The organism is Streptomyces sp. SPB162, from assembly GCF_029504575.1.
Taxonomy (GTDB): Bacteria; Actinomycetota; Actinomycetes; order Streptomycetales; family Streptomycetaceae; genus Actinacidiphila.
In genome coordinates, this window is sequence record NZ_JAQFII010000001.1 from 5,168,192 (window position 1) to 5,224,373 (window position 56,182).

52 protein-coding genes, 2 tRNA genes, 2 pseudogenes and 1 riboswitch (2 of these 57 cut by a window edge) are annotated in these 56,182 nt (G+C 70.8%); of the genes and pseudogenes, 29 read left to right on the forward strand and 27 right to left on the reverse strand.

The features are described from left to right. On the reverse strand, positions 1-1,424 hold the 5' portion of the coding sequence (locus M2266_RS23715) for a zinc-dependent metalloprotease (protein ID WP_277439999.1). 22 nt of this gene lie to the left of the window's left edge; 1,424 of the gene's 1,446 nt are visible here — the first part of the coding sequence; its start codon is at positions 1,422-1,424; its stop codon lies off the left edge, out of view. A gap of 141 nt (positions 1,425-1,565) precedes the next feature. Here M2266_RS23715 and M2266_RS23720 point away from each other — a divergent pair, with 141 nt between their 5' ends. From M2266_RS23720 to M2266_RS23730, 3 genes are all read left to right on the forward strand, one after another. Further along, a complete protein-coding gene (locus tag M2266_RS23720; protein WP_277440000.1) occupies positions 1,566-2,669 on the forward strand; it encodes an SDR family oxidoreductase in 1,104 nt (367 codons plus the stop codon). An 84-nt stretch (positions 2,670-2,753) separates the two neighbouring features. Continuing rightward, positions 2,754-3,212 (forward strand): molybdenum cofactor biosynthesis protein MoaE, encoded by a 459-nt coding sequence (locus tag M2266_RS23725; protein WP_277440001.1) that lies wholly within the window; start codon positions 2,754-2,756, stop codon positions 3,210-3,212. Positions 3,213-3,756: 544 nt separating this feature from the next. After that, a complete protein-coding gene (locus tag M2266_RS23730; RefSeq protein WP_277440002.1) occupies positions 3,757-4,833 on the forward strand; it encodes a PDZ domain-containing protein in 1,077 nt (358 codons plus the stop codon). A gap of 187 nt (positions 4,834-5,020) precedes the next feature. On the opposite strand, the gene M2266_RS23735 is transcribed toward M2266_RS23730, so the two are convergent. Beyond that, positions 5,021-5,575 carry a PPA1309 family protein gene (locus tag M2266_RS23735; RefSeq protein WP_277440003.1) on the reverse strand — a complete coding sequence of 185 codons (555 nt, stop codon included), beginning with the start codon at positions 5,573-5,575 and terminating at the stop codon, positions 5,021-5,023. 131 nt (positions 5,576-5,706) lie between these two features. Between M2266_RS23735 and M2266_RS23740 the strand changes: the two genes are divergently transcribed. The 5 genes from M2266_RS23740 (at position 5,707) to M2266_RS23760 (ending at position 12,474) form a co-directional block, all read left to right on the forward strand. Next, positions 5,707-8,565, forward strand: a complete 2,859-nt coding sequence (locus M2266_RS23740; protein ID WP_277441328.1) for a UPF0182 family protein — start codon at positions 5,707-5,709, stop codon at positions 8,563-8,565. A gap of 41 nt (positions 8,566-8,606) precedes the next feature. Then, positions 8,607-8,680: transfer RNA gene (locus tag M2266_RS23745), tRNA-Met, on the forward strand. 167 nt (positions 8,681-8,847) lie between these two features. Next, positions 8,848-10,743, forward strand: a complete 1,896-nt coding sequence (locus M2266_RS23750; protein WP_277440004.1) for a tetratricopeptide repeat protein — start codon at positions 8,848-8,850, stop codon at positions 10,741-10,743. Positions 10,744-10,835: 92 nt separating this feature from the next. Continuing rightward, positions 10,836-10,909 (forward strand) — tRNA-Met (locus tag M2266_RS23755). A gap of 212 nt (positions 10,910-11,121) precedes the next feature. Then, positions 11,122-12,474 carry a hypothetical protein gene (locus tag M2266_RS23760; protein WP_277440005.1) on the forward strand — a complete coding sequence of 451 codons (1,353 nt, stop codon included), beginning with the start codon at positions 11,122-11,124 and terminating at the stop codon, positions 12,472-12,474. On the opposite strand, the gene M2266_RS23765 is transcribed toward M2266_RS23760, so the two are convergent. Continuing rightward, positions 12,440-12,850 (reverse strand): Fur family transcriptional regulator, encoded by a 411-nt coding sequence (locus tag M2266_RS23765; RefSeq protein ID WP_277440006.1) that lies wholly within the window; start codon positions 12,848-12,850, stop codon positions 12,440-12,442. The genes M2266_RS23760 and M2266_RS23765 overlap by 35 nt on opposite strands. A gap of 139 nt (positions 12,851-12,989) precedes the next feature. Here M2266_RS23765 and M2266_RS23770 point away from each other — a divergent pair. After that, positions 12,990-14,446 (forward strand): annotated as a pseudogene (locus M2266_RS23770) (catalase). A gap of 159 nt (positions 14,447-14,605) precedes the next feature. Here M2266_RS23770 and M2266_RS23775 read toward each other — a convergent pair. Both M2266_RS23775 and hisN read right to left on the reverse strand, forming a co-directional pair. Beyond that, a complete protein-coding gene (locus tag M2266_RS23775) occupies positions 14,606-15,016 on the reverse strand; it encodes a CBS domain-containing protein (RefSeq protein ID WP_277440007.1) in 411 nt (136 codons plus the stop codon). A gap of 101 nt (positions 15,017-15,117) precedes the next feature. Further along, positions 15,118-15,918: a histidinol-phosphatase gene (gene hisN, locus M2266_RS23780; RefSeq protein ID WP_277440008.1), complete on the reverse strand. Its 801-nt coding sequence runs from the start codon at positions 15,916-15,918 to the stop codon at positions 15,118-15,120. A gap of 133 nt (positions 15,919-16,051) precedes the next feature. Here hisN and M2266_RS23785 point away from each other — a divergent pair, with 133 nt between their 5' ends. Next, positions 16,052-16,711 (forward strand): TetR family transcriptional regulator, encoded by a 660-nt coding sequence (locus M2266_RS23785; protein WP_277440009.1) that lies wholly within the window; start codon positions 16,052-16,054, stop codon positions 16,709-16,711. Between the two features lie 32 nt (positions 16,712-16,743). Here M2266_RS23785 and M2266_RS23790 read toward each other — a convergent pair whose 3' ends face one another. From M2266_RS23790 to M2266_RS23805, 4 genes are all read right to left on the reverse strand, one after another. Then, positions 16,744-17,067, reverse strand: a complete 324-nt coding sequence (locus M2266_RS23790; protein WP_277440010.1) for a multidrug efflux SMR transporter — start codon at positions 17,065-17,067, stop codon at positions 16,744-16,746. A gap of 157 nt (positions 17,068-17,224) precedes the next feature. Further along, on the reverse strand, positions 17,225-18,226 hold the full coding sequence (gene rsgA, locus M2266_RS23795; protein WP_277440011.1) for a ribosome small subunit-dependent GTPase A: 1,002 nt from the start codon (positions 18,224-18,226) through the stop codon (positions 17,225-17,227). A gap of 7 nt (positions 18,227-18,233) precedes the next feature. Then, complete coding sequence (aroA, locus tag M2266_RS23800; RefSeq protein ID WP_277440012.1) at positions 18,234-19,574, reverse strand: 3-phosphoshikimate 1-carboxyvinyltransferase; 1,341 nt, start codon at positions 19,572-19,574, stop codon at positions 18,234-18,236. A 101-nt stretch (positions 19,575-19,675) separates the two neighbouring features. After that, positions 19,676-20,389 (reverse strand): M50 family metallopeptidase, encoded by a 714-nt coding sequence (locus M2266_RS23805; protein WP_277440013.1) that lies wholly within the window; start codon positions 20,387-20,389, stop codon positions 19,676-19,678. 54 nt (positions 20,390-20,443) lie between these two features. Here M2266_RS23805 and M2266_RS23810 point away from each other — a divergent pair, with 54 nt between their 5' ends. The 9 genes from M2266_RS23810 (at position 20,444) to def (ending at position 28,217) form a co-directional block, all read left to right on the forward strand. After that, positions 20,444-21,259: an SOS response-associated peptidase gene (locus M2266_RS23810; RefSeq protein ID WP_277440014.1), complete on the forward strand. Its 816-nt coding sequence runs from the start codon at positions 20,444-20,446 to the stop codon at positions 21,257-21,259. Positions 21,260-21,375: 116 nt separating this feature from the next. Then, positions 21,376-22,032 carry an alpha/beta family hydrolase gene (locus M2266_RS23815; protein ID WP_277440015.1) on the forward strand — a complete coding sequence of 219 codons (657 nt, stop codon included), beginning with the start codon at positions 21,376-21,378 and terminating at the stop codon, positions 22,030-22,032. Positions 22,033-22,096: 64 nt separating this feature from the next. Continuing rightward, positions 22,097-22,939, forward strand: coding sequence for a sigma-70 family RNA polymerase sigma factor (locus tag M2266_RS23820; RefSeq protein ID WP_277440016.1), 843 nt, complete (start codon positions 22,097-22,099; stop codon positions 22,937-22,939). Continuing rightward, a complete protein-coding gene (rsrA, locus tag M2266_RS23825) occupies positions 22,936-23,259 on the forward strand; it encodes a mycothiol system anti-sigma-R factor (protein WP_269271335.1) in 324 nt (107 codons plus the stop codon). Before M2266_RS23820 ends, rsrA begins: the two co-directional genes overlap by 4 nt. Positions 23,260-23,461: 202 nt before the next feature. Beyond that, a complete protein-coding gene (locus M2266_RS23830) occupies positions 23,462-24,856 on the forward strand; it encodes an HD-GYP domain-containing protein (protein ID WP_277441329.1) in 1,395 nt (464 codons plus the stop codon). Further along, positions 24,853-26,292 (forward strand): HD domain-containing phosphohydrolase, encoded by a 1,440-nt coding sequence (locus M2266_RS23835; protein WP_277440017.1) that lies wholly within the window; start codon positions 24,853-24,855, stop codon positions 26,290-26,292. Before M2266_RS23830 ends, M2266_RS23835 begins: the two co-directional genes overlap by 4 nt. A 70-nt stretch (positions 26,293-26,362) precedes the next feature. Then, on the forward strand, positions 26,363-26,485 hold the full coding sequence (locus M2266_RS23840; protein WP_277440018.1) for a biotin/lipoyl-binding protein: 123 nt from the start codon (positions 26,363-26,365) through the stop codon (positions 26,483-26,485). Between the two features lie 17 nt (positions 26,486-26,502). Then, entirely contained in the window at positions 26,503-27,498 is a 996-nt protein-coding gene (locus M2266_RS23845) for a hypothetical protein (protein WP_277440019.1), read from the forward strand. A 62-nt stretch (positions 27,499-27,560) separates the two neighbouring features. Then, entirely contained in the window at positions 27,561-28,217 is a 657-nt protein-coding gene (gene def / locus M2266_RS23850) for a peptide deformylase (protein ID WP_277440020.1), read from the forward strand. A 235-nt stretch (positions 28,218-28,452) separates the two neighbouring features. On the opposite strand, the gene M2266_RS23855 is transcribed toward def, so the two are convergent. The 4 genes from M2266_RS23855 to M2266_RS23870 all read right to left on the reverse strand — a co-directional run bounded on the left by M2266_RS23855 (position 28,453) and on the right by M2266_RS23870 (position 33,063). Next, positions 28,453-29,484 carry a ribonucleotide-diphosphate reductase subunit beta gene (locus tag M2266_RS23855; protein ID WP_277440021.1) on the reverse strand — a complete coding sequence of 344 codons (1,032 nt, stop codon included), beginning with the start codon at positions 29,482-29,484 and terminating at the stop codon, positions 28,453-28,455. Next, positions 29,484-31,841: a ribonucleoside-diphosphate reductase subunit alpha gene (locus M2266_RS23860; protein WP_277440022.1), complete on the reverse strand. Its 2,358-nt coding sequence runs from the start codon at positions 31,839-31,841 to the stop codon at positions 29,484-29,486. The genes M2266_RS23855 and M2266_RS23860 overlap by 1 nt, the downstream gene beginning before the upstream one ends. Positions 31,842-32,008: 167 nt before the next feature. Beyond that, positions 32,009-32,086, reverse strand: a riboswitch (cobalamin riboswitch). A 199-nt stretch (positions 32,087-32,285) separates the two neighbouring features. Continuing rightward, a complete protein-coding gene (locus M2266_RS23865; RefSeq protein WP_277440023.1) occupies positions 32,286-32,780 on the reverse strand; it encodes a GNAT family N-acetyltransferase in 495 nt (164 codons plus the stop codon). A 55-nt stretch (positions 32,781-32,835) separates the two neighbouring features. Beyond that, complete coding sequence (locus M2266_RS23870) at positions 32,836-33,063, reverse strand: hypothetical protein (protein WP_277440024.1); 228 nt, start codon at positions 33,061-33,063, stop codon at positions 32,836-32,838. A 101-nt stretch (positions 33,064-33,164) separates the two neighbouring features. Between M2266_RS23870 and M2266_RS23875 the strand changes: the two genes are divergently transcribed. Then, entirely contained in the window at positions 33,165-34,139 is a 975-nt protein-coding gene (locus tag M2266_RS23875; protein WP_277440025.1) for a helix-turn-helix domain-containing protein, read from the forward strand. Between the two features lie 24 nt (positions 34,140-34,163). Here M2266_RS23875 and M2266_RS23880 read toward each other — a convergent pair whose 3' ends face one another. From M2266_RS23880 to M2266_RS23890, 3 genes are all read right to left on the reverse strand, one after another. Next, positions 34,164-35,792 (reverse strand): sodium:solute symporter, encoded by a 1,629-nt coding sequence (locus tag M2266_RS23880; RefSeq protein ID WP_277440026.1) that lies wholly within the window; start codon positions 35,790-35,792, stop codon positions 34,164-34,166. After that, entirely contained in the window at positions 35,789-36,055 is a 267-nt protein-coding gene (locus M2266_RS23885; RefSeq protein WP_277440027.1) for a DUF3311 domain-containing protein, read from the reverse strand. Before M2266_RS23885 ends, M2266_RS23880 begins: the two co-directional genes overlap by 4 nt. Before the next feature lie 222 nt (positions 36,056-36,277). Then, the gene (locus M2266_RS23890; protein ID WP_138351076.1) at positions 36,278-37,060 is read right to left on the reverse strand and encodes a GntR family transcriptional regulator; all 783 of its coding nucleotides are present in this window, start codon (positions 37,058-37,060) and stop codon (positions 36,278-36,280) included. A gap of 319 nt (positions 37,061-37,379) precedes the next feature. Between M2266_RS23890 and M2266_RS23895 the strand changes: the two genes are divergently transcribed. The 6 genes from M2266_RS23895 to M2266_RS23920 all read left to right on the forward strand — a co-directional run bounded on the left by M2266_RS23895 (position 37,380) and on the right by M2266_RS23920 (position 45,140). Continuing rightward, positions 37,380-38,675 (forward strand): extracellular solute-binding protein, encoded by a 1,296-nt coding sequence (locus tag M2266_RS23895; RefSeq protein ID WP_277440028.1) that lies wholly within the window; start codon positions 37,380-37,382, stop codon positions 38,673-38,675. Positions 38,676-38,784: 109 nt separating this feature from the next. Continuing rightward, entirely contained in the window at positions 38,785-39,792 is a 1,008-nt protein-coding gene (locus M2266_RS23900; protein WP_277440029.1) for a sugar ABC transporter permease, read from the forward strand. Then, the gene (locus M2266_RS23905; RefSeq protein WP_277440030.1) at positions 39,789-40,643 is read left to right on the forward strand and encodes a carbohydrate ABC transporter permease; all 855 of its coding nucleotides are present in this window, start codon (positions 39,789-39,791) and stop codon (positions 40,641-40,643) included. Before M2266_RS23900 ends, M2266_RS23905 begins: the two co-directional genes overlap by 4 nt. Further along, positions 40,640-42,184, forward strand: coding sequence for a glycoside hydrolase family 3 protein (locus M2266_RS23910; protein WP_277440031.1), 1,545 nt, complete (start codon positions 40,640-40,642; stop codon positions 42,182-42,184). Before M2266_RS23905 ends, M2266_RS23910 begins: the two co-directional genes overlap by 4 nt. A gap of 41 nt (positions 42,185-42,225) precedes the next feature. Continuing rightward, the gene (locus M2266_RS23915; protein ID WP_277440032.1) at positions 42,226-43,296 is read left to right on the forward strand and encodes an SIS domain-containing protein; all 1,071 of its coding nucleotides are present in this window, start codon (positions 42,226-42,228) and stop codon (positions 43,294-43,296) included. A gap of 395 nt (positions 43,297-43,691) precedes the next feature. Beyond that, positions 43,692-45,140: a PAS domain-containing sensor histidine kinase gene (locus M2266_RS23920; RefSeq protein WP_277441330.1), complete on the forward strand. Its 1,449-nt coding sequence runs from the start codon at positions 43,692-43,694 to the stop codon at positions 45,138-45,140. Between the two features lie 208 nt (positions 45,141-45,348). Here M2266_RS23920 and M2266_RS23925 read toward each other — a convergent pair whose 3' ends face one another. Next, entirely contained in the window at positions 45,349-45,606 is a 258-nt protein-coding gene (locus tag M2266_RS23925; RefSeq protein ID WP_138350912.1) for a WhiB family transcriptional regulator, read from the reverse strand. 317 nt (positions 45,607-45,923) lie between these two features. Continuing rightward, positions 45,924-46,892, reverse strand: a complete 969-nt coding sequence (locus M2266_RS23930) for a diacylglycerol kinase family protein (protein ID WP_277440033.1) — start codon at positions 46,890-46,892, stop codon at positions 45,924-45,926. 48 nt (positions 46,893-46,940) lie between these two features. Between M2266_RS23930 and M2266_RS23935 the strand changes: the two genes are divergently transcribed. Further along, complete coding sequence (locus M2266_RS23935; RefSeq protein ID WP_277440034.1) at positions 46,941-47,360, forward strand: hypothetical protein; 420 nt, start codon at positions 46,941-46,943, stop codon at positions 47,358-47,360. Between the two features lie 72 nt (positions 47,361-47,432). Here M2266_RS23935 and M2266_RS23940 read toward each other — a convergent pair whose 3' ends face one another. The 4 genes from M2266_RS23940 to M2266_RS23955 form a co-directional block, all read right to left on the reverse strand. After that, complete coding sequence (locus M2266_RS23940) at positions 47,433-48,398, reverse strand: RNA polymerase sigma factor SigF (RefSeq protein WP_277440035.1); 966 nt, start codon at positions 48,396-48,398, stop codon at positions 47,433-47,435. 109 nt (positions 48,399-48,507) lie between these two features. Beyond that, positions 48,508-48,921, reverse strand: a complete 414-nt coding sequence (locus M2266_RS23945) for an anti-sigma regulatory factor (protein WP_138350908.1) — start codon at positions 48,919-48,921, stop codon at positions 48,508-48,510. Positions 48,922-49,103: 182 nt separating this feature from the next. Then, positions 49,104-49,661, reverse strand: a complete 558-nt coding sequence (locus M2266_RS23950; RefSeq protein ID WP_277440036.1) for a GNAT family N-acetyltransferase — start codon at positions 49,659-49,661, stop codon at positions 49,104-49,106. A 66-nt stretch (positions 49,662-49,727) separates the two neighbouring features. After that, positions 49,728-50,627 (reverse strand): pyridoxal-phosphate dependent enzyme, encoded by a 900-nt coding sequence (locus M2266_RS23955; protein WP_277440037.1) that lies wholly within the window; start codon positions 50,625-50,627, stop codon positions 49,728-49,730. Positions 50,628-50,756: 129 nt separating this feature from the next. Between M2266_RS23955 and M2266_RS23960 the strand changes: the two genes are divergently transcribed. Further along, positions 50,757-51,707: a MurR/RpiR family transcriptional regulator gene (locus tag M2266_RS23960; RefSeq protein WP_277440038.1), complete on the forward strand. Its 951-nt coding sequence runs from the start codon at positions 50,757-50,759 to the stop codon at positions 51,705-51,707. A 114-nt stretch (positions 51,708-51,821) separates the two neighbouring features. On the opposite strand, the gene sodN is transcribed toward M2266_RS23960, so the two are convergent. Continuing rightward, positions 51,822-52,217, reverse strand: a complete 396-nt coding sequence (gene sodN / locus M2266_RS23965; RefSeq protein ID WP_164298766.1) for a superoxide dismutase, Ni — start codon at positions 52,215-52,217, stop codon at positions 51,822-51,824. Positions 52,218-52,357: 140 nt separating this feature from the next. Here sodN and sodX point away from each other — a divergent pair, with 140 nt between their 5' ends. Beyond that, complete coding sequence (gene sodX, locus M2266_RS23970; protein ID WP_277440039.1) at positions 52,358-52,780, forward strand: nickel-type superoxide dismutase maturation protease; 423 nt, start codon at positions 52,358-52,360, stop codon at positions 52,778-52,780. Here the strand turns inward: sodX and M2266_RS23975 are convergent. From M2266_RS23975 to M2266_RS23990, 4 genes and pseudogenes are all read right to left on the reverse strand, one after another. Then, positions 52,684-53,313: a CGNR zinc finger domain-containing protein gene (locus tag M2266_RS23975; RefSeq protein ID WP_277440040.1), complete on the reverse strand. Its 630-nt coding sequence runs from the start codon at positions 53,311-53,313 to the stop codon at positions 52,684-52,686. The genes sodX and M2266_RS23975 overlap by 97 nt on opposite strands. A 176-nt stretch (positions 53,314-53,489) precedes the next feature. Further along, positions 53,490-54,258 (reverse strand): annotated as a pseudogene (locus tag M2266_RS23980) (amino acid ABC transporter ATP-binding protein). Continuing rightward, a complete protein-coding gene (locus M2266_RS23985; protein ID WP_277440041.1) occupies positions 54,255-55,211 on the reverse strand; it encodes an amino acid ABC transporter permease in 957 nt (318 codons plus the stop codon). Before M2266_RS23985 ends, M2266_RS23980 begins: the two are co-directional and overlap by 4 nt. Before the next feature lie 30 nt (positions 55,212-55,241). Further along, a protein-coding gene (locus M2266_RS23990) for an ABC transporter substrate-binding protein (RefSeq protein ID WP_277440042.1) crosses the window boundary here: on the reverse strand, positions 55,242-56,182 show its 3' portion. The gene runs 16 nt beyond the window's last position; the window shows 941 of its 957 coding nt (coding positions 17-957); the start codon falls outside the window, past its right edge — the gene reads right to left on this strand; it ends in the stop codon at positions 55,242-55,244.

Below are 56,182 nucleotides of genomic sequence, written 5' to 3' on the forward strand. Positions count from 1 at the left end.
CTCTCGTCGTTCTCGTCCGCGTCGCCCTTGGCCACGTCGCCCTTGGACAGGCGCTTCTCGGCGGCCTCGCCGAGCATCTTGTCGAGCTCGGAGAAGTCGGCGGTCTCGCGGTGCACGAAGCCGTCAGGATCGTCCAGGTCCTCGGCGGTGGGCAGCATGTCCGGGTGCTCCCACAGGCCGTCCCGGCCGTCGACGCCGCGGGCGTCGGTCAGCGAGGCCCACAGCCGGGAGGCGTCGCGCAGCCGGCGCGGGCGCAGCTCCAGGCCGATGAGCGTCGCGAACGTCTGCTCGGCGGGCCCGCCGGTCGCCCGGCGACGGCGCAGCGTCTCGCGCAGCGCCGCGGCGGACGGCAGGTGCGGGGCCGCGGCGGCGTGCACGACCGCGTCCACCCAGCCCTCGACGAGCGCGAGCGCCGTCTCCAGCCGGGCCAGGGCCGCCTTCTGCTCGGGGGTGTCCTCGGGCTGGAACATGCCCTGCGCCAGCGCTTCCTGCATGGCCTCGGGGTTCGACGGGTCGAGCTGGCCGACCGCGTCCTCCAGCTTCGTCGTGTCGACCTTGATGCCCCGCGCGTATCCCTCCACGGCGCCGAACAGGTGTGCCCGCAGCCACGGCACGTGGGCGAAGAGCCGCTGGTGGGCGGCCTCGCGCAGCGCCAGGTACAGCCGCACCTCCTCCTGGGGGACCCCCAGGCCCTCACCGAAGGCCGCGATGTTCGCGGGGAGCAGCGCGGACCTGCCGGCCGGGCCCAGCGGGAGGCTCACGTCGGTGGAGCCGACCACCTCACCCGCCAGAGTGCCCAGCGCCTGGCCGATCTGGCTGCCGAACATCGCTCCGCCCATGGAGCGCATCATCCCGAGCAGCGGCCCGGACATGGCCTGCATCTCCTCGGGCAGGACATCGCCCATGGCGGCGCCGACCCGCTCCGCGACCGGGTCCACCAGTTCCTTCCACGCCGGCAGGGTCGCCTCGACCCACTCGGCGCGGCTCCACGCCACGGCGCTGCTCGAGCCGGAGGGCAGCGACGTCGCCCCGTCCAGCCACAGGTCGGCCAGCCGGACGGCCTCGGAGACCCAGCTGCGCTCGGCCGGGCCGACGCTCGCGTCCTTGACGCCGTCCGGGGTGCCCTGCGCGACGGTCTGGCGCGCGATGTCCTTGGCCATGTCCCAGTTCACCGGGCCGCCCTCGTACGAGAGCATCTGGCCGAGCTGCTGGAAGGCGGCACCGAGGTCATTGGGGTTCAGGGAGCCGAACATCGCGGCGAAGGGGTTGTCCCCGCCGGCGCCGCCGAACGGATTCACGCCACCGAAGCCGAAGGGGTTGTCGGCAGGCCCCTGCCCCGACCCGCCGGCGCCCTGCTTCTTGCCCTCGTCCCCGTCCTCGGGCTCCTCGGGAGGGACGCCGAATCCGAATGGGTGGTCGCTCACGGGTTTCCTCGGCTCTATGTGTTGGGGCTGTGTCTGGGGCGGTGTGTTGTGGGCTGTACCTCCAGCCTAGACACCAGTCAGGCAGGATGGCTGCGTAGCAAGTGCGCACCTCGTACCAGAAACAACCGTGGGAGACACCCGGTGAGTTCCCCAGAAGCACACGTTCGCCCAGAGCGGAGCCCGTCCAAGGCCCCCGCAGGTCCTGTGGTGGCGATCACCGGTGCGGCGTCCGGCCTCGGCCACCTGCTCGCGCTGCGGCTCGTCGAGTCCGACGAGATCAAGAAGGTCGTCGCGATCGACGAACGCCGCGGGGACGTGCCAGGAGCAACCTGGCGGGTCCTGGACGTGCGCGACCCGGCCATCGCGGAGAAACTGCGTGGCGTCGACGTCGTCGTCCATCTGGGACTCGACCTCGATCTGGAGTCCGACCCCAAGGCACGCACCGCCTTCAACGTGCGCGGCACCCAGACGGTGCTCACCGCGGCGGCCGCCGCCGGGGTGCGCCGGGCGGTGCTGTGCACCTCGGCGATGGTCTACGGCGCGCAGGCCGACAACGACGTGCCGCTCGCGGAGGACGCCCCGCTGCGGGCCACCGCCGAGGCCAGCTTCGTCGACGACCTGCTGGAGATCGAGCGGCTCGGCCGCCGCGCCCCGCGGGCCCACCCGGGGCTGAACGTGACGATCCTGCGCCCCGCGGTCCTCGTCGGCGGCACGGACACGGCGCTGACCAGGTACTTCGAGTCGCCGCGGCTCCTCGTGGTGGCGGGCAGCCGGCCCTGCTGGCAGTTCTGCCACGTCGAGGACCTGGTGTCGGCGCTGGAGTACGCGGTCCTGGAGAAGGTGGACGGGGAGATGGCGGTCGGCTGTGACGGCTGGCTGGAGCAGGAGGAGGTCGAGGAGCTGTCGGGCATCCGCCGGATGGAGCTGCCGCCGGCCATCGCCTTCGGCGCCGCCTCGCGTCTGCACCGCCTCGGCCTCACCCCGTCCCCGGCCGGCGACCTGGCGTACACGATGCACCCGTGGGTGGTCAGCGGCAGCCGGCTGCACGAGGCGGGCTGGCGGCCCCAGTGGACCAACGAGGAGGTGCTGGCCCAGCTCCTGGAGGAGGTCGCGGGCCGCAACTCCGTCGCCGGCCGCCGGCTGGGCCGCAAGGACGCCACCACCCTGGGCGCGGCCGGCGCGACGGTCGCCCTGGTGGGCACGGCCGCCCTGGTGCGCAGGGCCCGCAAGCGGCGCGGAATCTAGGACGGGAGGACGCCGGACGGCACCGAACCCCCGGCGACGCGGTCGGCGGAATCGAACTTCCGCATCGTGGGCGGATGAGGCAGCATGTGCCGCATGGCACCCACGCACGCTGACGCGCAGCACCCGATCCGGCTCCTGGAGATCCGCGACACGCCCCTGTCCGTGGACGAGGTGTTCGCGGCCGTCGGTCACGAGGCCGCGGGCGGTACGGCGCTGTTCGTCGGGACCGTACGGGACCACGACGGCGGTTCCGGCGCGGCCGTGACGGCTCTCGGTTACTCCTCGCACCCCACCGCGGAGGCGGAGATGCGGCGGATCGCGGAGAAGATCGCGGCGGAGTTCCCCGTGCGGGCGCTGGCGGCGGTACACCGTGTGGGCGACCTCCGTGTGGGCGATCTGGCGGTGGTCGTGGCGGTTTCCTGCCCGCACCGCGGCGAGGCGTTCGCGGCCTGCCGCCGGCTGATCGACGAGCTCAAGGCCGAGGTCCCGATCTGGAAGCACCAGACCTTCGCAGACGGCCAAGAAGAATGGGTCGGCGCGTAGCGCTGTCCGATAGGGGTGGTGGTCGGGCGACGGGTGGGCGGGTCGGCGCGTAGCGCTGTCCGATGGGGGTGGTGGTCGGGTGACGGGTGGGCGGGTCGGCGCGTAGCGCTGTCCGATAGGGGTGGTGGTCGGGTGACGGGTGGGCGGGTCGGCGGGTAGCGGCGACTTGCCGGAAGGCGCGTAGAGCCGTATGGCCTAGCGCCGCTTCTCTCCGGTTGCGTAACTCCCGACCCGCCCCGACCGTTGTCCTACTGGGTGGTTAATCTGCTCATAGGTCCACATTCGGCGTTCGCGGGTCGGGAGTACTTCATGGCAGCGCTGGCTTGGTTGCTCATTCCGCTTGTGGCCGTGCTCGTCGCCACTGTCTGGGGTAGCTGGGCGGCGCGCACCCGTGCCACCGGCGACGGATCCTCGCTCGCGGACTACGAGCGGTTCCGCGAGGCGATGCAGAAGTCCCATTCCGGATAGTCGCGCTCCAGGCGTCCCGGCCCCCACGGACCGGCCCAGCGGGCCGTTTGTCGGACCGGTCCCGTACATTCGTGGCATGCCACGCCGCACCGCGACGCTGATCGCCGCGACCCTGACGCTGATAGCGCTGCTGTGCGTCGCCCTTCTGACCCCGGCGCCGTACGCCGAGATGTCTCCCGGGCCGACCGTCAACACCCTGGGTGACCACGGGGGTGAACCGGTCCTGCAGATCTCCGGGCACCAGACCTATCCGACGACCGGTCATCTCAACATGACCACCGTCCGGGTCACCGGCGCGGACTACCGGATGAATCTGGTGGAGGCCGTGGTCGGCTGGATCGGTCATGACGAGAAGGTCGTCGAGCACGACACCCTCTACCCCCAGGGGCAGACCGCCGAGCAGGCCGATCAGCAGAACGCCGAGGAGTTCACCCAGTCCCAGGACAGTGCGAAGGTGTCGGCGCTCGAGAAGCTGAACATCCCGGTCTCCTCGCGCGTCATCGTCGGCGCGGTCGTCAAGGACAGCGCCTCCGAGGGCAAGCTGCACGCGGGCGACGTGATCAAGGCGGTGGACGGCACCGAGGTGAAGGAGCCGGGCGACGTCGCCAAGCTCGTCACCAAGCACCAGCCGGGGCAGAACGTCGTCTTCACGGTCATCCCCGAGGCGGCCGCCAAGAAGAAGGACGGCGCGACGCGGGAGGTCGTGGTCACCACCCGGAAGTCGACGGACGAGGGCAAGGCGCGGGCGGTCGTCGGTATCCAGGCGGGCGTCGAGCACCTCTTCCCGTTCACCATCGACATCAAGCTCGCCGACGTCGGCGGTCCGAGCGCGGGCCTGATGTTCGCCCTCGGCATCGTCGACAAGCTCACCCCGGGCGACATGACCGGCGGGAAGTTCGTCGCCGGTACCGGCACGATCGACGACAGCGGCAAGGTCGGACCGATCGGCGGCATCGGGCTCAAGACGATCGGCGCGCGCGGCCAGGGCGCGGAGTACTTCCTCACCCCGGCCGACAACTGTGCCGAGGCCGTCAAGGACATCCCCTCCGGCCTCACCCTCGTCAAGGTGGGCACGATAGACGACGCCATGGCGGCCCTGGAGAACATCAAGGCCGGCCGGTCCGCCGCCCTGCCGAGCTGTTCGAAGAGCTGACCGGCGGAGAGCGGGTCGGCATGGGGCGGTCGGCGGAGAGCTGACCGGCGGAGAGCGGGTCGGCATGGGGCGGTCGGCGGAGAGCTGACCGGCACAGGGCCGGTCGGCACGGGGCGGTCGGCGGAGAGCTGACCGGCACAGGGCGGGCCGGCGGAGGGCGGGCCCCACGCGGGACCCGCCCTCGCGCTCAGCTCTCGAAGGTGGCGGCCAGCGCCTCGGCCAGGCCCGGTACGAGGTCGGAGCCGGTCAGGACCTCGGTGGCGGTGTCCTTGGACCGCAGCCTGATGGCCGACTCGCGGGCCCCGTTGCGCAGCACGGCGACCGTCATCCGCACCTCCTGGCGCTCGGGGTGCTCCGCGACCCACTTCGCGAGCTTGGCGTCGTCCAGCCCTTCCGGGATCGCCGCCTCCGCGGACGGCGGCAGCATCAGCCGCTCCACCGTCATGGCGCAGCCGGCGATCACATCGGGCCAGGCGATCGTGGCGAGAAACTCGTCCAGGGCCTTGCCTTCGGGCAGCTCGTCCTGCTCGACCGGGGTCAGCGCCCCGGCGTTCTTCTCCGCGAGTCCCAGCTGGTCGGCCAGGCCCGGTTCCTGTGTACGCAGGCGTGCGGTGTCGACCAGGGCGAACAGCCGCGCGGGCCGGTCCCAGCCGAGACCGGACGCGTATTCGTCGATCTCCAGTACGGCACGGGTCAGCGGGCTGGCCGCGAGAGGTGCTCCATCGGTCGCAATGTTGGACATGGTCAATATCCTGCCTGTTCCCGGGCCAAAATCGGGAACCGAGTAAAGCGTGAATAAGTTGCACCAGTGGGGGTCCGACCCGGGACACCCGTAGACACCGACACTTCGAGGTGCGCACCTTGGTATTCCAGATGCCGGACCGCGGCGGAGGTCCGACCGGGCCGCGGATCAGACTCGGCCGTCCGTCCCGGCGTACCCGGACGCTCCTGATGACGCTGGGCGCGCTGATCGTGCTCACCATCGCGTTCGTCATGTTCGCGGGCTTCTGGACGGACTGGCTCTGGTACCGCTCGGTCCACTACTCCTCGGTCTTCACCACCACCCTGTGGACGAAGATCGGCCTGTTCTTCACCTTCGGCCTGCTGATGGCCGCGGCCGTCGGCGTCAACATCTTCCTGGCCCACCGGCTCCGGCCGCCGCTCAGCGCGATGTCGCTGGAGCAGCAGAGCCTCGACCGGTACCGCATGGGCATCGCGCCGTACAAGAAGTGGGTGCTGCTCGCAGTCTGCGCGATGGTCGGCCTCATCGCCGGCGGCTCGGCGTCCGGCCAGTGGCGTACGTGGCTGCTGTACACGAACGCCACGCAGTTCGGCACGAAGGATCCGCAGTTCCACAAGGACGTGGCGTTCTACGCCTTCGACCTTCCCTGGTACCGCTTCCTGCTGAGCTTCGGCTTCGCGGCCGTGGTGCTCGGGCTGGTGGCGGCCGCGCTGGTGCACTACCTGTACGGGGGCCTGCGGATCACGTCGCCCGGCGGCCGGGCCACCGGGGCGGCCACCGGGCACCTGTCGGTGCTGCTGGGCCTCTTCGTGTCACTCAAGGCCGTCGCGTACTGGCTGGACCGCTACGGGCTCGCGGTGAAGTCGAGCGACTTCAAGGCCACCAGCAGCTGGACCGGTCTGCGCTATGTGGACGCGAACGCGTACCTGCCGGCGAAGAACATCCTCTTCGCCATCGCGATCATCTGCGCGCTGCTGTTCTTCGCGACGCTGTGGCGGCGCACCTGGTCGCTGCCGATGATCGGCTTCGGTCTGATGGTGCTCTCCGCGATCCTGATCGGCGGGCTGTATCCGGCGATCGTGCAGAAGTTCCAGGTGCAGCCGAACGAGGCCGCCAAGGAAGCGCCGTACATCCAGAAGAACATCGACGCCACGCGCGAGGCCTACGGGATCGAGGACACCAAGGTGGCCCCGTACCCGGGGACCACCTCCGCGAACAAGGACACGCTGCGCGCCGACGCCAACACGACCGCGAGCGTGCGCCTGCTGGACCCGAACGTGGTCTCGCCGACCTTCCGGCAGGTGCAGCAGACCCGCGGCTACTACGACTTCCCGTCCACGCTCGACGTCGACCGGTACACGATCGACGGCAAGGAGCAGGACACGGTCGTCGGTGTGCGCGAGCTGAACATCAACGGCATCCCCGAGAGCAACTGGATCAACGACCACTTCAAGTACACCCATGGATACGGCGTCGTCGCGGCCAAGGGGACCTCGACGGTGGACGGTGCTCCGGCCTTCATGGAGAAGGACCTGCCCTCCACCGGCGACCTGGGCCCGTACCAGCAGCGGATCTACTACGGCGAGCAGACGAAGCAGTACTCGATCGTCGGCGGACCGACGCCGGAGCTCGACTACGCCGACAAGAACGGCGAGAAGTCCTTCACCTATGACGGCAAGAGCGGCGTCGGGCTCGACAACCCGATCACGCGCGCCGCGTACGCGGTGAGCTTCGGCGAGCCGCAGATCCTGTACTCCGGGGCGATCGGCAAGGGCTCCAAGGTGCTCTACAACCGGACGCCCAAGGAGCGGGTCGAGGCCGTCGCCCCGTGGCTCACGATCGACGGCGATCCGTACCCGTCGGTCGTCAACCACCATGTGCAGTGGATCGTGGACGCCTACACGACCACGAACGGCTATCCGTACGCCTCCCGCACCACGCTGGGGGACACCACGGCCGACTCGCTGACCGACGGCCAGCGCACGGTGCTCGCCCAGCAGAACCAGGTCAACTACATCCGCAACTCGGTCAAGGCGACCGTGGACGCGTACACCGGCGACGTCACGCTGTACCAGTGGGACGCGAAGGACCCGGTGCTGAAGACCTGGATGAAGGCCTTCCCCGGCACGGTGAAGGACAAGAGCAAGATCAGCCCCGAGCTGATGGCGCACCTGCGGTACCCGCAGGACCTGTTCAAGGTGCAGCGCCAGCTGCTGACCAAGTACCACGTCACCAACGCCGCGCAGTTCTACAGCGGCAGCGAGGTGTGGCAGGTCCCGGACGACCCGGCGGCGAAGACGGGCAAGGCGGTCCCGCCCTACTACCTGAGTCTGAAGATGCCGGACCAGAGCGCCCAGTCGTTCTCGCTCACCACCACGTTCACGCCGAGCAAGCGGGACAACCTGAGCGCGTTCATGTCGGTCGACGCGAACGCGACGAGCAAGGACTACGGCGCGATCAGACTGCTGAAGCTGCCGCCCAGCAGCACGGTGGACGGACCGCAGCAGGTACAGAGCAAGCTCAACTCCGATCCCAAGGTCGCCCCGCAGATCAACCAGTTGAAACGCGCGGGCGCCGACTCCACGGTCGAGTACGGCAACCTGCTCACGGTCCCGCTGGACGGCGGCCTGATGTACATCGAGCCGGTGTACGTACGGGGTGCCGGGACGAACTACCCGCTGATGCGCAGCGTGTTGGTCACCTACGGCAATCAGATCGGCTTCAAGCCGACGCTCGGTGAGGCGCTCGACGAGGTGTTCGGTGTGGACGGCTCCAGTACCCAGCCGCCACCGAGTAGCGGGCAGCCCACGCAGCCGGCGCCCGATCCGACGGTCGCCGCGGCGCTCTCGGAGGCTCAGAAGGCGCTCGACGCGAGCCAGGAGGCGATGAAGGCCGGGGACTGGGCCAAGTACGGCGAGGCGCAGAAGCAGCTCGCCGCGGCCCTCCAGAAGGCGGTGGAAGCGGAGCAGAAGGCGGCAAAGAAGGGCTGATCAGACACACCTCGCGTCGTGGTACGGTTGCGACACAACGGCGCGGGGTGGAGCAGCTCGGTAGCTCGCTGGGCTCATAACCCAGAGGTCGCAGGTTCAAATCCTGTCCCCGCTACTGCAGAAGAGGCTCGGAGTCAACAGACTCCGGGCCTCTTCACTTATTTGGGGTACGCGCGGAGCTGCGCGTTTGGTAAGGCGTCAAGTCGGGAAGTCGACAAAACGCTGAAGTGACCAATTGGGTTGCGGTATACCAGGTGTACGGCGGTAACAGGTGGTGCAACGATGGACCTTATGGGGGATGGTGCAAGGCTGCTGAATACTCGTCAGATCCATGATCGCGGGTCGACGGGTGAGACGTCGACGTCCGCTTCCAGGCTCGTACCCGCTGTCACCGGCCTGCTGCCGGCGCCGCGCGCCGAGTCGCTTCCCGTTGCCAGGACCGATGCCCAGGTCGAGCCGTCCGATCTGCCCGAGGCCTCGGAGGCCGCCGAACTCGCCGACGAGGAGAGCCTCGCCGTCCGCGAGGAGGCCGAGATCGAGATCCGGCACCGCCGGGCCGCCGACCACGGCGACCCCGCCGCCATGAGCGCGCTGGGCACCCTGCTGCTGCGCCGCGGCGACCTGGACGGGGCCGAGCCGTACCTGCGTGCCGCGACCGCGAACGGCGACCGCGCCGCCGCCAACAACCTTGCCCTGCTGCTGCATCAGCGCGGCTACCCGGAAGAGGCGGCCAACTGGTGGCGGATCGCCGCCGTCGCGGGTTCCGCGCCGGCCGCGCACGCCCTGGGCCGCCACTACCGCGAGCGCGGCGACGAGCCCGGCGCCGAGTACTGGCTGCGCCAGGCCGCCGAGTCGGGCCACACGCTGGGCGCGTACGCCCTGGCCGACCTGCTGGACCACCGGCGTGACGTCGGGGCCGAGCGCTGGTTCCGGGTCGCCGCCGAGCACGGCCACCGCGAGGCCTCGTACCGCATCGCGCGGATCTGCGCCGAGCGCGGCGAGGAGCGCGAGGCCGAGCAGTGGTACCGGCAGGCCGCCGCGCGCCGGCACCGCCGCGCCGCGCTGCGCCTCGGCACGCTCCTGGAGGAGCGCGGCGAGACGAAGGAAGCGGGGCACTGGTACCTGACCGCGGCCCGTGACGGCGAGGCGCGCGCCGCCTGCGCGCTCGCCTTCCTGCTGCGCGACGCCGGCGACGTGGACTCCGCCGCCACGTGGTGGCGCCGCGCCGCCCAGGCGGGCGACGGCAACGCCGCCAACGCGCTCGGAGCGCTGCACGCCGAGGAGGGCGAGACGCAGACCGCCGAGCGCTGGTACCGCAGCGCCCTGGCGGCGGGCGACATCAACGGGGCGTTCAACCTCGGCCTGCTCTGCGCCGGCCAGGGCCGCACCGCCCAGGCCGAGCAGTGGTACCGCAAGGCCGCCTACGCCGGACACCGCGAGGCCGCCAACGCGCTCGCCGTGCTGCTGCTGCAGCGCGGCGACGCGGCCGGCGCCGAGCCGTGGTTCTCCAAGGCGGCCGAGGCCGGCAGCGTCGACGCCGCCTTCAACCTCGGGATCCTGCACACCAACCGGGGTGACGAGGCGGCCGCCCGCCGTTGGTACGAGCGTGCCGCCGCGGCCGGCCACACCGAGGCCGCGCTGCAGGTCGCCATCGTGCTGCTGCGCGAGGGCGACCACCACGGCGCCGAGCGCCACCTGCGGTGCGCCGCGGGCGGCGGCAGCCCCGAGGCGGCCTTCCGGCTCGGTGCGCTGCTCGACCGCGCGGACACCGACGAGGCCGAGGAGGAGGCCGAGGAGTGGTACGGGCGCGCCGCCCGGCAGGGCCACCGGCGGGCCCAGGTGCGGCTCGGTATGTGCGCCGCCAAGCGCGGCGACGTGGTGGACGCCGCGCACTGGTACCGCGAGGCCGCCGAGGCGGGCAGCCGCAACGGCGCCTTCAACCTGGGGCTGCTGCTGGCCCGCGAGGGCAGCGAGCCCGAGGCCGCCCTGTGGTGGACCCGTGCCGCCGACGGCGGACACGGCCGCGCCGCGCTGCGGATGGCGCTGCTGGCCGCGCGGCACGGCGAGCTGGCCGAGGCCCAGGGTTGGTGCGCGCGTGCGGTCGAGTGCGGCCCGGCCGAGGTCGCCGAGCGCGCCGCGCGCCTCACCGACGCCCTGAACCAGGAGCTCACGGCGTAGGCCCCGAGCGGCCCCGCGGCCTGTGCCGCCGGGCCTGTCCGGAACTGATTTGCACTGCTCAGCGCCGCTGGTCTACAGTGAGGACACAACGGCGCGGGGTGGAGCAGCTCGGTAGCTCGCTGGGCTCATAACCCAGAGGTCGCAGGTTCAAATCCTGTCCCCGCTACTTCAGTACGAAGGCCCGGTTCCTGAGAAATCAGGAACCGGGCCTTCGTCGTTCTCCCCCTGTCGTTCCCCCGTGGTGCGCGGCCCCGAAAGGCCCCGGGCGTCCGCCGTAGTAGTGGCTCGGACATCGTTCGGGCAAAAGCGCGCAAACATCCTTGGAAGCCTTTCCCGCCGGCGCGATCCTGGTCCTCTAGGCGGTGCGAGGAGGCAGGGTTGCTGCGCGGACGGTTTGGGCGGACCGTGCTGCGCCGGCGTGACGGGCCGGCATCGGCCGCGGTGCTGGACGCGGAGCGCTGGAGCGGGTTGTGTCGGGCGGCCGTGTCCGGCCGTCCGGAGGCCGTCGAGGCGCTGCTGGACGCCCTGCGGGCCACCGTGGACGCCGGCCCCCCGTACGACCGCGCCGCGGCTCTCGAGGCGCTGCTGCGGTCGCCTCCCGAGCTGCTGCCCCACCTGGACCGCGGTGCCCGCGCCCGCGGTGGTACGGCCTTGCCGCCGCGTCCGGGCGGCACCGATCCGCTGCGCCTGCTGCTCGCCTCGCTGGACCGTGACGGCCACGTCCGGCAGGCCGCCGTGGAGGCGCTGGCCGGGGTCGGCGGCCCGCTGGCCGCCACGGCGCTGGCTCTGCGCACGGTCGACTGGGTGCCCGCCGTACGGGAGCGCGCCGTGGCGGCGCTGCCCGCGCGGACCGCGCCCGACGAAGTCGCGGCCGCGTTGCGGTTGTTGCTGCGGCTGGGCGGCCGGCGCCGGGCGGGCGGTCTGGCCGGATACCGCACGGTGCTCGCGGAGCCGGGGTACCGGCGCGCGGTGCGGGCGCTGGCCGCCGACGGCGACCCGCAGACCCGCCGCTTCGGTATGGAACTGGCTCTGGAACTGGGGGAGTACGTACGCGGCGACCTGCTGCGGACCGCACTGTACGACCGGGACCAGGTCTGCCGGCGGCTGTGCGCGGAACGGCTGCTGGAGATCGATCCGGAGCAGGCGGGCCAGCTGATGGGGGCGCGCGGCGCGGTGGTGCGGGAGCTGGCGGTGGCCGCACTCCCCTCCGACGTGCCGGCCGCGCGCCTGGTGGCCGTGCTCGCCGATCCGGCCCGGATGGTGCGGGCGCAGGCGCGGTGGCAGCTGTACCGGCGCGGTGAGCCGCCGGCCCGGGTCTACCGCCGGCAGCTCGGCCGCTGCGCGCCCGGCACTCCGGCGGGGCTGGTGGCCGGCCTGCTGGCGGGCCTGGGGGAGTGTGGGGACGCGTCGGACGTCGCGATGCTGCTGCGCTTCACCGAGCCGGGGCCGCCCGCGCGAGCGGCACGGGTAAGGCGCTGCGCGGTGCGTGCGCTGGGGCGGCTCGCGCCCGCGGACGACCTGGTGCGGCTGCTCGCACCGCTGGCGCTCGACCCCGACGCGGGGGTGGCCAGGGAGGTGTTCGACGCGCTGGCCCGGGTGGCCGCGCAGGTGCCCGCGGAGACGGTCTGGGTGGGCAGGACCCGGTCCGAGCCCGCGGTGCGCAGGGCGGCCGAGCGGCTCGCGCCGGGCGGGTCCGTCAGGAGCAGTCGGGGCACAGACCGCGGAAGGTGACCTCGACGTCCGCGACGGTGAAGCCGTAGCGCTCGGTCGCGGGCAGGGTGGCGAGCGGGTCGCCGGAGGGGCGGACGTCGCGGATCGTGCCGCAGCCCGAGCAGATCAGGTGCTGGTGAGGCTGGTGCGCGTTCGGGTCGTACCGCTTGGCGCGGCCGTCCGTCGCGACCTCGATGACCTCGCCGAGGGTCACCATCTCGCCCAGGGTGTTGTAGACGGTCGCCCGGGAGATCTCCGGCAGCCGTGCGGCGGCACGGGCGTGCACCTCGTCGGCGGTCAGGTGGACGTGGTCGCCGTCGAGGACCTCGGCCACGACCCGCCGCTGGGCGGTGAGCCGCCAGCCGCGTTCGCGCAGTCGTCCCAGTAGGTCACTCATGGCGGTCAGCTTAACAGTGCCTGGTCCGGGATCCGAATGAGTCCGGTGATAGTTCTCTTCTTGACTTAGACTCTGTCTATCGTAGGATCGATTCCGGCGACAGCCGAGGACAGGTCGATCAGGATCCAGGGAGACATACGTGACGGTTCAGGAGACGGGCCCGCTGACCACCGAGGCGGGCGCGCCGGTGGCGGACAACCAGAACAGCCAGACGGCGGGACCGGGCGGCCCGGTACTGATCCAGGACCAGTCGCTGCTCGAGAAGCTCGCGCACTTCAACCGGGAGCGCATCCCGGAGCGCGTCGTGCACGCCCGCGGCGCCGGCGCCTACGGCACCTTCACCGTGACGCGCGACGTCTCGCGGTGGACCCGGGCGGCGTTCCTGTCCGAGGTCGGCAAGCGGACCGAGACGTTCCTGCGGTTCTCCACCGTGGCGGGCAACCTGGGCTCGGCGGACGCGGTGCGCGACCCGCGCGGTTTCGCGCTGAAGTTCTACACCGAGGACGGCAACTACGACCTCGTCGGGAACAACACCCCGGTGTTCTTCATCAAGGACGCCATCAAGTTCCCCGACTTCATCCACACCCAGAAGCGCGACCCGTACACCGGCTCCCAGGAGGCGGACAACGTATGGGACTTCTGGGGTCTGAGCCCCGAGTCGACGCACCAGGTGACCTGGCTCTTCGGTGACCGCGGTATTCCGGCGACGCTGCGGAACATGAACGGCTACGGCTCGCACACCTACCAGTGGAACAACGCCGCGGGCGAGGTCTTCTGGGTCAAGTACCACTTCAAGGCCGACCAGGGCATCAAGAACCTGACCACGGCCGAGGCGAACCAGCTCTCGGGCATGGACCCCGACTCGCACCAGCGCGACCTGCGCGAGTCGATCGAACGCGGCGACTTCCCGTCCTGGACGGTGCAGGTCCAGATCATGCCCGCGGCCGACGCGGCGACGTACCGCTTCAACCCGTTCGACCTCACCAAGGTGTGGCCGCACGCGGACTACCCGCCGATCGAGATCGGCAAGCTGGAGCTCAACCGCAACCCGGAGAACATCTTCGCCGAGGTCGAGCAGTCGATCTTCTCCCCGGCGCACTTCGTGCCCGGCATAGGCCCGTCCCCCGACAAGATGCTCCAGGGCCGGCTCTTCGCGTACGGCGACGCCCACCGCTACCGCGTCGGCATCAACGCCGACCACCTGCCGGTGAACCGCCCGCACGCGTGGCGCGGACGAACAGCCGCGACGGATACCTGTACGACGGCCGGCACAAGGGCTCGAAGAACTACGAACCGAACAGCTTCGGCGGCCCGCGGGAGACCGGCGTGCCGCTGTGGCAGCCAGTGCCGGTCACCGGTGTCGACGGAGCCACCGAGGCGCCCACGCACGCCGAGGACAACGACTTCGTGCAGGCCGGCAACCTCTACCGGTCCCTGTCCGAGGACGAGAAGGAGCGCCTGGTCGACAACCTGGCGCAGTTCATCGCCAAGGTGTCGCGCGACGACATCGCCGAGCGCGCGGTGAACAACTTCCGCCAGGCGGACCCCGACTACGGCAAGCGGCTGGAAACCGCGGTCCAGGCCCTCCGCGGCTGACCGGACGCCTGCCGTAACGACCTGGGGGGCGGTGCGGAGTGGATGGGCGAGCGGAGTCGCAGGACGCCGGGAGCCCGCTCCGCATCGTTCCCCGGGTCGTAGACCGAAGAGGCCGGACGCCAAGGGGCTCCGGCCTCTTCGCCATGCCCGCGCCCGGGCTCAGCCGGCGAGCGCGCCCTGCGCCCCGGCCGTGGCCCGGGCCGGGGTCCAGCAGCGGATGATGTCGCGGACCGAGACGATGCCGACCGGGTCGCGGCCGTCGAGCACGATCAGATGCCGGAAGCCGCCGTGCACCATGGCGGACGCCGCGTCCTCCAGGGTCCACTCGGGCGTCGCGAACACGACGTCGGTGGTGGTGTGGTCGTGGGCGGTCTCGACGTCCGGGTTCAGACCGGCGCCGATGGCGTTGAGGATGTCGCGCTCGGTGAGGATGCCGAGCCCCCAGGTGTCGGAGTCGAGGACGACGGCCGCGCCGATCCGTCGGGCGGACATCAGGCAGGCCGCCTGGCGCAGGGTGTGGGCGGGTCCGATGGTCAGGACGACGGTGCTCATGGCGTCTCGGACGAGCATGGGCTACCCCTAGAGAATGCGTTCACAAGTTCACAAGCTCGGGCATTCTCATGTTCACACGCCCCGTCCCGCGCAGCAAGGGCACATGCGGAACGGCTTCCTCAGCCGGTGCGCCCGAGGTAGCCGAGCAGTTCCTCGTGCAGGAGGCCGTTGGAGGCCGCCGCGTTCCCGCCGAACGGGCCCGGCTCCCCGTCCAGGCTGGTGTACCGGCCGCCGGCCTCCTGGACGATGACGGCGGGCGCCGCCATGTCCCACAGGCTCAGTTCCGGCTCGGCGCAGATGTCGACCGAGCCCTCGGCGACCATCATGTACGGCCAGAAATCGCCGTAGCCGCGGGTGCGCCAGCAGTTCCTGGACAGGTGCAGGAAGCCGTCGAGCCGGCCCTGCTCCTCCCAGCCGCTGAGCGAGGAGTACGCGAAGGACGCGTCCTCCAATTTGTTGATCTTAGAGACCGTCAGCCGCGTGGCGGCCGACAGACTGCGCCCGGTGTACGCGCCCCGACCCTTGGAGGCCCACCAGCGGCGCCCGAGCGCCGGTGCGGAGACCACGCCCACCACGCCCTCGTCGCCGTGCTCGCCACTCACCACCAACGAGATGAGAGTCGCCCAGACGGGAACCCCGCGCACGTAGTTCTTGGTGCCGTCGATCGGGTCGACGATCCACCGCCGCGGGCCGTTGCCGTGGCTGCCGTACTCCTCGCCGAGGACCGCGTCCCGCGGCCGGGCGCGGCCCAACTGACTGCGGATCAACTCCTCCGCCGCCTTGTCCGCCTCGCTCACCGGCGTCATGTCGGGCTTGGTCTCCACCTTGAGGTCCAGAGCCTTGAAGCGCTCCATGGTGGTGGCGTCGGCGGCATCCGCGAGGATGTGGGCGAGGCGCAGGTCGTCGTTGAAGTCGGGCATAACGCGAACAGTAGCGATCGCAACCGGCCGAGGTCACGCGGACAGTGCGCGGAGCCTTGACAGCGGTCTGCGGCGCGTCAATTCTTTGCCCACGGCCGCTGTCCGGGCATATGCGGGGCCTTGGAGGCAATCGATGCCTACTGCGCGGGAGTCATTACTGGACGCGGCCTTGGCCGCACTGGGCGCCCGGCCCTGGGCGGCGGTGCGGATGGTGGACGTCGCCGTGTCGGCCGGGGTGTCCCGGCAGACCCTCTACAACGAGTTCAGCAGCAAGGAAGGCCTCGCCCGCGCGCTCGCGCGCCGCGAGGCCGACATGTTCCTGTCCGGGGTCGAGAACGCCCTGGCGGAAGCGGAACGGCACGGCGCGGACGCGGGTGACTGCTTCGCCGCCGCGACGGCCTGGACGCTGCACAGCGCGCGTCGCAGCCCGCTGGTCCGCGCCACGTTGACGGGCTGCCGCAGCGAGCGGCTGCCGGCCGTGGCGGTCGCCGGGATCCCGGCGCAGCGCTCGCAGCACTCGGGGTGGACGGCGTCCCCGCACACCCCGGGGACGCTCGCCCCGGCGGCCGAAGTCCCGCCCTCGCCCGCCGAACTCGTCACCGAGATCCGCAACCGGGCCGTCGGTGCCCTCGAACACGGCTACCCGAAGCTGGATCTGGCCGATATCGGCTGGGCGTGCGAGGTCGCGGTCCGGCTCACGCTCGCCTATGTCGTGGCCCCTTCGACCTCCGACGAGGACGCCTGCCTCCAGGTCGCGCGACTGGTCCGCGGGTTGCTGGCGCACGGCTGGTAACCGCGCGGCCCCGGCCCGACGGACGCGCGCCGTCAGTGCGAGGAACCGGACAGCTGGAGGCCCACAACTCCCGCCAGCACCAGGCAGATCGAGACGATCTTGAGCGTCGAGACGATGTCGTCGAGGAAGACCATGCCGTAGATCGCGGTGCCCGAGGCGCCGATCCCCGTCCACACCGCGTACGCGGGACCCACGTCGAGCTTCCGCAGGGACAGCGTGAGCAGCCCGAAGCTCCCGAGGGCGAAGACCGCGAAGGCGATCGTCGGCCACAGGCGGGTGAACCCGTGGGAGAGCTTGAGACAGACCGCGAAGCCGGTCTCCAGGATGCCTGCGACCACCACGAGCAGCCATGCCATCCGAGGTGCCTCCCGTTCCGTCGCCGTGCCCGCCGTCCGAGGCGCCGCTGTCGGACTGATGGATCATCACACAGCATGCCCGGAAATGGCGCCGACGCTCCTGGGATGGAACGGCAAACGGGCGTACGGACGGAAGAAGGCGCCGGGACGCCGCGGATCAGTCGCCCTCGCGGCGTTCCCGGGTCGCGAGCAGCCGGCGCAGCGAGTCGAGCCGGGCGGGATCGGCGTGGCCGGCGGCGACCCACGCGTCCAGCGCGCACTCGGGTTCGTCGTGGCTGCAGCCGCGCGGGCACTCCTCGGTCCCGGCCACCAGTTCGGGGAAGGCCAGGATGACGCGCGACGGGTCGATGTGGTGCAGGCCGAAGGAGCGCACGCCCGGGGTGTCCACGACCCAGCCGTCGTCGCCCGGCAGCGGGAGGGCCAGCGCCGACGTGGTGGTGTGCCGGCCGCGGCCGGTGACGGCGTTGACGATGCCGGTGGCGCGCTGCCGTTCGACGAGCGCGTTCACCAGGGTCGTCTTCCCGACGCCGCTGTGCCCGACGAACGCGGTGATGCGGCCCTTGAGGCGCTCGCGGACCGCGTCCACCCCTCCGGTCAGGAAGTTGTCCCGGTTGGTGACCACGTAGGACACGCCCAGCGTGGCGTAGGTCTCCAACAGCTTGTCCGGCGAGGCCAGATCGGACTTGGTCAGCACGAGCAGCGGCTCCAGACCCGCGTCGTACGCCGCCACCAGACAGCGGTCGATCATGCGGGGGCGCGGCTCGGGGTCGGCCAGCGCGGTGACGATCGCGAGCTGGTCGGCGTTGGCGACGACCACGCGCTCGTACGGATCGTCGTCGTCGGCGGTGCGGCGTAGTACGGACTTGCGCGGCTCGACCCGCACGATCCGCGCCAGGGTGTCCTTGTCGCCCGACAGGTCGCCGACGACCGCGACCCGGTCGCCCACCACGGCGCTCTTGCGACCCAGCTCACGGGCCTTCATCGCGACGATGGTGCGCTCGCCGATCAGTACGTGCAGCCGGCCGCGGTCCACGGTGAGGACCATGCCCTCGGCCGCGTCCTCGTGCTTGGGCCGGATATTGGTGCGGGGGCGGTTGCCCTTGGTGTTCGGGCGGACCCGGATGTCGTCCTCGTCCGGGTTCTTTCCGTAGCGGCGCATGGCGTGGTCAGCCCCGCCCCGCCGTGACGGAGGAGGCCCCGAGCATCTCGGTCCACAGCTCCGGGAACTCCGGGAGGGTCTTCGCGGTCGTGGCGACGTTCTCCACCTGCACGCCGGGGACGGCCAGGCCGAGCACGGCCGCCGCCGTCGCCAGCCGGTGGTCCTCGTAGGTGTGGAAGACCCCGCCGTGCAGCGTGCGGGGCCGGATCCGCAGGCCGTCCTCGGTCTCGGTGGCGTCGCCGCCCAGCCCGTTGATCTCGGTGACGAGCGCGGCGAGGCGGTCCGTCTCGTGCAGCCGCAGGTGCGCGACCCCGGACAGCACGGACTCGGACTCGGCCAGTGCGGCGACCGCCGCGATGACGGGTGTCAGCTCGCCGACCTCGTGCAGGTCCGCGGTGATCCCCAGGATCCGGCCGGTGCCGGTGAACGTCAGGCCCAGCTCGGTCAGCTCGCAGACACCGCCCATGCGGGTGAAGAGCTCCCGCAGCGCTTCGCCCGGTTGGGTGGTCCGCTCCGGCCAGTCCGGCACGGTGACCCGGCCGCCGGTGACCAGCGCCGCCGCGAGGAACGGCGCCGCGTTCGAAAGGTCCGGTTCGATCGTCAGGTCCCGGCCGAGCAGCGCGCTCGGTGCGACGCGCCACACATTCGGCTCGCCGCCGTCCTGCGGGGAGTCCACCTTCCCGCCCGCGAGCCGCAGCATGTCGATCGTCATGCGGATGTGGGGGAGGGAGGGGAGCGCGCGGCCGGTGTGCCGCAGTTCGAGGCCCTGGTTGAAGCGCGGCCCGGACAGCAGCAGCGCGCTCACGAACTGCGAGGACGACGAGGCGTCGATCGTCACCGTCCCGCCGGACAGCGAGCCGGCGCCCTGCACGGTCAGCGGCATGGCGCCGCGTCCCTCGTCGTCGATCCGGGCCCCCAGCGTGCGCAGCGCGTCGATCACGCCCTGCAGCGGGCGCTCGTACGCGCGCGGGTCGCCCTCGAAGCGGACCGGGCCGTCGGCCAGCGTCGCGACCGGCGGCAGGAAGCGCATGACGGTGCCCGCGTTGCCGACGTCGACCCGTGCCGGGCCGCGCAGGCCGGCCGGGATGACCCGCCAGACCTCGCCGCCGCCGACGGTGTTCACCTGCTCGTCGATCTGCACGCCCATGGCGCGCAGCGCGTCCGCCATCAGCACGGTGTCGCGGCTGCGCAGCGGGCGCCGGATCCAGCCGGGCTCGGAGGCGTGCGCGGCGAGCACCAGCGCGCGGTTGGTGACCGATTTTGATCCGGGCACAGTGACCGTCGCGTCGACGGGGCCGGGGGCGACGGGGGCGGGCCAGAGGGCGGTGTGCGGGGAACTGTCGGTCATGGGAGCCAAGCCTAGTGGCTGGCGGCTTCCCCGCCCCGGGTGCGGCAGCCGGGTGGGGACCCGAAAGAGGCGTACCGGAGCCCGACAGCGGCCCTGGGGGCTCACAGGCCGAGGAGCCAGCGCCCCCCGCCGACGAGCGCGCAGACGGCCGTCGCGTAGAACAGCAGCAGCCACAGGCCCACCGGGGTGTGGGTCAGCCGGCCCAGTTGGTCCGCGTCCGAGGTGTTCGACCGTTCGCGTCTGCGGGTGCGCTGCAGTTCGAAGACCGGACGCGAGCCGCCGAGCAGCAGGAACCACACCACGAGGTAGGCGAAGGCCGCCTGGACCTGCGGTCCGGTCAGCCAGGAGACCAGCAGGAACGCGGCGCCGGTGATGAGGACCGTGAGCGCCCCGTACGCGTTGCGGATCATGACCAGCATCGCCAGCAGCAGCGCGGTGGCCCCCCACAAGAGTGCCGTGATGTGCCCGGCGGCCAGCAGCGCGGCCCCGGCCAGGCCCAGCAGCGGCGGCGCGGTGTACCCGGCGGCGGCCGTCAGCACCATGCCCAGCCCCGAGGGCTTGCCGCGCGAGACGGTGAGGCCCGAGGTGTCGGAGTGCAGCCTGATGCCCTCCAGGCTGCGGCCGGTCAGCAGGGCGAGCAGGCCGTGGCCGCCCTCGTGCGCGATCGTGATTGCGTTGCGGCTCAGCCGCCAGACGCCGTCGGGCAGCACGGCGGCCAGGGCTATCAGCGCCGTACCGCCGACCAGCCAGGCCGACGGATCTGGCTGCGTGCCGACCACGCGGTCCCATAGTTCCGTGAAGCTCTTGATATCCATCGTTCCCCTGCAACGAGCGGTGCGGTGTCTGAGTGCCGTGGCAGTCTGGCACTCATGTGCGGTCGATATGCGGCGAGCCGGCAACCCGGGGATCTGGCGGCTCTCTTCGAGGTTCAACAGCAGTCTCCGGAGGAGGAGTTGGCGCCGAGCTGGAACGTGGCGCCGACCGCCTCGGTGTACGTCGTGCTGGAGCGCCCGGTGAAGGGCGCGCAGAGCCCGGAGCCGGTGCGCCGGCTGCGGAGGCTGCGCTGGGGGCTGGTGCCCTCCTGGGCGAAGACACCGGACGTCGGCGTGAAGATGATCAACGCGCGGGCGGAGACGGTGCATGAGAAGCCGTCCTTCCGCCGCCCCTTCAGTGCCCGCCGCTGCCTCATACCCGCCGACGGGTACTACGAGTGGGTCACCGCGAGGGAGGAGCGGGAGCTGGAGGAGCGGGGGAAGAAGAAGCGGGCGCGTAAGCAGCCCTACTTCGTGACCCCCGCGGACGGCTCGGTGATGGCGATGGCCGGGCTGTACGAGTTCTGGCGGGACCGGACGCTGCCCGACGACCATCCGCAGGCCTGGTGGTCCACCTGCACCGTCATCACGACGGAGGCGGAGCGGACCCCGCCCGCCGGATTCGCCGGCGAGGGCCCGGCCAGCTTGGCCGACATCCACCCCCGGATGCCGCTGGTACTGACGCCGGACCGCTGGGACGCCTGGCTGCGTCCGGCCACCACCGACCCCGACGAGGTGCGCGCCCTGCTCGTGCCGCCGCCGGCCGGCGCGATGCGGGTGTACCCGGTGTCCACGGAGGTCAGCAACGTCAGGAACAACGGGCCGCAGCTCACCGACGCGCTCGCCGCTCCCGAGGAGGAGACCCTTTTCTGACCGGGACGTCTGACCGGGACGTCTGACCGGGACGTCTGACCGGGACGTCCGACCGGGACATTCCGACCGGGACGTCCGACCGGGACTTCCCGGCCGGGACCGGCAGGATGGGGCGGGTGATCGACACACCGGCGGGCGAGGCCCGCGTGACCTGGCATGACGGCGGACGCGACGCGCGGGCGGTCCTCGCGCTGGGACACGGCGCCGGCGGCGGCATCGAGGCGCGCGACCTGGTCGCGCTGGGCGCCGCGCTGCCCGCCCTGGGCGTGACCGTGGCGCTCGTGGAGCAGCCGTGGCGGGTGGCGGGGAAGAAGCTGGCGCCCGCGCCCAAGACGCTGGACGTGGCGTGGCGCGCGCTGTGGCCCGTCCTGGCGGAGCCCGGTCTGCCGGTGATCGCCGGCGGCCGCAGCGCCGGGGCCCGGGTCGCCTGCCGTACGGCCGTGGAGCTGGGTGCGGTGGCCGTGCTGGCGCTGTCGTTCCCGCTGCACCCGCCGGGCCGGCCGGAGAAGTCGCGGGCCGCCGAGCTGCTGGGGGCCGGCGTTCCCACCCTGGTGGTGCAGGGCGGCCGGGATCCTTTCGGACCGCCGGAGGAGTTCCCCGCCGGGACGGAGATCGTGGCGGTGCCGTACGCCGACCACGGCTTCGCGGTGCCCAAAAAAGCCGACCTCTCCCAGGAGGACGCACTGGGCGTGATCACGGACGGTGTCGGCGGCTGGCTGTCCGGACTCGGTCACACGTCTGTTCGCACGAGGCCGCGGGACCGGCGGGAATGACAGGTGGGACGTGTGCGTTGTCCGGATCACCGGTACGAAAACGCAGAGTGAGGAAGGCCGCCGCATGGTTTCAGCCGCATGCCAGCCACGTGCGAACGCGAAGGCGAAGGCACCGTACCTGGACTGGGCCCAGTGGCCTGCGACAGGCGGCAGGACCGGCACGCCCGGCACGCCGATCTCCAGCGGGATATCCTCCGAACCGAGCGGGTCCGGCTTCGGCCCCGTGACCGTTTTGGAGGAGGTGGTTCCGGTCACCGGCACCGACGACGGCACAGCGGGTGCTGCGGGCACGGCCGGCGAGGAAGCACAGGAGAGCTCCGCGGAGCGCAACGAGCGTTTCGAGCGCGACGCCCTCACGTTCCTCGACCAGATGTACTCGGCCGCGCTGCGGATGACCCGCAACCCCGCGGACGCCGAGGACCTGGTGCAGGAGACGTACGCGAAGGCGTACGCGTCCTTCCACCAGTTCCGCGAGGGCACGAACCTCAAGGCGTGGCTCTACCGCATCCTCACCAACAGCTTCATCAACTCCTACCGCAAGAAGCAGCGCGAGCCGCTGCGCAGCGGGTCGGAGGAGATCGAGGACTGGCAGCTCGCACGCGCCGAGTCGCACATGTCGACCGGCCTGCGTTCCGCCGAGTCCCAGGCGCTCGACCACCTGCCCGACTCCGACGTGAAGTCGGCGCTGCAGGCGATCCCCGAGGAGTTCCGCATCGCGGTCTATCTCGCGGATGTCGAGGGCTTTGCGTACAAGGAGATCGCCGACATCATGGGGACACCCATCGGCACGGTGATGTCCCGACTGCACCGCGGGCGGCGCCAGCTGCGCTCGATGCTCGAGGACTACGCCCGTGAGCGCGGGCTCGTCCCGGCCGGCGCGGGAGACGAGAAGGGCTCAGGGACATGAGCTGCGGCAACGCACATGAGACGGACTGCTCCGAGGTACTCGACCACCTCTACGAGTACCTCGACGAGGAGATGTCCGACGACGCCTGCGCCAAGTTCAGGGAGCACTTCGACGAGTGCCACCCCTGCTTGGAGAAGTACGGCCTCGAACAGGCGGTGAAGAAGCTCGTCAAACGCTGCTGCGGCCATGACGACGTTCCCACCGACCTCAGGTCGAAGGTCATGATGCGGATCGAGCTGATCCGTTCCGGCGAGATCGCGCCGGTGCCGGAACAGGCGCCCGAGATCATCGCCGGGAGCGGAGCCGAAGCTCACCCGTAGGGGTGACTGACGACGGCGCCATTCCGCCTATACCGCACATCGGTCTCCCGCCCGACGGGCGCGGCCCTATCCTCCGAGGACTCATCGGGGGCTGAGCCGCGCCCCGTCGCAGGCACTGGGAGGCAGGGTGCTGGGTTCGAGGCTCCTGGCGGGCCGCTCGGCGATCGGCGCGGGCCGCCTGCGGTCGAGGATCGCGGTGAGCCTGCGGACGCTGCCGCCGGCCGCCCGCGGCTACATCGCGGTGGTCCTGCTCGCCGCGGCCTTGTGCGCGGCCCCGGCCCTCGACGGCCGCACGCCCTGGGCGACGGTCGCCGTCCTCGCCGTCCTCTACGCGGTCTGCGAGCTGGGCTTACTGCCCGTGGGGCGGGGAGGCCCGTGGTCCGCGGGCCGGGGGCCCGGAGGCGAGGCGCCCGCAGGTACCGGCTCGTTCTACCCCGTCCTGCTCGCCGCGGCACTGATGCTGCCGCCGTCCGCCGCCGCGCTCGTCGCCCTACCGGGGTCGCTGGCCGGCCGGGTCGGGCAGAGCCCGCGATGGCTGCGGCGCTGCTGGCGAGCGGGCCAGCTCGGCGTCGCCACCTTCGCGGCGGGGCACGCGCAGCGCCTGCTGGACGGCGAACGCGCCCTGCGCGACCTCGACTTCCCGTATCTGCTGCTCCCGGCCGCCGCTGCCGCGCTCACCTTCTGCGTGGTGGCCACCACGCTCGTCGGCGGTGTCCTGGTCACCGCCGAGCGCTGCCCGCCGCGCGCCGCCTGGGGCACCCCGCTGCTGGGCTCGATCGCCCCGCACCTGACCTACGGGATGGTCGGGCTGATGATGGCGGCGCTGTGGCGCGGCTCGTACGGGGCCTTCGCCGCGATCCTGGTGCTGCTCCCCATGTACATCGCCTGGTGGGTCTTCGCGCAGGTCCACCGTGAACACACCGCGCACCGGGCCACCGTCAGGGCCCTCGTGCAGGCCGTCGAGATCAAGGACCGCTACACGCGCGGCCACAGCGAGCGCGTCGGCCGCGCCTCGGTGTTCATCGCCCGCGAGCTCGGCATGGCCGAGGACCGGGTGGACGCGTTGCGCTTCGCCGGGATCCTGCACGACATCGGGAAGATCGGTGTGCCCACCCGGCTGCTGCGCAAGAACGGGCCGCTGACCCCGGACGAGCGCCGGGTGATCGAACTGCACCCGGAGTACGGCCACGAGGTGGTGCGCGGCATCGCGTTCCTCGGCGAGGCCCGAGCCGCGATCCTGCACCACCACGAACGGATGGACGGCGCCGGTTACCCCTTCGGGCTCACCGGCGACGAGATCCCCGAGTTCGCCCGCGTCGTCGCCGTCGCGGACGCCTTCGACGCGATGACCTCCACCCGCAGCTACCGCCGGGCCAGGAGCGTCGGGGAGGCGCTGGACGAACTCCGCCGCTGCGCCGGTACGCACTTCGACCCGGTCATGGTCACCGGTCTCGTCCGCGCGCTCGACCGGCACGTCTGGACCCCCGCCGCGACGGCCGACGTCCCTGACCCGTCCACCCCTGACGGGCCCGGCCTGCCGCCGCCGCGCTCCGGGGGCCGCGCCGCCACCGCCCCCGCGCCGGACCGCCGGCCATGACGGCGCCCCGCGACGATCCCGCCACCCTGCCACCCCGATGGTCCCCCGGACGGGGTGCGACCGGTCCCCGTACGCCCCCCTTCGTAGGGGCCGCCTACGCGGCCACCGCGCTGCTCACCGTCGTGGCGATCGGCTGGACGGCCTGGGCCGGCGTCGCCGAGCCCGCGACCGCCGCCGCCTTCGGCGCGCTGGTCGCGGTAGGGGAGGCGACCCGGATCCCGCTGCCCGGCGACCGCGAGGCGGCGCCGCTGGCCACCGCGGGGGCACTGGCGTACGCGCTGCTCGGCGAGGCGGACGGCAGCCGGACCACCCACGGTGTGCCGCAGGTGGTCGCCGTCGTCGTGGCGGCCGCCCTGCTCGGCCGGCTCGCCCGCGCGCTGCCCGGACCCCGTACAACCACTCCGGGCACCGTGGACACCACCTACGCGGGCTCCCTCGACAACGCCGCCCGCCGCGTCCTCGCCGTCGCCTTCGCCGCCACGTGCTTCCAGCCGCTCTACAACTCCGGAATGCTGCGGTTCCTCCACCCGGGACCGCTGTACGCGCTGTTCCTGTTCGCGCTGCTCGCGCTCACCGCCCTGTGCGACGCCGTCCTGGCCACCGCCCTCGCCGTCGCCAGGAGCGGCCACCCCTTCGCGCCGGTGCTGCGCGACGAGCTGCGGGCGCTGGCCACCATCGGCTCCGCCGTCTGCGCCGGCGGGGTCGTGATGGCCCTGGCGGTCGGTGTCGCCGGGCTCTGGGCGCTGCCCGTCTTCAGCCTCCCGCTGCTCCTCACCCAGGCGTCGTTCCGCCGGCACGCCGCGATCCGGGCCACCTACCGGCAGACCATCGCCTCCCTCGCCCGCGCCACCGAGGTCGCCGGCTACACGCCCGCGGGCCACGCCCGCCGGGTGACCGCCCTCGGCCGGGAGGTCGGCCGGGAGCTGGGGATGGCGCAGCGTGAGCTGCTGCTTCTGGAGTACGCCGCCCTCATGCACGACATCGGCCAGCTCTCCCTCGTCGACCCCGTTCCCGGGGGCGCCACCGAACCGCTCGAACCGGAGGAGCAGCGCCGTATCGCGGCGCTGGGCGGCGTCGTGGTCCGGCAGACCGGCGTCCCCGCCGAGGTGGCGGTGATCGTCGAGCGCCAGGCCGAGCCCTACCGCGAACAGCCCCTCGCGGGCCGTATCGTCCGCGCCGTCAACGCGTACGAGGACCTCACCGGCGGGACGGAGGCCCTGGAGCGCCGCCTGGCGGCCGTGGAGCGGCTGCGGCTCTCCACCGCCAGGGACTACGATCCGGCCGTCGTGGACGCGCTGACCCGCGTTCTCGCCCGCGGCGGAGCGGACCGGGCTCCTGCCGGGAACCGGACGGTAATGAGCGGCGCCCGCGACCGGCATGGTTGGATGCGGCTGGGGATGGCAAGGAGGAGTGGTGAGGACCGGAATCCAGACTGAGACCGGAACCGAAATGTGGAAGGTTGTCACTGACCGGGCAGACAACCTGCGGGGGAACGGGAGCGTCGTCATGCTGGAGACCGTGGAGCGGGAAATCCCGGTACTCACCGAGATGCCGGGAATCGTCACCGGGCTGAAGGTGTCCGAGGGGGACGTGGTGCGGAAAGGCGACGTCCTGGCCGTGATCGGCTGAGCAGGCAGGCGGAAATCGTGAGGATCTTCGGCAGAGTGCGGCACCGGCCCTCCCCTACGTGGCGGCAGGCCACCGACCGCGCCTTCTCGCTCATCGGCGACGGGCGCTACGAGGACGCGGGAGCGCTGCTCACGCGTGCCGCCGACATGGAACCGTGGCTCTCGGAGTCCTGGTACAACCTCGCCCTGCTGCACAAGTTCCGCCATGACTGGGAGCAGGCCCGCACGGCCGGGCTGCGCGCCGTGGCCCTGCTGGACCGCGACGGCGGCGCCCCGGACTGGTGGAACCTCGGCATCGCGGCCACCGCCCTGCAGGACTGGCCGCTGGCCCGCCGCTCCTGGCAGGCGTACGGGCTGCGGCTGCCGTCCGGCTCCGCGGAGAGCGCGTCCGAGGAGGCCGTCCGGCTGGCGCTGGGCAGCGCCGCCGTCCGGCTGTCCCCGGAGGGCGAGGCCGAGGTCGTCTGGGGCCGCCGGCTGGACCCGGCACGCATCGAGGTCCTGAGCATCCCGCTGCCGTCCTCGGGCCGCCGCTGGGGCGAGGTCGTGCTGCACGACGGCGTCCCGCACGGCGAGCGCGCCACCGCGGAGGGCTCCGCGAAGTCCGTGTACCCCGTCTTCGACGAGATCGAGCTGTGGGCGCCCTCACCGGTGCCGACGTGGCTGGTCCTGCTGGAGGCCGCCACCGCGGCCGACCGGGACGCCCTGGAGCGACTGGCCGCCGACGCGGGCTTCGCCGCCGAGGACTGGTCGTCGTCCGTGCGGCTGCTGTGCCGTACCTGCTCGGAGAGCCGGATGCCCACCGACGACGGCTCCGCGACCTCGCGCGACCCCCATGACCACGGGGAACCCGGCCATCCGGGCCACCTCAGCCACCACAGCGCGGGCACCTTGTGGGTCCCCGAACGAGAGTGCGGCATAGCGGCGCCCGCCGCCCTCGTCCGCGGCCTCCTCGACAGCTGGATCGCCGACAGCCCTGACACCCGGGACTGGCGGGACCTGGAGGAGGTCTGCTGACCTTGCGCGGCCCCGTACGCTTGACGGGTCTATGACGGAATTGGGAAGGCGTACGGCGGAACATGTCGCAGCAGGAAACCGAGAAGCAGCAGGACCGGCACGCGCACGTGCACGATGAGGCGTCCGAGTTCTTCGACGACACCACGGACGCCGAGGCGCGCGAGCTGGCGTACCGCGAGCGCGGGACGGCCCGCCCGATCACCGTCGTGGGCAACCCGGTGCTCCACAAGGAGTGCCGCGACGTCACGGAGTTCGACGACGCGCTGGCCGCCCTCGTGGACGACATGTTCGCGAGCCAGAAGGCCGCCGAGGGTGTAGGCCTCGCCGCCAATCAGATCGGTGTCGACCTCAAGGTCTTCGTCTACGACTGCCCGGACGACGACGGCGTGCGCCACACCGGCGCCGTCTGCAACCCCGTCCTGGACGAGATCCCCGCCGACCGGCGCGTGCTCGACGACTCCAATGAGGGCTGCCTCTCGGTGCCCGGCGCCTACATGGAGCTGGCCCGCCCGGACTACGCGATCGTCCGCGGCCAGGACCTGGAGGGCAACCCCATCGCCCTGGAGGGCACCGGCTACTTCGCCCGCTGCCTCCAGCACGAGACCGACCACCTCTACGGCCGCCTCTACATCGACCGCCTCTCCAAGCGCGACCGCAAGGACGTGCTGCGCCAGATGGAAGAGGCCACCCCGAAGTTCGAGACGGTCCCCAACGACTGACCGTCGCCGGCACCACCACGCGTAAGGGCCCCGCTCATGGAGCGGGGCCCTTACGCGTTGCCAGGGGTGGTGCCTGGTGCTCTGGCCGGAAAGGTTCACCGGTTCGCGACGCCCGGCACGGCACTTCACCGCGTTGTCGGAGTCGTCCGAGTACGCCCGGTACGAGGACGATCCTCCGCCGTGCGACGCACCGCGCCGGACGCCGCGAACCAGGCAAACCCTTCCGGCCAGAGCACTAGAAGTCGTCGTCGAAGGCGACCGTGCCCTCTACCGCCACCTGGTAGGCGGAGGCGCGGCGTTCGAAGAAGTTGGTCAGCTCCTGGACGCCCTGGAGCTCCATGAAGGAGAAGGGGTTCTCCGAGCCGTAGACCGGCTTGATGCCGAGCCGGGCGAGGCGCTGGTCGGCGACGCACTGGAGGTACTCGCGCATCGACTCGGTGTTCATGCCCGGCAGGCCGTCGCCGCAGAGGTCGCGGCCGAACTGCAGTTCCGCCTCGACCGCCTCGCGGATCATGTCGGTGATCTGCTGGTCGAGGTCCGCGTCGAAGAGGTCCGGCTCCTCCTCGCGGACGGTGTCGACGAACGCGAACGCGGCGTCCATGTGGCCGGTCTCGTCCCGGAAGACCCAGTTGGTGCCGGTCGCCAGGCCGTGCAGCAGGCCCCGCGAGCGGAACCAGTAGACGTAGGCGAAGGCGCCGTAGAAGAACAGCCCCTCGATGCACGCCGCGAAGCAGATGAGGTTGAGCAGGAAGCGGCGGCGGTCGGCCTTCGACTCCAGCCGGTCGATCTTCTCGACCGAGTCCATCCACTTGAAGCAGAACTGCGCCTTCTCGCGGATCGACGGGATGCTCTCGACCGCGTCGAACGCGGCGGCCCGGTCATCCGGGTCGGGGAGGTACGTGTCGAGCAGCGTCAGATAGAACTGGACGTGCACGGCCTCCTCGAAGAGCTGGCGGGACAGGTAGAGCCGCGCCTCGGGCGAGTTGATGTGCTTGTAGAGCGTGAGCACGAGGTTGTTGGAGACGATCGAGTCGCCGGTCGCGAAGAACGCGACGAGGCGGCCGATCATGTGCTGCTCGCCGGGGGAGAGCTTGGCGAGGTCGGCGACGTCGGAGTGGAGGTCGACCTCCTCGACGGACCAGGTGTTCTTGATCGCGTTGTGGTAGCGCTCGTAGAACTCCGGGTACCGCATGGGGCGCAGGGTCAGCTCGAAGCCCGGGTCCAGCAGGTGCTTCTCGTGCGTCGTCGTGTGGGGAGTGGTCGGCATTACTGGCAGGCCTCGCAGGACTCGGGGTTTTCCAGGGAGCAGGCGACGGCGTCGTCGTCGGTCGTCTGCTGGAGGGGGATGGGTGCGGCCACCGGTGCCGCCGGGGCCGCCGCGGCGGCGCGGGCGATCCGGGTGGCGGGGCGGGACCGCAGGTAGTACGTGGTCTTCAGGCCCTGCTTCCAGGCGTACGCGTACATCGAGCTGAGCTTGCCGATGGTCGGCGAGGCCATGAAGAGGTTCAGCGACTGGCTCTGGTCCAGGTACGGGGTGCGCGCCGCGGCCATGTCGATCAGGGCGCGCTGCGGCAGCTCCCACGCGGTGCGGTACAGGGCGCGCACCTCGGCCGGGATCCAGGTGAAGCCCTCGACGGAGCCGTTGGACTCGCGCAGCGCCTCACGGGACTGCGCGTCCCAGACGCCGAGCTCCTTGAGCTCGTTCACCAGGTAGGAGTTGACCTGGAGGAACTCACCCGACAGCGTCTCGCGCTTGAAGAGGTTGGAGACCTGCGGCTCGATGCACTCGTAGACGCCCGCGATCGAGGCGATCGTCGCGGTGGGCGCGATGGCCAGCAGCAGCGAGTTGCGCATGCCGGTCTTCGCGATCCGGGCGCGCAGCGCGTCCCAGCGCTCGGGCCAGAGCGAGTCGGCGGTGTCGTAGTGATCGGGGTGCAGCACGCCCTGGGCGGTGCGGGTCTGCTCCCAGGCCGGGTGCGGGCCATGCCGCTCGGCGAGGGTGGCGGACGCCTCGTACGCGGCGAGCATGATCCGCTCGGAGATCCGGGTGGACAGGGTCCGCGCCTCGGCGGAGTCGAAGGGCAGCCGCAGCTGGAAGAACACGTCCTGCAGACCCATCAGGCCCAGGCCCACCGGCCGCCAGCGGGAGTTCGACGAGCCGGCCTGCTCGGTCGGGTAGAAGTTGATGTCCACCACGCGGTCGAGGAAGGTGACGGCGGTGCGGACCGTCGCGTCGAGCTTCTCCCAGTCCATTGCACCGTCACGGCCCAGGTGGGCGGAGAGGTTGACCGAGCCGAGGTTGCAGACGGCGGTCTCGCCGTCGTCGGAGACCTCCAGGATCTCCGTGCACAGGTTCGAGGAGTGGACGACGTTGCCGGGCAGCGCCGTCTGGTTGGCGGTGCGGTTGGCGGAGTCCTTGAAGTTCAGCCAGCCGTTGCCGGTCTGCGCGAGGGTGCGCATCATCCGGGCGTAGAGCTGGCGGGCCGGGATGGTCTTGATGGCCAGGCCGGCGTCCTCGGCCTTGCGGTAGGCGGCGTCGAAGTCGCCGCCCCACAGGTCGACGAGCTCGGGCACGTCGGCGGGGGAGAACAGCGACCAGTCGGTGTCGGCGTCCACCCGGCGCATGAACTCGTCGGGGATCCAGTGCGCGAGGTTGAGGTTGTGCGTGCGCCGGGCCTCCTCGCCGGTGTTGTCGCGCAGCTCCAGGAACTCCTCGATGTCGGCGTGCCACGTCTCCAGGTAGACGGCGGCGGCGCCCTTGCGCCGGCCCCCCTGGTTGACGGCGGCGACGGAGGCGTCGAGGGTGCGCAGGAACGGGACGATGCCGTTGGAGTGCCCGTTGGTGCCGCGGATCAGCGAGCCGCGGGAGCGGATCCGGCTGAACGGGATGCCGATGCCACCGGCGTGCTTGGACAGCCGGGCGACCTGGTGGTAGCGGTCGTAGATCGAGTCCAGCTCGTCGAGCGGGGAGTCCAGCAGGTAGCACGAGGACATCTGCGGGTGCCGGGTGCCGGAGTTGAAGAGCGTGGGGGAGCTGGGGAGGTAAGAGAGCGTGCTGGTCAGCGCGTAGAGCTCGCCGACCTCGACCAGGGCGCGCACCGAGTGGTCCGCGGCCAGGCCGCAGGCGACGCGCAGCAGGAAGTGCTGCGGGGTCTCGATGACCTGACGGGTGATCGGGTGCCGGAGCAGGTAGCGGCTGTGCAGGGTGCGCAGGCCGAAGTACTCCAGGCGGTCGTCGGCGGTGTCGTCGATCATCGCGTCCAGGCGGGCGGCGTGCAGCAGGACGAACTCGGCCGTGGCGTCGGCGATCAGGCCCTCGCGGTGTCCGACGGCGATGGAGGCGGAGAAGGAGACGGCGCCCTGGCCGGCCGCCTCGTCGGCGACGGCGCGGGCCAGCAGCCTGGCCGCGAGCCGGCTGTACTGGGGGTCCTCGGAGATCAGCCCGGCGGCGGCCTCGGTGGCCAGCGCCCGCAGTTCGGCCTCGTCCGATCCGGCGTTGCGGCCGCGGAGCGCCGCGGCGGCGACCCGGCCGGGGTCGGTGTCGGGGAGGTCGACGGTCAGTTCCGTCAGGGTGTGCAGCAGGATGGTTCCTGCTGCGGCGGGGGCTGCGGGCGCGATGGTCACGTTGGGTGCTCTCTCCCTCGAACGGCGACGGCGTCGCGGGGGGAGGAGCAGGCGCGTTCGGGCACACCGCATCAGGGCAGGGGTGTGCCATGTCGCGTCCGCCGGCCCAACCCGCGAGGCCCGGACAACACTGCACCCGGAAGGCAGGACCGGGTGCGCCGTCGGCAGGTGGCCGGACTGTGCGGGCGTGCGCAGGCACGACCGCTCACCGTTGCGGGGCAGTGCCGGATTCTCACCGGCTTCCCCTGCGTGGACAGCGGCCCTGAGCATACATCTAGTGGCGCCCCGCAGCGTTAACCCCAGATGTTGTGTCTGGTGTGTTGCGCGGTGGACGGTATGCGCACCAAGGGGAGGGCGTGCGCGACCGGTTCGAGGCGCCGCGAGGGGAGGGCGTGAAGGGCTACGGATCAGGGCGTGCGCGGCTACGGAGCAGGACGTGCGCGGCTACAGCGGCAGGGCGTACGTGAAGAGGTCGACGTCCGGGACGGGCGACCAGTCGCGGTCCGGGGTACGCCGGAAGCCGAGCCGTTCGTAGATGCGGTGGGCCTCGCTCATCGACTGCTGGGTGGACATCACCAGTTGCCGGACCCCCAGGGCGCGGGCCCGTTCCACGCACGCCAGGACGAGTGCCTCACCGGCGCCGCGGCCGCGCGCGGCGGGGTCGACACCGAGCATCCGGAACTCCGCCTCGCCGTCCCGGGCTATGTCGCCCCAGGGGCTGCCGGGGGGAGCGAACGTCACGCAGCCGAGCAGCGTGTCGTCCGCGGCGTCGACCGCGACGAGCACCTCCGCCGCCACCGAGCGGGCGCGGGCGTCCCGCAGCCTCGGGGCGTAGGCGCCGTCCGGCGAGGTGTGGCCGTCGGCGATGAAGGCGTCGGCGGTGATGCGGCCCGCCTCTTCGAGCTCGTCCGCCCGCGCGGGGCGGATGATGATGTCCATCCCCGTAGTCTGCCGCATGGCCCCCGCGGGCCCGCGGGGAGCGGCTCGGTCGGGATCAGACGACCGGGCTGAAGGAGCCGCGGGTGAGTTCCTCCCCCACCCTCCGGGCGGGGTTGCCCCCGGGGCGGGCCGCCGCGGACCGCTCCTCGTGACGCCGCTCGGCGGCCCGGGCGGCACGAATCTGACGGGAGATGCGCAGCTCCACGCGGAAGCCGAGCAGGGCGGGGAGGGCGACCAGGAGGATCAGGGCGGTGGCGGCCAGGAAGCCGAGGAATGTGTTCATGCATCTATTTTCGGCTGGAGCGCTCCGGATCGGGAGTGGCAGGACTGACGCGCTACCGCAAATTCCTGCCAAGTGGGATGTCCGGGTGAGATGCTGGAGCCATGCTGGAAAACGTGGCAGTGGTTCTGATGGACGGCGGGCACGCCTTCGAACTGGGCGTCGTCTGCGAGGTCTTCGGCATCGACCGCAGTGAGCAGGGGCTGCCCGTCTACGACTTCGCCGTCGTCGGTGTCGGCGCGTCCCCCGTCCACCTGCACAACGGCATGGACGTCACGACGCCCCACGGCATCGACCGGCTGGAGGAGGCGGACCTCATCGCCGTTCCGGCCGGGTGCGACTTCCCCGAGCGGGCGGAGTACCCGCCGGAGCTGCTGCGCGCGCTGCGCGGCGCGGTGGAGCGCGGCGGCCGGGTGCTCAGCGTGTGTTCGGGGGCGTTCGTGCTGGGCGCGGCCGGGCTGCTGGACGGGCGCAGCTGCACCACGCACTGGCGACACACCGAGGCGCTGGAGCGCCGCTTCCCGCTCGCACGGGTCGAGGCGGACGTGCTGTACGTGGACGACGGCCCGGTGATCACGTCCGCCGGCACGGCGGCGGGCATCGACGCCTGCCTGCACCTGGTCCGCCAGGAGCAGGGCAGCGCGGTCGCGAACGGCATCGCCCGGCGCATGGTGGTGCCGCCGCACCGGGAGGGCGGCCAGGCGCAGTACGTGGACCGGCCGCTGCCGCGCGGCCAGTGCGACACGGTGGGCGCGGTGCTCACCTGGATGGAGCGCCATCTGGACCGCGAGGTCACCGTCGAGGAGCTGGCGACCCGCGCCCACATGTCGCCGCGCACCTTCGCGCGCCGCTTCCAGCAGGAGACGGGCACCACCCCGTACCGCTGGCTGCTGGGGCAGCGGGTGCTGCTGGCACGTGAGCTGCTGGAGGGCACGGACGAGACGATGGACGCGATCGCCGCCCGCGCGGGCTTCGGCAGCGCGGCGACCCTGCGCCACCACTTCGTCCAGTGGGTGGGCACCACACCGCAGTCGTACCGCCGGACGTTCCGGGACCCGGTGCCCGCGCGGAGCGCGTGACACCGGGTCCCCGGACGGCGGGCCTCAGACGGTCGCCAGCGGCAGTTCCTCCTGGACGCCGGGCTCACCGGAGTCGGCCGTGTAGTCGGCGGGGGACGTCTCGTCGACGCCCTCCGGCACCTTGAACGCCTTGAGGACGAAGGTGAGGACGACCGCTATGACGACGTTGAGCACGAAGGCGGTGAGGCCGATGTAACCCTTCTCACCGATGTACGGGATCAGGTCCGCGTTCCCGGCGAAGTGCGCCTGCGCCGGAGTGTGCTGCACGTACGCCTTCCAGGTCCCGTAGGCCATGCCCACGGCCCAGCCGCCGAGCAGCGCCCAGCGGTGGAACCACCGGGTGAACAGGCCGCCGACGATGGCGGGGACGGTCTGCAGGATCCAGATGCCGCCCAGCAGCTGGAAGTTGATCGCGACCGTCTTGTCCATGGTGAGGACGAAGATCAGGGCGCCCACCTTCACCAGCAGCGACACCAGCTTGGAGACCTTGGTCTCCTGCGCGGGCGTCGCGTCGGGCTTGATGAAGTCCTTGTAGATGTTGCGGGTGAACAGGTTCGCCGCGGCGATCGACATGATGGCCGCGGGCACCAGCGCGCCGATGCCGATCGCGGCGAACGCCACCCCGGCGAACCAGTCCGGGAACATGTCCTCGAACAGCTGCGGGATCGCCGTCTGCGGGTTGTACCCCTTCACCCCGACCCCGACGCCCGCCGCCAGCGCCATGAAGCCGAGCATGGCGAGCAGGCCCAGCATCAGGGAGTACAGCGGCAGGATGGTGGTGTTGCGGCGGATGACGTTGCGGCTCTTGCCGGAGAGCACCGCGGTCACCGAGTGCGGGTACAGGAACAGCGCCATGGCCGAGCCGAGCGCCAGCGTCGCGTACGCCCACTGCGCCTGCGGCCCGGAGACCAGCGAGCCGCGGGGCTTGCCGGTCACCGGGTTGACGGTGGCGTACGCCTTGCCCGCCTTGTCGAAGATGTCGTCGAAGCCGCCCAGCTTGTACGGGATGTAGATGATCGCCACCGCGATGACGATGTAGATCAGCGCGTCCTTCACGAACGCGATCATCGCGGGCGCGCGCAGCCCCGAGGAGTACGTGTACGCCGCGAGGACCCCGAACGCGATCAGCAGCGGCAGGTCCTTCATGAACCAGCTGGAGTTCTCGCCGCCGCCCACGCCCATGACATCGAGGACCGCCTGGATCCCGACGAGTTGCAGGGCGATGTACGGCATCGTGGCGAGGATGCCGGTGACGGCCATCGCCAGCGACAGGCCCTTGGAGCCGAAGCGGCCGCGGATGAAGTCCGAGGACGTGACGTAGCCGTGCTTGTGCGAGATCGACCAGAGCCGCGGCAGGAAGAGGAAGACCAGCGGGTACGTGATGATCGTGTACGGCACCGCGAAGAAGCCGGCCGCGCCCGCCGCGTAGATCGCCGCCGGTACGGCGACGAAGGTGTACGCGGTGTAGAGGTCGCCGCCGAGCAGGAACCAGGTGATCCAGGTGCCGAAGCTCCGGCCGCCCAAGCCCCATTCGTCGAGGCTCAGGGAGTTCTCCGCGCGCCGCCAGCGGGCCGCCAGGAAGCCCATGGCGGTGACCGCCACGAAGAAGAAGATGAAGACGCCGAGCGCCACACCGTTAACGCCACCGGTCATGACGAGACCCCCTTGCGTGCGCGTTCCTCACGGCGGACCAGGAGGTAGGCGATCGTGGTCAGCCCGGCCGAGATGAAGACCCAGGCCATCTGGTACCAGTAGAAGAACGGGATGCCGATGAACTCCGGCGTCAGACGCGCGTAGGAGCTGACCCACAACATCGCGACCAGCGGGATGGCCAGGCATACCCCGGCCACCACACGCGAGGGTGTGACGACCGGTGTCCGGTTGGGCGTAGGCGGTGTTTCCGGTGGTGCTGACATCTGTTCGGCTCCGTCCCCTAGAGCGAATCCGCGCGAATCTGCTGCGTAATGCGCAGGAAATCTAGGGCAGCACTCCGCCACACGTCACTAGGGGTCCGCATATCGGTACGGACTCGATCCCTGACGAGGGGGGAATCGGGTGGATCGGAGCGGTTTTCGGCCCGTGACCTGCCCCGGGATCGGCCCGGGGCCGGCCCGGAACCAGCCCGGGACCGGCCGCGGTCAGTCGGTCGGGCGGCTGAGCCTGGCGACGAACTTGTACCGGTCGCCGCGGTAGACGGAACGCACCCATTCGACCGGTTCGCCCGTGGTGTCGATGGAGTGCCGGGACAGCATCAGCATCGGCAGGCCGACGTCCGTGCCCAGCAGGCCCGCCTCACGGGGGGTGGCCAGTGAGGTCTCGATGGTCTCCTCGGCCTCGGCCAGCCGCACGTCGTAGACCTCCGCCAGCGCCGTGTACAGCGAGGTGTACTTGGCGAGGCTCCGGCGCAGCGCGGGGAAGCGCTTCGCCGACAGATGGGTGATCTCGATCGCCATCGGTTCGCTGTTGGCGAGGCGCAGCCGCTCGATGCGCAGGACCCGGCCGCCGGTCTTCATGTCGAGGAGGCCGGCGAGCCGGTCGTCCGCGGTGATGTAGCCGATGTCCAGGAGCTGCGACGTGGGCTCCAGGCCCTGGGCGCGCATGTCCTCCGTGTATGAGGTGAGCTGCAGTGCCTGGGAGACCTTCGGCTTGGCGACGAAGGTGCCCTTGCCCTGGATGCGTTCGAGCCGCCCCTCGACGACCAGTTCCTGCAGGGCCTGCCGCACGGTGGTGCGGGAGGTGTCGAACTCCGCCGCGAGCGTGCGCTCGGGCGGGACCGGTGTGCCGGGCGGCATCGTCTGCGTGATGTCCAGCAGATGCCGCTTGAGGCGGTAGTACTTGGGCACACGCGCGGTGCGCCCGGCGGCGCCCGCGGTCTCCGGCACGTCCGATGCCGGCGTGCCGCCGCCCCCGTCGCTGTCCATGACGTCTACTCCCGACTGCTGTCGTGCTGCCGTCACCGGCTCCTCCGTCTATCGCGGCTCACATGGTGGCACGGGCTGCTGTGGTGCAGGGAGGCGATGGCAGGTGACGTCCCCCTCAGGTGTCGGTCCGATAACAGACCTGACAGCGCTTCTTATACACCCTTGACACCCCTAAAGGTCTAGGCCAAGCTGCGCTCACTGGTCTAAACCATTAAAGACCAATCCCAGACCCACAAGCAGGACGCGGCAATTGTCGCGTCTCGCGGCAGCCGACTTTCGGGCCGTGGGGGGTGGTTTCGGGCATCCTGAGGAGGGTGGCATGAAGCGCAAGCTCATCGCGGCAATCGGTGTCGCGACCATGATCGCTGGCGTCGCGGCCTGTGGCAGCGACAAGAAGGACGACGCGTCCGCGAAGCCCGCGGACCGCAAGGACACCGTGACCGTCTGGCTCATGAGTGACGCCCAGAGCACCTGGCCGGAGCTGGTCAAGAGCGTCAACGACGAGTTCAAGGCGAAGTACCCGAACGTCACCGTGAAGGTGCAGTACCAGCAGTGGAGCGACAAGGTCCAGAAGCTGGACGCCGCGCTCTCCGGCTCCAGCGCCCCGGACGTCGTCGAACTCGGCAACACCGAGACCATGACCTACATCCTCAACGGTGCCCTCGCCGAGGTCGACAAGACCAAGTTCGAGAACTCGGCCACGTGGATCAAGGGTCTCGAGGACACCTGCTCGTACCAGGGCAAGCTCTACTGCGTGCCCTACTACGCGGGTGCCCGCGTGGCGATCTACAACACCGACGTCTTCAAGAGCGCCACCGGTTCGGCCGACCTGCCGAAGACCGAGGCCGACCTGACGGCGGCCCTGGACAAGATCCAGGCGGCCAAGGGCGGGGACAAGGCGTACTCGCCGCTGTACCTGCCGGGCGAGTACTGGTACGCGGCCATGTCCTACGTCAAGGCGTACGGCGGCCAGATCGCCAAGTACGACGGCGGCAAGTGGACCGGCACCCTGTCCTCCCCGGAGGCCCAGGAAGGCCTGAAGCACTTCATCGAGCTGGTCACCAAGTACAACCACGGTGACAAGACCAAGGACGAGGCCGACCACGCCGCGGTCATGGCCCAGGAGAAGACCGCGCTGATCTACGGCAACGGCTGGGAGTCCGGCAGCGTCGTCGACGTCAAGGCGCCCGGTAACCCGAAGCTGAAGGACGTCATCAAGACGGCCGGTATGCCCGGCCCGAACGGCAAGGCGCTGCCGTCGTTCATCGGTGGCTCGGACCTCGCCGTCGTCGGCAAGTCCAAGGCCCAGGACCTCGCCAAGGAGTGGATCGCCGCCTTCACGAGCGAGAAGTCCGAAGCCGTGCTGGCGAGCAAGAAGATCCTCCCGAACAACACCAAGCAGCTCGAGCCGCTGAAGACCGACCCGGCCACCGCGCCGATCGCCAACGCGGTGCCCGACGCCTGGTTCACCCCGATCGCTCCGGGCTGGGCCACCATCGAGAAGCAGAACATCCTGAAGAACATGCTGCTCGACATCATCAAGGGCAAGTCCATCGCGGACGCCACCAAGGCGGCCGACGAGAAGATCAACTCGCTGATCAACAACGCCTCCTGATCCCAGGCCCCGCCCGCGGGCGGGGAAGAACGGCCTGAGGAGCGGACGGTCCACGGTGTGGGCCGTCCGCCTCCACACCCGGCATGGACGACGAAGAAAGGTCAGCGAGATGAGTGCCGCCGACACGCATGCCACCGAGCCGCTGGAGCGAGGTCTCGCGAAGAGCCCGCCACCGGCTCAGGACCTGCCCGCATCCGGGCGGGGGGCCCGCCGCCGGTCGGCCACCCGGCAGAACAGAACCCTGCCGTACCTGCTGATCACCCCGGCCCTGCTGGTCATGGCGGGCGTGCTCGGCTGGCCGCTGATCGACACCGTGGTGCTGTCCTTCCAGGACATGCGCCGCAACAACCTCTGGGGCGGTACGACGCCCCCGTGGGTCGGTCTCGACCAGTACACGGAGATCCTCGGGGACTCCGAGTTCTGGCACGTGTTCATCCGCACGGCCGTCTTCGTCGTCGTCTGCGTCTTCTTCACCATGCTGCTCGGGCTTCTCATCGCGATGCTGCTGCAGCGGGTGTCGCCCTGGCTCCGGGTGATGATCACCAGCGCGATGGTCGCCGTCTGGGCGATGCCGCTGCTGGTCTCGACCTCGGTCTTCAAGTTCATGTTCGACTCGGACTACGGGCTGGTCAACGAGCTGCTCAGCAAGCTCCCCGGAGTCGACTACGCCGGGCACAACTGGTTCCTCAACCCCACCTCGGGACTGGCGATCATCGCCGCCCTGGTGGTCTGGGCGGCCATCCCGTTCATCGCCATCAGCCTGCACTCGGCGCTCACCCAGGTGCCCAAGGAGCTGGAGGAGGCGGCCAGGATCGACGGCGCCACGGGCTTCGGCATCTTCCGGTTCGTCACCTTCCCGGTGATCAAGCCGGTCTTCGTCATGACCACGACGCTCTCGATCATCTGGGACTTCGGCGTGCTCGGCCAGGTGCTGCTGATGCGCAACAACCACCCGGAGCCCGACTACCAACTGCTCGGCCTCTACTCCTTCACCCAGGCGTTCACCAGCAACTCCTTCAGCAGGGGTGCCGCGATCTCCATCATCACCGTGGTGATGCTGTCCGGCGTCTCCGTCTACTACCTGCGCCAGCTGATGAAGATCGGAGAGGTCGAGTGACTACCGCCGTCAAGGTCACCTACAAGAGCAAGAAGAAGAACCGCGCCGGCTGGAACGTCCTCGGCCTGCTCGTCTTCGTGGTCATGGGCTTCCCGGTCTACTGGATGGTCATCACCGCGCTGCGGCCCAGTACCGAGATCCTCAGCTACCACCAGAAGCTCTGGCCGAGCTCGATCACGTTCGACCAGTTCCACCGGGCGATGGACATGCCCAACTTCTGGGACAACGTGAAGAGCAGCGTCATCATCTCGGTGTTCGCCGTCGTGATCGCCATCGGCGTCGGGCTGCTCGCCGCCTACGCGCTGGGCCGCTTCCACTTCTGGGGCCGCCGCGGGCTGATGATCACGCTGCTGCTGATCCAGATGATCCCCGGCACATCGATGCTGATCCCGATCTACATCCAGCTCAACGACATGGGCGGGCTGAACCAGTACTGGGGCGTCATCGTCGTGTACGCGGCGACGACGCTGCCCTTCTCGGTCTGGATGCTGCGCGGATTCATCGTCAACATCCCCAAGGAGCTGGAGGAGTCGGCCATGGTCGACGGCTGCAGCCAGATGGCGGCCTTCCGCCGGGTGGTCTTCCCGCTGCTGGCCCCCGGTCTGGTCGCCGCCTCCATCTACGCCCTCATGACCGCGTGGAACGAATATCTTTTCGCCTATGTCCTCCTGCAGGACAACGACAAGTACACACTCAGCATTTGGCTGCTGAACTTCACCGGCCAGCGCGGCACCGACTTCGGCGCGCTGATGGCGGGCTCCATCCTGGTGGCCCTGCCCGTGGTGATCTTCTTCGTCATGGTCCAGCGCAAGGTCGCTTCCGGTCTGACCGCCGGGGCGGTGAAGGGATGACCGTCATTTCTACCGACTCAGCCCCCGACACTCTGACGCGGGACGCGCTCGCCGTCCTGCAGCCGGGGTTCGTCGGGACCACCGCGCCCGAGTGGCTGCTGCTGCGACTCGCCGAGGGGCTCGGCTCCGTGGCGCTGTTCGCCCGGAACATCGAGTCCCCCGAGCAGCTGTCCGCGCTCACCGCGCAGTTGCGCGCGGTACGGGCGGACGTGCTGGTCGCGGCCGACGAGGAGAGCGGTGACGTCACCCGCCTCGAAGCGCGCACCGGATCGTCCTTCCCCGGCAACCTCGCGCTCGGCGCGGTCGACGACGCGGACCTGACGCAGGAGGTGGCGGCGGAGCTCGGCCGCCGGCTCGGCAGCTGCGGGGTCAACTTCAACTGGGCGCCGGTCGCCGACGTCAACTCCGACCCCGGGAACCCGGTGATCGGGGTGCGGTCCTTCGGCTCCGACCCGCACCTGGTGGCGCGCAACACCGCCGCGTGGATCACCGGTCTGCAGTCCGCCGGGGTGGCGGCCTGCACCAAGCACTTCCCCGGCCACGGCGACACGGCCGTCGACTCGCACCACGCGATGCCCAACATCGAGGTGGGCCTGGAGATCCTGCACGACCGTGAACTGGTGCCCTTCCGGGCCGCCGTCGCCGCCGGGACCAAGGCCGTGATGAGCGCCCACATCCTGGTGCCGGCCCTCGACCCCGACCGGCCCGCCACGCTCAGCCCCAGCGCGCTCAACGGGCTGCTGCGCGCGCCCGTGGCGGAGGGCGGTCTCGGGTACGACGGCCTCGTCGTCACCGACGGCATCGAGATGCAGGCCATCGCGGCGACCTACGGCATCGAGCGCGGCACCGTCATGGCGCTGCTGGCCGGCGCCGACGCCATCTGTGTCGGCGGCGGTCTCGCCGACGAGGAGACCGTGCTGCGGCTGCGCGACGCCATCGTGCGTGCGGTGCGCGACGGCGATCTGCCCGAGGAGCGGCTCGCCGACGCCGCCGCCCGGGTGCGCTCGCTCGCGGCATGGACGGCCGAGCGGTCGGGTGCGGCGGAGGGGACCGCACCCGACCCCGAGGTCGGCCTCATCGCGGCCCGCCGGGCCGTGCGCGTGACCCGGACGGAGGAGTACGTACCGATCGCGACCGCGCCGTACGTGGCCGCCTTCACCCCGGTCGCGAACATCGCGGTCGGCACCGAGACGCCCTGGGGCGTGGCGGCGGAGCTGGAGCGGCTGCTGCCCGGCACCGTGACCGGTACCTTCCGCGCGGCGGACACCGAGGTCGGCGGGGTGGAGGGCCTGTGCGCGAAAGTGCTGCAGTCCGCGTCCGACCGTAGGATCGTCGCAGTGGTCCGTGACGTTCACCGCCACCCGTGGATGGCCGACGCGCTGGCCGCCCTGCTCGCCTCGCGACCGGACACGGTCGTGGTGGAGATGGGGGTGCCCCAGGCGCCGCCGTCCGGGGCGCTGCACATCGCGACCCACGGCGCGGCCCGCGTGTGCGGGCAGGCAGCCGCGGAGGTCATCGCCGGCAAGGAAGCCGGGGTCTGACCGGCGCGGACCAGATTCGCGACAGCCTGGAGGCCCCCCGCATGTCCGTCCCGACGCCGGCCCGGCAGCTACCGATACCGGGCCGGATCATGGCCGGCGAGATGGCCGAGCAGCCCGCCGTGCTGCGACGCATCCTGGAGCGGGGGGCGCGCCGGATTCGCTCGGTCGCCGCGGAGGTCGCGGCGCGGAACCCGCGTTTCGTGCTGCTCACCGCCCGCGGTACGTCCGACAACGCGGCGCTGTACGCGAAGTACCTGATCGAGGTGCTGCTCGGCAAGCCCGCGGGGCTGACCTCCATGTCCACCACCACCGCGTACGGCGCGAAGCCGGACCTCACGGACTGCCTGGTGATCACCGTCAGCCAGTCCGGCGGCTCGCCCGACCTGGTGGCCTCCACCCGGGCGGCCCGCGAGGCCGGCGCCATCACCGTCGCGGTGACGAACAACGCGGACTCCCCGCTCGCCGAGGTCTCCGAGTTCCACATCGACGTGCTGGCGGGCCCGGAGAAGGCGCTCCCGGCGACCAAGACGTACACCGCGGAGCTGCTGGCCCTCTACCTGTTCGTCGAAGGGCTGCGGGGCGGCGACGGGAAGTCCGCCGACGTACTTCCGGACCTGGCCCAGGGGATCCTGGCGCGCGGGGCCGAGGTCAAGGCGCTGGCCGGCCGCTACCGCTTCGCGGAGCGCATGGTCATCACCTCCCGCGGGTACGGCTACCCGACCGCCAGGGAAGCCGCGCTGAAGCTGATGGAGACCAGCTACATCCCGGCCCTCGCGTACTCCGGCGCGGACCTGCTGCACGGCCCGCTGGCCATGGTCGACAACATCTCACCGGTGATCGCCATCGTCACCGAGGGCAAGGGCGGAGAGGCCCTCCAGCCGGTCCTGGACCGGCTGCGCGGCCGGGGCGCGGACCTGGTGGTTATCGGCCCCCAGGCGCAGGTGGACGCCGCCTCCGCGGGCTTCGCCCTGCCGACGAAGGGCGTCGCCGAGGAGGTGCAGCCGATCCTGGAGATCCTGCCGCTGCAGATGCTGGCCTATGAGGTGACCATCGCCCGCGGCCAGGACCCGGACGCCCCGCGCGCCCTCGCCAAGGTGACCGAGACGCACTGACCGCCCGGGTCCGACCGAACGGAAAAGGCCGTGCCGCGACGGGGCCTTTCGCGTACGGGGAGGGGGAACAGCGCCGGAAAACGCCACGGGCCGCGGCGCCGGGAAGGGACCCTCAGCCCTTCCAGCACCGCAGCCCGGAGCTGCTGTCGGCACCGTGGCCTGCGGGGTGTGCGGTTCCCCGTGGCCCGTCAGGAGCCGACCGGTGAGGCCGCGGCGTAGTCAGGGCAGAGAACGCCCGGCCTCGATCCACCCTCCTGTGCGGGGAGGATGGAGGTCTGTTCGGTCCCATTGTGGACTAGACCATTCTCCCTTGTCCATGCCATCGCGGGCATCAGTGGAAAAAGGCCGGGCGCGGATGGCGCGAAACGGCCTGTACGCTCGCAGACGTGCCCTCCATGAACGACCTCGTACGCCAGCACACCGGCCTCGACGACTCCGATCTCGAATGGCTCCACCTGCTGGTCTCCGAGTGGCAGCTGCTCTCCGACCTGTCCTTCGCCGACCTCGTCCTGTGGGTGCCCACCCTGGACGGCACACGCTACGTCTCGGTCGCCCAGATGCGGCCGAACACCGGGCCGACCTCGTACCAGGACGACATGGTCGGCCATCTGGTGCCGCGCGGCCGCCGCCCCATGCTGGACGCGGCGCTCGACGAGGGCCGGATCGTCCGCGAGGGCGACCCCGAATGGCGTGACGAGGTCCCGGTGCGGGTCGAGTCCATCCCGGTCCGCCGCGAGGGGCGGGTGCTGGGCGTCATCGCCCGCAACACCAACCTGTTGACCGTCCGCACCCCCAGCCGCCTCGAACTGACCTATCTGCAGAGCGCCTCGGACCTGGCGCAGATGATCGCCGCCGGATCCTTCCCGTTCCCCGCCGAGCAGGTCGACATGGACGCGGCGCCGCGGGCCGGCGACGGCCTGATCCGGCTCGACGCGGACGGTGTCGTGCAGTACGCCAGCCCCAACGCGCTCTCCGCGTACCACCGCCTGGGCCTCGCCGCCGACCTGGTCGGCCTGCACCTCGGCAAGGCCACCGCCGAACTGGCCCCCGCCCGCGGCCCGGTGGACGAGGCGATGGTCAAACTCGCCAGCGGCTGGGCGCCCCGTGAGGCCGAGGTCGAGGGCGGCGACGGCGTCATCCAGCTGCGTACCATCCCGCTGCGGCCCAAGGGCACCCACATCGGCTCCCTGGTGCTGCTGCGTGACGTCACCGAGCTGCGGCGCCGTGAGCGCGAGTTGATGACCAAGGACGCCACCATCCGGGAGATCCACCACCGGGTGAAGAACAACCTGCAGACCGTCGCCGCCCTGCTGCGGCTGCAGGCCCGCCGGATGGACTCCGACAAGGCGCGCGAGGCGCTCGAGGAGGCCGTCCGCCGGGTCGGCTCGATCGCGATCGTGCACGAGACGCTCTCGCAGAACCTGGACGAGCGCGTCGAGTTCGACGACATCGCCGACCGGGTGCTGTCGATGGTCGCCGAGATCTCACCCGGCCGGGTCACGGCCCGCCGCACCGGCCGCTTCGGCATCCTGACCGCCGAGGTCGCCACCCCGCTGGCGATGGTCCTCACCGAACTGCTGCAGAACGCGTTGGAGCACGGCTTCGGCCCGGGGGAGAGCGGCACGGTCGAGGTGGGGGCGACGGTCGGCCCCGACAAGCTGATCATCACCGTCCAGGACGACGGCCGCGGCCTGCCGGAGGGCTTCGACCCGCAGCGGGCCGGAAACCTGGGGCTGCAGATCGTCCGCACCCTGGTGGTCGGCGAACTGTCCGGCACGTTCGACATGGTCCCGGCGCCGGAGGGCGGCACCAGGGTCGTACTGGAACTCCCCGCCGAGGCCTAGGCCGTGTCTGACACATCCCGCCTGGCCCGGTATGTGTCAGACACGGCCTAGCGTTTGGGGTGCGGCCGCCTGCCCGGCCGCCTGCCCGGTCCTCGGGGCGAACAGCAGTAAGCCCCGACCGCCAGGCGGTCGGGGCTTACTGGATGCTGTGTGCTGCGCGTACGAATTCGGGTGCTGCGCGCTGCGGCTCGGGGGTAAGGCGCGGGCGTCAGACGCTGGCGTTGCGGGCCCTGTTGCGGGCGGCGCGGCGCTTCATTGCGCGACGCTCGTCCTCGCTGAGGCCGCCCCAGACGCCTGCGTCCTGGCCGCTCTCCAGCGCCCACTGCAGGCACTGCTCCATGACGGGGCAGCGGCGGCAGACGGCCTTGGCTTCCTCGATCTGCAGCAGCGCAGGACCGGTGTTGCCGATGGGGAAGAAGAGTTCCGGGTCTTCCTCGCGGCAAACGGCGCGATGACGCCAGTCCATGGCTGCTCCAACTCCTTTGTGACAAGCACGTTGCTTGTGAATGTGAACGCTTTCACGAATCCCCTCACAGGGCACGGCACTACGCCCAGTTTCCTGGTGCAGTCCCGCTGATGTGAGGTGGTGGATTCGGGCTCTCAAGGGACTCCGGTTGTTGGCCGTCCCGATCGCCATGTAGAGACTCGCAAACCTGGGCTGCGGATACAACCCCTTCAGGAAAGTTTTTTTTGATTCCTCGGTGTCGCCTGCATCACAGCCGTACTTCCATGGGGTGCAGGGCAGCCTAAACGTTCGAGTAAAAGGACTTTGGGCTCTTCCGCTTACACAATCACACGCAGTGCACGGCGTACGCCTGTGAAGGTTGCGCTGGTACGCAGCCCCAGGTGGTCGCCGTCCACCTGGAAGGGGAGTGGCGCCTGCGAATGCAAGGTGAAGTCGGTCAGGTCGTGCAAGGAGGCCACATGCTTGCCGTGCGGGCCTCGATCGGGGCTCGAACGCAGCAGTTGCGCGGCGTAACGCATCGCCGACGTCGTGGACATCTTGGACACCCCGAGCACGTCGAGGCCGGTGTCGAAAGAGGCCTCGGGGGACGCGTACACCGGACGATTGCCCAGGTAGGTCCAGGGAGCGGTGTTGCAGACTATCGACAGCACCAGCCCGGTCACCGGGTCCTGGTCCGGGCGCTCCAGCGTGATCGAACCGGGCCCCCGGTGCGTCTCCGCCAGGAACTGGCGCATCACCTGGCGCATGTACAGCGCGTGCGTCGAGCGCTTCCCCATGTCGCGTTGCTGTTCGACCCGGCCGACCACGCCGGCGTCGAAGCCCAGCCCGGCGCAGAAGGTGAACCAGCGCGACGGGACTCCCTCGTCCTCCGTACCGGGCGTGCCGCTCACCAGTCCCAGGCCGACCGTGCGCGACGACTGGTCGTGCAGGGCGTCCAGCAGGGCGCCGGTCGCCTCGACGGCGTCGTTGGGCAGCCCCAGGGCGCGCGCGAAGACATTGGTCGATCCACCGGGGACCACGGCCAGCTGCGGCAGTCCGTCGGGATCCGGGCCGTTGTGCAGGAGCCCGTTGACGACCTCGTTGACCGTGCCGTCGCCACCGAGCGCGACGACCAGTTCGATCTCGCCGCCCTCGGCCGCCTGCCGGGCGAGGTCCCGGGCGTGGCCGCGGTACTCCGTCGCCGCCACGTCCAGCTTCAGATCGCTGGCGAGGGCGTGGGCCAGAACGTCACGTACCCGCGCGCTGGTGGTGGTGGCAGCAGGGTTGACCACGAGAAGTGCGCGCATGAGGGGAAGCGTACCTACCCATAAGTACACCGGGCTACGCTGGCCGATGTGAGCCAGATCCCCCCGACCCCGTCATCCACACCGCGCAGGCTGACCGCCGCCGCGGCCCTCGCGGCCCTCGAAGGGCTCGCCCTGGCGGGCTGCGGGCTCGTCCTGCTGGTGCTGGCGCTGACCGGGCACACCGACAACGTCCGCAACGCCGTGGTGGGTGCGCTCACCGTCCTCGCCCTCGGCGCGATCCCGCTGGCGGCGGCGTACGGGCTGCTGCACGCCCGGCGCTGGAGCCGGGGACCGGCGCTGATCATCCAGCTGCTGGCGCTGCCGGTGGCCTGGACGCTCCTGCACGGCGCGGCGCCGCTCGTCGCCGCCGGCGCCGCCCTCGCCGTCGTCGCGCTGGCCGGACTGTTCCTCCTCGTCCACCCCGCCACGACCGCCGCCCTCGGCATCGGGGACCGCCGCGGGGCGTGACCCCCCGGAACCACGGCGGCCGGACAGATCCAGGGATCCGTCCGGCCGCCGTGGTTCCGTGCCACTCCCCGGCTACTCCTCGACGAGGAGCTTCTCGCGGAGCTGCATGAGGGTGCGGGCCAGGAGCCGGGAGACGTGCATCTGGGAGATGCCGACCTCGATGGCGATCTGGGACTGGGTCATGTTGCCGAAGAACCGCAGCATGAGGATCTTCTTCTCCCGGGGCGGAAGTGACTCCAGGAGCGGTTTGAGCGATTCCCGGTACTCGACGCCCTCCAGGGCCTCGTCCATGGCCCCGAGGGTGTCCGCGACGGCGGGGGAGTCGTCGTCGGTGTCCGGCACGTCGAGGGAGAGGGTGCTGTAGGCGTTCGCGGATTCGAGGCCCTCCAGCACCTCCTCCTCCGTGATCTTGAGCTGGACCGCCAGTTCGTGCACGGTCGGTGCCCGGCCGAAGCGCTGCGAGAGCTCTCCGGTGGCGGTGGTGAGGGCCAGCCGCAGCTCCTGGAGCCTGCGGGGGACGCGGACGGCCCAGCCCTTGTCCCTGAAGTGGCGCTTGATCTCACCGACGACCGTGGGAGTCGCGTACGTGGAGAACTCCACGCCGCGGTCCACGTCGAAGCGGTCGACGGACTTGATCAGACCGATGGTGGCGACCTGGGTGAGGTCGTCCAGCGGCTCCCCGCGGTTGCGGAAGCGCCGCGCCAGGTGCTCCACCAGCGGCAGGTGCATACGCACCAGCCGGTTGCGCAGCTCGGCGCGTTCCGGTGAGCCGTCCGGGAGCTTGCTCAGCTCCACGAAGAGCGCTCGGGCGCCGGCCCGGTCATGCGGGTCGTGCTGCTCTTGCTGGTCCATGGGATCCGCCTGCTCCGCCGCGTCCATTGCCTCAGTACGGGACCCGGGGTGCTGCCGCGCCGCATACCGCCCGGCCGCCCCGGCGGGCGACGCCTGGACGGGTACGGCGGCGCGGCCCCGCACCGCGGGCATGCCGTTGTCCGCCGGGGGTCCGGGAGCTGCCTCCCGGGATAGATCAGCACTCATGGCGTTTCCCCGTTCCGTGCACGGTTGTACCGTTACCGGCCCTTCGGGGGACCGGGACACGCTGACCTGCTTCGGGTCCGCGCCTACGGGCTGCCTGCATCTGGGGACCTCACGACTGTCCGGGGCCGGCACCGCGCTTCTTGTGCAGGCTGATGCTGACGGTCTTGTCCTCCGCGACCGTGGCATCCACCTCGCCGGCCAGTGCGGAGAGCACTGTCCAGGCGAAGGTGTCCCGCTCCGGAGCGCGACCATCGGTCGTGGGTGCCGAAACGCGCACCCACAGCGCGTCTCCGACGAGTCGGAAGACGCAACTCAATACGCTGCCGGGAACGGCCTGCTGCAGCAGGATCGCGCACGCCTCGTCCACGGCGATGCGCAGGTCTTCGATCTCGTCGAGGGTGAAGTCCAGCCGTGCCGCTAGACCGGCCGTAGCCGTACGCAGCACCGACAGATAGGCCCCCGCCGCGGGCAGCCGGACCTCAACGAAGTCCTTCGTCCCGGGCTCGCCTGCGATCTGGGACACCCTCACCTCCAAGGTGGCACACAGTGATTGCTCTGGTTCGCCAGCGACGCTATCGCGATCTGTGCCCTGATGTCGCCCGGACGGAGCACAGCCGCCGCCATGAGTGAGTCCTGGCCCGACACCCCACGGTTGTCACCCATGGTAAGCGTATGAGTACACAACGTGGCTAGGGGTGTGCGGTCTCAATTCGAAAGAGATGTCGCATCGTTGCCCACGTTCGGGTGGACTGCCAGGTCGGCGAGGGTGCGCAGGGGTTCACCCGTCAGTCGTTGTACGGTCCAGCCGTCCTGTCCGAAGGCGCCGATGGAGCGGTAGAAGCCGATCGCGGGATCGTTCCAATCCAGTACTGCCCATTCGAAGCGCTCGTAGCCGCGCGTGACGCAGATCGAGGCCAGCTCGGCCAGCAGGGCCTTGCCGTGGCCGCCGCCGCGCGCTTCGGGCCTGACGTACAGGTCCTCCAGGTACACCCCGTGGGTGCCCGTCCAGGTGGAGAAGTTCCGGAACCACAGGGCGAATCCCACCGTGCGGTCCCCGGAATCACTGCCGGAATCACTCCCCGAATTCGCCGCGGAACCGTCCTCCGCGATCAGGGCGTAGACCGCCGGATGCGCTCCGAAAAGGGCGTCGTGCAATTGCTCCGGCGTCGCGCGGGCTTCCTCCAGCGCCTTTTCGTACTCCGCGAGTTCGCGGATCATGGCGTGGATCGCCGGGACGTCGGCGGGGGTGGCGGCTCGGATCATGCGTCAAGGTTACGCGGTCGGAGATGGCTCGAGAGTGGTGGAGATCACGCTCGGGGGTCGGTGCCCTCATCCCGTCACGACGGCCGCGAGGCGGGTACCCGGCGGGAAAGCCCCCTCGTCCACCAGGGTGAACAGGCCGTGCAGCATCTTCGCCACGTAGACGCGGTCCGGGGCCAGGCCGTGCCGGACGGCGAAGTCCTCGGCGAAGGCGTCGAGCTCGGGGGTGGTGCGGGCGTAGCCGCCGTGGTGGAAGCGCCCGTCGAGCCGCCAGTCGCCGATCCGGCGGCCGAACGCGTCCTCCTGCAGCCCCCGCACCGCGGCGTCCAGGAAGCCGCCCCTGAGTACCGGGAAGCCGATCGCGCGCTGGGCCCCCGGCTCCAGCCCCGCGGCGAGCCCTGCGAGCGTGCCGCCGGTGCCGCAGGCCACCGCGACGACGTCCGCGGCGCCGCGCAGCTCCCTGCCCAGGTCGGCGCAGCCGCGGGCCGCCAGCGCGTTGCTGCCGCCCTCCGGCACCACGTAGCAGCGCCCGAAGCGCTCCCGCAGCGCCTCGACGACGTCCGGCTCCGCCTTGCGGCGGTACGTGCTCCGGTCGACGAAGACCAGCCGCATGCCGTCGGCCGCGGCGCGGGCCAGCGAGGCGTTCAGTGGGCGCGTGGCCAGCTCGTCGCCGCGTACGACGCCGACGGTGGCGAAGCCGAGCAGGCGGCCCGCGGCGGCGGTCGCGCGCAGGTGGTTGGAGTAGGCGCCGCCGAAGGTCAGCAGGGTGTCGTGGCCGGCGTCGGCGGCGGCCTGGAGGTTGAGCCGCAGCTTGCGCCACTTGTTGCCCGGCAGGTCCGGATGGATCAGGTCGTCGCGCTTCAGCAGCAGCCGGACGCCGTGCCGTGCGAGCCGGCCGTCCTCGATCGCGACCAGCGGTGAGGGCAGCCGGGGGCGCAGCGCGTCGAGCGGCGGGCCGGTGGCGGTCACCAGGGCATTGTCCCCCGCAGGCAGGACGCCGCCGGTTCGTGGGCCGCAAACCGTCGCAATGGCCTCAGAAGTCCCTCGGGGCAGGGAAGAAGCTCCCGAAAAGGGCCGCCCCCGGTGCATTCTTCTCACGTGAAGACGGACGGCACGAACGGCAGAGACCTCTCCGGCGGCCCGGATCCAGAACTGGAATCCATAGTTCCGCAAGCCTCCCCGCCACCCCTGCCCGGGCCGGGCGACGGGCTCGCCGCGACGGTACGCGGGCTGCTGCCCTCGCTGACGCCCGCTTCCGCGCGCATAGCCCGGCTGATCGTCGAGGATCCCGCCCAGGTCGCCCGCAGCACCATCTCGGAGCTGAGCGCGCTGGCGGGCACCAGCGACTCCTCGATCGTCAGGACCGCCAGGGCGCTGGGCTTCTCCGGCTACCCCGAACTCCGGCTGGCGCTGGCCGCGTCGGCCGCCCGGCAGGCCCCGCGCTCGACCCTGACCTCGGGGATCACCCGCCTGGATTCACCCGCGGACGTGATGGCCAAGCTGGTGCACACCGAGTCCCAGGCGGTCCTGGAGACCGAGACCCAGCTCGATCCCGGGCAGTTGCTGGGCGCCGCGCTCGCGGTCTGCGGCGACGGCCAGCTGCACATCGCGGGCGTCGGCGCGTCCGGGCTGGTCGCGCAGGACCTGCACCAGAAGCTGCAGCGCATAGGACGGCCCTGCCACGCCCACGGCGACTCCCAGTCCGCGCTGACCAGCGCGGTGCTGCTCGGGCCCGGCGACGTCTTCCTCGCCGTGTCGCACTCCGGTGAGAGCCGCGACGTCCTGGAGCCGCTGCGCCGGGCCGCCGACCAGGGCGCGACCACCGTCGTCATCACCAACCACCCGCAGTCGTCCGCCGCCCGCCTCGCCGACTTCGTGCTGGCGTCGGCGGGGCGCGAGACGACCTTCCGGCCCGGCGCGATGGCCAGCCGGATCAGCCAACTCGTCGTCGTCGACTGCCTCTTCGTCTGCGTGGCGCAGCGCACCTACGAGAAGTCCGACCACGCGCTGCGGGTCACGCGCCAGGCGCTGGAGAGCGACCGCTCCTGAACGTCCGGTCCCGGAGCGCGGAAACGCCCGTACCCGGTACGCCGAGGCGGACCGGGTACGGGCGACAGGTCTGTGACCGTGGTGTTGTCACAGGCCGAAAGGCCCAGGTGGAGCTCAGGCCTTCTTGGTCTCCCAGAAGATGGTGTCGATCCGGGCGATCAGCTCGAGGAGCTTCTCACCCGTCTTCGGGTCGTTCGACGCCTTGGCGGCACTTCCCGCCTTGAGGGCGTCGTTGATGAGCTGGTGCAGCTCGGGGTACTTCTCGAAGTGCGGCGGCTTGAAGTAGTCGCTCCACAGCACCGAGATGTGGTGCTTGGCGAGCTCCGCGCGCTGCTCCTTGATGATGATCGCCCGGGTCCGGAAGTCCGGGTCCTCGTTGGCCTGGTACTTCTCCTGGACGGCCTTGACCGACTCGGCCTCGATGCGGGCCTGGGCCGGGTCGTATACGCCGCAGGGCAGGTCGCAGTGGGCGCTGACCTTGACCTTCGGCGCGAACAGGCGAGAGAACATGGCTGTCCTTCCTTGTGATCGTCTTTCCAGGTGGGAGATTACTCCCTAGGAGAGTCGTTTTCTCGGGTGCCCCAGGTGGCTTAGGACAAAAGTCTGGTGTCACCCTGGGGCCGGTGGAGGAAGGGACGAGGAGGTACAGCATGCGGGAGCGGCGAGTCCGGCGGGGCTACGCGGTCGAGGTGACCGGTCCTTCGATGGTCCCGACGCTGTACGAGGGCGATCGGCTGTTCGTGCGGGACGTCAGCGGTCCGGCCGACGTCCGAGAGGGTGACGTCGTGGTCCTGCGGCACCCGTTGCAGCAGGATCTGCTCATCGTGAAGCGGGCGGTCGAGCGCCGCGAGGGCGGCTGGTGGGTGCTGGCCGACAACCCCTTCGGGTCGGTCGCGGACAGCAGTGTGTTCGGCACGGTGCCGGACGAGTTGGTGCTCGCCCGGGCCCTGGTGCGGTTCCGGCCGCCGAGGGAGCTTCAGAGGTCGGTGACCGGGGTGCTGTCGTGGGCGGCGTCCTGCGTGCGGCCGCTGAGCGCGGACCGTTCGTTCTCCAGACGCTTGCGGGCGCGGTAGGCCGCGACGTTCGCGCGGGTCGCGCAGCGGTCGGAGCAGTAGCGCCGGGACCGGTTGGTCGATGTGTCGACATAGGCGTTGCGGCAGGGGACGGCCTCGCAGATACCGAGCCGGTCCACGCCGAGTTCGGTCAGCTGGAAGGCCAGCCCCATGCAGGCGGTGGCGGCGTATCCGGCGGTGGCGGTCGCGGCGTGGTCGGCGAGGTGCATGTGCCAGTCGGGCCGGCCGGTCTCGTCGAGGTGTTCGTGCCCGGAGATCTGCGGACTGACGGGGAACTCCAGCAGCAGCGCGTTGAGCAGGTCCACGGCGCGTACCTCGTCACCCTCGTCGGCGGCCTCGAAGACCCCCCGCAGCCGGGTCCGCACGGCGCGCAACCGGGGCACGTCGGCGTCGGTGCTGCGCGCGGCGGCCTGGGTGCTGGTGCCGAAGAGCGCCCGGACGGCGTCGACCCCGCTGAGGTCGTCCGTCCCGCGTTCCGGCTCCTCGCTGTTCACCAGGCGCACGGCGTACTCCGAGTAGTAGGCCAGTTCCACGTGTGATCCTTACCCGTGCGTTCTTGGCTCAGTAATGACCGAGGTGGCTATCAGGCTATTACGGATCGGCGGCCGGCGAGGACGGTACGCCGAGGGTGCCACCGGTGTGTGCCCCGGACAGGCCGAGGCCGGACGGGCGGGCTCCTCGCCCGGCCGTCCGGCCTCGTCCCTTCGGGTCACAGCACCTTGGACAGGAACGCCTTGGTGCGGTCGTGCTGCGGGTTGTTCAGGACGTCACGGGGACTCCCCGCCTCGACGACGATGCCGTCGTCCATGAAGACCACGCGCGTCGCCCACCTCGCGGGCGAAGCCCATCTCATGGGTGACGACGATCATCGTCATGCCGTCCTCGGCGAGACCGCGCATGACGTCGAGGACGTCGCCGACGAGCTCCGGGTCGAGAGCGGAGGTCGGCTCGTCGAAGAGCATCAGCTTCGGCTCCATCGCCAGCGCTCGGGCGATGGCCACTCGCTGCTGCTGCCCGCCGGACAGCTGCGACGGGTAGTTGGCCGCCTTGTCGGCGAGGCCGACCCGGTCCAGCAGCCGTTCCGCGCGGGCCCGGGCCGTCGCCTTCGTCTCGCCCTTGACCTGCATGGGGGCTTCCATGACGTTCTCGATCGCCGTCATGTGCGGGAAGAGGTTGAAGCGCTGGAACACCATGCCGATGTCCCGCCGCTTGGCCGCGACCTCGCTGTCCTTCAGCTCGTAGAGCTTGTCGCCCTTCTGCCGGTAGCCGACCAGCTCGCCGTCGACCCACAGCCGGCCGGCGTTGATCTGCTCCAGGTGGTTGATGCACCGCAGGAAGGTGGACTTGCCCGAGCCGGACGGGCCGACGAGGCAGAACACCTCGCGCGGCGCGACCTCCAGCTCGATCCCCTTGAGGATGTGCGCCAGGCCGAAGGACTTGTGGACGGCCTCGGCCTTGACCATGGGCTGAGCGGTCATCGGGTCACCTCCGGGCGCCGGAACGTGGTGAGGTTCGCCTTGATCTTCTGCCACGGGGTGAGCGGCAGACTGCGCAGCGAGCCCCGGGCGAAGCGGCGCTCCAGGTAGTACTGGAAGACGCTGAACACGCTGGTCAGGGCGAGGTACCAGATGGACGCGACGAAGAACATCTCCATGGTCGCGAAGGAGCTCGCGGCGATGTCCTGCGCGCTGCGCAGCAGGTCCTGGTACTGGACCGCGACGACCAGCGAGGACGTCTTGAGCATGTTGATGAACTCGTTGCCGCTCGGCGGGATGATCACGCGCATCGCCTGCGGCAGCACCACACGGCGCATGGTCTGGCCCTGCTTCATGCCCAGCGCGTGCGACGCCTCGGTCTGGCCCTCGTCGACCGACTGGATGCCGGCGCGCACGATCTCGGCCATGTAGGCGCCCTCGTTCAGACCGAGCCCCAGCAGGGCGGCCACGAACGGGGTCATCACGTCGACCATGTTGTTCTTGTAGATCGGTCCGAGGTTCAGGACCGGGAAGATCAGCGCCAGGTTGAACCAGATGAGCAGCTGCACATAGACCGGGGTGCCGCGGAAGAACCAGATGTAGAGCCAGGCGACACCGCCCGTCACCGGGTTCTTGGAGAGCCTCATGACGGCGAAGAGCACGCCGAGCAGCAGACCCATCAGCATCGACAGGACGCTGATGAGGATGGTGTGCCACAGGCCGGTCAGGATGGAGTGGTCGAACAGCTTCTCCGGCACGGTCGCCCAGCGCACGTCGCCCTGGGAGAACGAGTACATGAGCGCGGCCAGCACGACCACGACCACGACAGCGCTCACCCAGCGCCCGTAGTGCCGTACGGGGATCGCCCGGATGGCTTCCGCCGGGACCGCGGTGGCGGTCCCGGCCGACCCGCTCGGCGGAGTGTCGGCGGGTTCCTTCTCAAATTTGTCAGTCACGGTGACTGCCCTTCAGTGAAGCGCGTGGGGTCAGGATCCGCCGTTGATCGCGGCCTTGGTGATCGCGCCGTCGCCGGCGCCCCACTTGTCGAGGGCTGCCTTGTAGCTGCCGTCGGCGATGATCGCGTCCATCGCCAGCTTGATCGCGTCACGCAGCTGCGTGTTGCTCTTGTCCACGGCGATGCCGAACGGCCCGGCGTCGGACTTGTTGGCCACGGACTCGAAGTCGTTGCCGCCGCCCGCGGTCTTGGCGATGTACGCGGCGACCGGGGAGTCGTTGAGGTCGGCGACGGCGCCGCCGGCCTTGACGCGGGTCTGGGCCTCGGCGTCGGTCGGGAAGGACTCGATGGAGAGCGCCGACTTGCCGCCGGTCGTGCACTTCTTGGACAGGTCCTTGGCGGCCGCCTCGAAGGTCGTACCGCGCTGGACGGCGAGCTTCTTGCCGCACAGGTCGTCCACGGAGGTGATGTGCTCCGGGTTGCCCTTCTTGACCAGGATGCCGGTGCTCGCGGTGAAGTAGTCGACGAAGTCGACGCCCTTACCGGTCTTCTGCCCCTTGTCGTCCAGGCCCTCCTGGCGGGCCTTGGTGTCGCTCACGGAGGACATGACGAGGTTGTAGCGGCCGGTCTGCATCGCGGCGAGGAGGCCGTCGAAGGTGCCGCTGGTGAACTTGAACGTCACGCCGAGCTGCTTGCCGAGCGCGGCGGCCACGTCGGGGTCGACGCCGACGATGGTGCCGCTCTGCTTCAGCTCCATCGGCGCGTACGTGGCGTCGGTGCCGACCTGGATGACGCCGGCGTCCTGGATCGCCTTGGGCAGTTTGTTGAAGAGCGGAGCACTGTTCGACTTCGACGAGGTGTCGGGGCCGCTGTCCTTCTTGGTCTGGTCGCCACAGCCGCTGAGCAGCAGGGTGCCCGCGACCGCGATCGCGCCGACCGCTGTGATCCGAGAGGTGGCGGTCGTGCGAAGTG

Excerpts from the sequence above, each read along its gene's own strand:
- M2266_RS23930 (WP_277440033.1), bottom strand. The coding sequence starts at position 46,892 with ATGCGCGCACTTCTCGTGGTCAACCCTGCTGCCACCACCACCAGCGCG.
- M2266_RS23855 (WP_277440021.1), bottom strand. The coding sequence starts at position 29,484 with ATGCCGACCACTCCCCACACGACGACGCACGAGAAGCACCTGCTGGAC.
- M2266_RS23915 (WP_277440032.1), top strand. The coding sequence starts at position 42,226 with ATGTCCGTCCCGACGCCGGCCCGGCAGCTACCGATACCGGGCCGGATC.
- M2266_RS23840 (WP_277440018.1), top strand. The coding sequence starts at position 26,363 with ATGCTGGAGACCGTGGAGCGGGAAATCCCGGTACTCACCGAGATGCCG.
- sodX (WP_277440039.1), top strand. The coding sequence starts at position 52,358 with ATGCGGGAGCGGCGAGTCCGGCGGGGCTACGCGGTCGAGGTGACCGGT.
- M2266_RS23910 (WP_277440031.1), top strand. The coding sequence starts at position 40,640 with ATGACCGTCATTTCTACCGACTCAGCCCCCGACACTCTGACGCGGGAC.
- M2266_RS23785 (WP_277440009.1), top strand. The coding sequence starts at position 16,052 with ATGCCTACTGCGCGGGAGTCATTACTGGACGCGGCCTTGGCCGCACTG.
- rsgA (WP_277440011.1), bottom strand. The coding sequence starts at position 18,226 with ATGCGCCGCTACGGAAAGAACCCGGACGAGGACGACATCCGGGTCCGC.
- M2266_RS23810 (WP_277440014.1), top strand. The coding sequence starts at position 20,444 with ATGTGCGGTCGATATGCGGCGAGCCGGCAACCCGGGGATCTGGCGGCT.
- M2266_RS23725 (WP_277440001.1), top strand. The coding sequence starts at position 2,754 with ATGTGCCGCATGGCACCCACGCACGCTGACGCGCAGCACCCGATCCGG.
- def (WP_277440020.1), top strand. The coding sequence starts at position 27,561 with ATGTCGCAGCAGGAAACCGAGAAGCAGCAGGACCGGCACGCGCACGTG.
- M2266_RS23790 (WP_277440010.1), bottom strand. The coding sequence starts at position 17,067 with ATGGCATGGCTGCTCGTGGTGGTCGCAGGCATCCTGGAGACCGGCTTC.
- sodN (WP_164298766.1), bottom strand. The coding sequence starts at position 52,217 with ATGTTCTCTCGCCTGTTCGCGCCGAAGGTCAAGGTCAGCGCCCACTGC.
- M2266_RS23870 (WP_277440024.1), bottom strand. The coding sequence starts at position 33,063 with ATGAACACATTCCTCGGCTTCCTGGCCGCCACCGCCCTGATCCTCCTG.
- M2266_RS23835 (WP_277440017.1), top strand. The coding sequence starts at position 24,853 with ATGACGGCGCCCCGCGACGATCCCGCCACCCTGCCACCCCGATGGTCC.
- M2266_RS23920 (WP_277441330.1), top strand. The coding sequence starts at position 43,692 with ATGAACGACCTCGTACGCCAGCACACCGGCCTCGACGACTCCGATCTC.
- M2266_RS23895 (WP_277440028.1), top strand. The coding sequence starts at position 37,380 with ATGAAGCGCAAGCTCATCGCGGCAATCGGTGTCGCGACCATGATCGCT.
- hisN (WP_277440008.1), bottom strand. The coding sequence starts at position 15,918 with ATGCCCGACTTCAACGACGACCTGCGCCTCGCCCACATCCTCGCGGAT.
- M2266_RS23880 (WP_277440026.1), bottom strand. The coding sequence starts at position 35,792 with ATGACCGGTGGCGTTAACGGTGTGGCGCTCGGCGTCTTCATCTTCTTC.
- M2266_RS23765 (WP_277440006.1), bottom strand. The coding sequence starts at position 12,850 with ATGAGTGACCTACTGGGACGACTGCGCGAACGCGGCTGGCGGCTCACC.
- M2266_RS23865 (WP_277440023.1), bottom strand. The coding sequence starts at position 32,780 with ATGGACATCATCATCCGCCCCGCGCGGGCGGACGAGCTCGAAGAGGCG.
- rsrA (WP_269271335.1), top strand. The coding sequence starts at position 22,936 with ATGAGCTGCGGCAACGCACATGAGACGGACTGCTCCGAGGTACTCGAC.
- M2266_RS23900 (WP_277440029.1), top strand. The coding sequence starts at position 38,785 with ATGAGTGCCGCCGACACGCATGCCACCGAGCCGCTGGAGCGAGGTCTC.
- M2266_RS23740 (WP_277441328.1), top strand. The coding sequence starts at position 5,707 with ATGCCGGACCGCGGCGGAGGTCCGACCGGGCCGCGGATCAGACTCGGC.
- aroA (WP_277440012.1), bottom strand. The coding sequence starts at position 19,574 with ATGACCGACAGTTCCCCGCACACCGCCCTCTGGCCCGCCCCCGTCGCC.
- M2266_RS23805 (WP_277440013.1), bottom strand. The coding sequence starts at position 20,389 with ATGGATATCAAGAGCTTCACGGAACTATGGGACCGCGTGGTCGGCACG.
- M2266_RS23925 (WP_138350912.1), bottom strand. The coding sequence starts at position 45,606 with ATGGACTGGCGTCATCGCGCCGTTTGCCGCGAGGAAGACCCGGAACTC.
- M2266_RS23730 (WP_277440002.1), top strand. The coding sequence starts at position 3,757 with ATGCCACGCCGCACCGCGACGCTGATCGCCGCGACCCTGACGCTGATA.
- M2266_RS23885 (WP_277440027.1), bottom strand. The coding sequence starts at position 36,055 with ATGTCAGCACCACCGGAAACACCGCCTACGCCCAACCGGACACCGGTC.
- M2266_RS23875 (WP_277440025.1), top strand. The coding sequence starts at position 33,165 with ATGCTGGAAAACGTGGCAGTGGTTCTGATGGACGGCGGGCACGCCTTC.
- M2266_RS23950 (WP_277440036.1), bottom strand. The coding sequence starts at position 49,661 with ATGATCCGAGCCGCCACCCCCGCCGACGTCCCGGCGATCCACGCCATG.
- M2266_RS23775 (WP_277440007.1), bottom strand. The coding sequence starts at position 15,016 with ATGCTCGTCCGAGACGCCATGAGCACCGTCGTCCTGACCATCGGACCC.
- M2266_RS23735 (WP_277440003.1), bottom strand. The coding sequence starts at position 5,575 with ATGTCCAACATTGCGACCGATGGAGCACCTCTCGCGGCCAGCCCGCTG.
- M2266_RS23940 (WP_277440035.1), bottom strand. The coding sequence starts at position 48,398 with ATGAGTGCTGATCTATCCCGGGAGGCAGCTCCCGGACCCCCGGCGGAC.
- M2266_RS23820 (WP_277440016.1), top strand. The coding sequence starts at position 22,097 with ATGGTTTCAGCCGCATGCCAGCCACGTGCGAACGCGAAGGCGAAGGCA.
- M2266_RS23750 (WP_277440004.1), top strand. The coding sequence starts at position 8,848 with ATGGACCTTATGGGGGATGGTGCAAGGCTGCTGAATACTCGTCAGATC.
- M2266_RS23890 (WP_138351076.1), bottom strand. The coding sequence starts at position 37,060 with ATGGACAGCGACGGGGGCGGCGGCACGCCGGCATCGGACGTGCCGGAG.